This window comes from Micromonospora sp. NPDC048986, from assembly GCF_040649335.1.
Classification (GTDB): Bacteria; Actinomycetota; Actinomycetes; order Mycobacteriales; family Micromonosporaceae; genus Micromonospora; species Micromonospora alfalfae.
In genome coordinates this window covers 1-56,225 of sequence record NZ_JBEZFJ010000012.1, presented here as the reverse complement: position 1 = coordinate 56,225, position 56,225 = coordinate 1, and the positions used below count along the sequence as shown (strand labels likewise).

The following is a 56,225-nucleotide window of genomic DNA, read 5'->3' as shown; positions in this document are numbered from 1 at the left end:
TTCAGCTCGAACAGGCCGATGTCGTCGATGCTGAGCCCGGCGAGGCGCAGCGCCTTCTCCGTCGACGGGATCGGGCCGACGCCCATCACCTCCGGTTCGACTCCGACGAAGCCGAACGACACCAGCCGCATGGCGACTGGCAGGCCCAGCTCGCGGGCGGTGGCCTCGTCGGCCAGCAGACTCGCGGTGGCGCCGTCGTTCAGGCCGGCCGCGTTGCCCGCGGTGACCTTGCCGTGCGGGCGGAACGGGGTCTTCAGGGTGCCGAGCTTCTCCATCGAGGTGTCCCGCGGGGCCTCGTCGACAGTTGCCAGGCCCCAACCGCCCTCCGCGTCGCGGATGGACATCGACACCAGGTCGTCCTGGAGCTTGCCGTTGGCGTACGCCTTGGCGGTCTTCTGCTGCGAGGCGAGCGCGAACGCGTCGGTGCGTGCCTTGGTGATGTGCGGGACCAGGTCGTGCAGGTTCTCCGCGGTGGCGCCCATCACCAGCGCGGACGGGTCGACCAGCTTCTCCGCGATGATGCGCGGGTTGGGGTCGACGCCCTCACCCATCGGGTGGCGGCCCATGTGCTCGACGCCACCGGCGATGGCGATGTCGTACGCGCCCATGGCGATGCCGCTGGCCACTGTGGTGACCGCTGTCATCGCCCCCGCGCACATCCGGTCGATGGCGAAGCCGGGGACGGTCTTGGGCAGTCCGGCCAGCAGGGCGGCGGTGCGGCCGATGGTGAGGCCCTGGTCGCCGATCTGGGTGGTGGCCGCGATGGCGACCTCCTCGACCCGCTCCGGGGGCAGCTGCGGATTGCGACGCAGCAGTTCCCGGATGCAGCGGATCACCAGGTCGTCGGCGCGGGTGTTGGCGTACATGCCACCCGCCTTGCCGAACGGGGTGCGGACGCCGTCGACGAAGACGACGTCGCGAACTTCACGGGGCACTTGAGCCTCCTATTCGACCGTGATTCGGCCTTCGCGCCGGGCGGCACGCCGGACCGGAACAAGGGTCGCCGACACGGGCACGTTTCCCTCGGATGCTACTCGCCAGTAACCAAACCCGTCCCCACCCCCGCCTGTGGCCCACCCCACACCACCCCCAATCCGCCAGCTCCCGTCGATCATGAAGTTGTTGTCGGGACACGCCGGTCCCGATGGCAACAACTTCATGATCGACCGCGGTGGGGTGGGGTGGGGTGGGTGGTTAGGGGGGTGGGGTTTTGGGGGTCAGGGCTTCGGTCAGGTCGAGGATGAGGAGGCCGATCTGCCACTCGCGGGCGTTGAGGCCGCGGAGGGTCTCCGCCACCGACTCCTCGGTGATCTCCTCCGGCGGGGTCCAGGCCAGCCGGCGGACCGAATCCGGAGTGATCAGGTTCTCCGGCGGAAGGTTGTGCTCACCGGCGATGCGGATCACGACCTCCCGGCAGCGGGCCAGCCGACCGGCCGCCACCGGGTCCCGCTCAGCCCATCGGTGCGGCGGAGGCGGGCCCTCCACCGCGGGGGAGACCGGCAGGGAATCCTCCGGTAGCTGCCGGGCGTCGTCGAGCGCGGCGAGCCAGGTGCGGGCCAGCCGACGGACCGACCGGCCACCGAAGCCGGGCAGGGTCAGCAGGGTCTTCTCGTCCTTCGGGTCCAGCTCGGCCGCGGCGATGATCGCCGAGTCGGGCAGCACCCGACCGGGAGCGGCGTCCCGCCGGGCCGCGATCTGGTCCCGCGCGTACCACATCGAGCGGACCCGGGCCTGGGCCCGCGCCCCCCGCAGCCGGTGGATGCCCGAAGTGCGCCGCCACGGCTCCGCCCGAACCCGGGGCGGGCGTGCCCCGGTGCGGACCAGTGCGGCGAACTCCTCAGCGGCCCAGGCCGACTTGCCCTGCCGGGTCAACTCGGCGTCCAGCGCGTCGCGCAGGTCGGTGAGCAGCTCCACGTCGAGGGCGGCGTACGTCAACCACGACTCGGGCAGCGGTCGGCTCGACCAGTCCGCCGCCGAATGGTGCTTCTCCAGCGTGAACCCGAGCAGCTGCTCGGTGAGCGCGGCCAGCCCGACGCGTTCGAACCCGGCCAGCCGAGCCGCCAGCTCGGTGTCGAACAGTCGGCGTGGACGCAACCCGACCTCGGCCAGGCAGGGCAGATCCTGGCTGGCCGCGTGGAGCACCCACTCGGCCTCACCGATCACCGCGTCCAGCGCGCTGAGGTCCGGCAGGGGCAGCGGGTCGATCAGCGCCGTGCCCGCACCGGCCCGGCGAAGTTGCACCAGGTACGCGCGCTGGCTGTAGCGGTAGCCGGAAGCCCGTTCGGCGTCCAGCGCGACCGGGCCGGTGCCCGCTGCGAAGCGGGCCACGACCTCGGCGAGCTCGGCCGGGGCGGCCACCGGATCGGGGGTGCCGTCACGCGGGGCGATCAGCGGAACGGGCCCACCGTCGGCCGGGTCGGCCCCCTCGCCCGCCGGCTGCGGCTGGGCCGACGGCGGGTGCTGGGGTGCGTTTCCCGGAAGTTCTTCGGTGGGCCGACGGCGCAGGGGTGGTTCGTCGGTCACCTGCCAACCCTAGTGCGCGCGGAGATCCGGCGGGTGCAGCCGGTCCGGCGTGTGTCCAAGAGGTGTCCACAAGATGTCCCGGGTGCCCGGTCCCACCCCGTCGATCATGGACTTGTGGTGCCCCGCAAATGCCACGAAACGCCATCTTTCGCCCACCACCACTCCATGGTCGACGCGGAAAAGGCGGTGCGGGCGGGCAGGGCTGGTGGGGTGAGGGCTGGTCAGGCAGCGCCGGCCGGGCGGCGGTCGGAGAGGGCGGTGACGCCGGGCGGGGGGAGACCGGCGGTGGAGGCGAGCAACGCGCACCAGCCGAGCAGGTGTGGGGTCAGATCGTCGTCGATCGGCGTCCAGGACGCGCGGATCTCGATGTCACCGATGGTCGGCGGGCCGGCGAGATCGCCGAACCGGGTCGACATGGTCTGCGTCACCGTTCCGCCGATCGCCCGATGGCGTGCGTCCTGGGTGTCCAACGCGTCGGTCAGCCACGTCCAGCCGACCCCTGGCAGCAGCGGGTCGGCGGCCAGATCGACCTCCAACTCGGCGGTCACGTAGGTGACCAGCCGCAGGGTGCCCTGCCACGCCTCGTGCCCGACCGGGTTGTGCAGCAGGATCAGCCGGCCGGTCGCCACCTCGTCGTCATCGCGCAGCACTGTCGCGGCGAGCGCGAACGCGTACGGGGCCAGCCGCTGGGGGGCGCCGACCTCCTCCAGGGTGATCTCCGGCCGAGGGGCGGCCGACCGCAGCCCGGCGACCGCTCGGGCGAACGTCTCCGGGAGCGCGATCGGGGGGGCCATGTCGGCAGCCTATGCCGACGCCCGCCCCCCGCTTCGACGGCGCGCCGACGCTCACCGAGGGGCCCTCGCTTCGACGCCGAGGTAAGGAACGGTGCCCTTCCTCTCACCCCCACCCTGTCGGAGGTGGTGGGCGTGGCACGATTGCGGCGATGACCACGGACACCACGGGCACTGTCGCCCGAGACGGAGAATCCCGCCCCGGCGGACCGGCCGACTCGCCCTTCATCCGGGCCTGCCGACGTCGGCCCGTCCCGCACACCCCGGTCTGGTTCATGCGCCAGGCCGGCCGCTCCCTCCCGGAGTACCGGGAGATCCGGGCGAGCGTGCCGATGCTGGAGTCCTGCCGGCGCCCGGAGCTGGTCACCGAGATCACCCTCCAGCCGGTGCGCCGCCACGGCGTGGACGCGGCGATCCTGTTCAGCGACATCGTGGTGCCCGTCGCCGCGGCCGGAGTCGACCTGGACATCGTGCCGGGCACCGGCCCGGTGGTCGCCGAGCCGATCCGCACCGCCGCCGACGTGGAGCGGATCCGCCTGATCACCCGCGACGACGTCTCGTACGTGGACGAGGCAGTCCGGCAGTTGGTGATCGAGCTCGGGGACACCCCGCTGATCGGTTTCGCCGGTGCGCCGTTCACGCTGGCCAGCTACCTCGTCGAGGGCGGGCCGTCGCGCACCCACGCGAAGACCAAGGCCCTGATGTACGGCGATCCGGAGCTGTGGCACGCGCTCTGCGCCCGACTGGCCGAGGTGACGCTGGCCTTCCTGCGGGTGCAGATCGAGGCCGGCGTCTCCGCCGTGCAGCTGTTCGACTCGTGGGCCGGCGCGCTCTCCGAGGCCGACTACCGCCGTTTCGTGCTGCCGCACTCCACCACAGTGCTGAGCGGGTTGGCGTACGCCGGGGTGCCCCGGATCCACTTCGGGGTGGGCACCGCCGAGCTGCTCGGCGCGATGGGCGAGGCCGGGGCCGACGTGGTCGGGGTCGACTGGCGTACGCCGCTGGACGTGGCCACCGGCCGGATCGGCGCGGACAAGGCGGTACAGGGCAACCTGGACCCGTGCGTGCTGCTCGCGCCGTGGCCGGTCGTCGAGGCCGAGGTGCGCCGCATCCTGGAGCAGGGCCGGGCGGCCCCCGGGCACGTGTTCAACCTCGGCCACGGGGTGCTGCCGGAGACCGACCCGGAGGTGTTGACCCGGGTGGTCGCGCTGGTGCACGAGCTGTCCAGCCGCCGAGCCGACCAGGGCTGACCGGGAATGCGGCGGCCCTGGCGGGTGGCGGTGGTCGGCGGCGGGATCGCCGGTCTGGCCGCCGCGGTCCGCCTGCGCGACAGCGCACCGGCCGGCACCGAGATCACCGTGTACGAGCAGTCCGGCGTGCTCGGCGGGAAGCTACGCACCGGGGAGCTGGCCGGCCAGCCGGTGGAGTTCGGCGCGGAGTCGTTCCTGATGCGCGGCCCGACCGGCGCCGAGAGCGCGGCGGTGGCGTTGGCCCGCCGGCTCGGGCTGGCCGAGAAGATCGTGCACCCCACTGTGGGGCAGGCCGCGCTGGTCATCGACGGAGGGCTGCGCCCCATCCCGGGCGGCACCCTGGTGGGCGTACCCGGGGATCTGGATCGGGTGGCCACTGTCGCCCGCCCGGCCGCGGACGCCGACACCGACGGCGGTCGGCCGCTGGTCGGGCCGGACGCTGACGTCTCGGTGGGCGCGCTGGTCCGGTCCCGCTTCGGCAACGAGGTGGTCGAGCGGCTGGTCGACCCGATGCTGGGCGGCGTGTACGCAGGCCGCGCCGATGACCTTTCCCTGGTCACGACGATGCCGGCGCTGGCCCGTGCGGCCCGGGTGGAGCACACACTGGTCGGTGCGGTCCGGGCCGCCCAGGCCGCCGCACCGCGTGCGCCCGGCGCCCCGGTCTTCGGGACCCTCGCCGGTGGGCTGAGCACCCTGGTCGAGGCGGCGGTGACGGCCAGCGGCGCGACGGTACGGCGAAACGCCGCAGTGCGCGAGTTGACAGCGACCGACGCGGGTTGGCGGCTCACCGTCGGCCCGACCCGTGACCCTGTGCTGGTCGACGTGGACGCGGTGGTGCTGGCGGTGCCGGCGCGACCGGCGGCGCGGCTGCTCGCCGGGCCCGCGCCCGCGGTGGCGGCGGGCGTCGGAGCGCTGGACTACGCGAGCGTCGCGCTGGTCACCCTGGCGTTGCCGCAACCGCGCCTGCCCGAGCTGTCCGGCTTGCTGGTGCCGAGCACCGAGGGCCTGCTGATCAAGGCGGCGACCTTCTTCACCACCAAGTGGGGGCACCTGCGCCAGCCGGACGGGTTGGCACTGGTGCGCGCCTCGGTGGGCCGCTACGGCGAGGAGGCGCACCTTCAGCGCCCCGACGCGGACCTGGCGGCCACGGTGCACCGGGAGCTGTCGGCGGTGCTCGGCACCCCGCTGCCCGCCCCGGTCGACGGGCACGTGCAGCGGTGGGGCGGTGCGCTGCCGCAGTACGCGCCGGGGCACGCCGACCGGCTCGCCGCCGCGCGGGCGGCGCTGCGGGCGGCGCACCCCACAGTGGTCCTCGCCGGCGCCGGCTACGACGGCGTCGGCATCCCGGTCTGCGTCCGCTCTGGCGAGACGGCGGCCGAAGAGATCATCACAGCACTGGGAGGATCGGCGAGATGACCGAGCAGACCAACGCGGCCCGGTTGCGGGAGCTGAACGACAGCATCCGCTACACCATGTGGTCGGTGTTCCGGGCCAGTTCCCCGCTGCCGTCGCTGCGGGACAACGTCACCAGCGAGGTGGTGTCCCTCTTCGACGAGCTGGCCGGCAAGGACGTGGTGGTCCGGGGCGTGTACGACGTCTCCGGGCTGCGCGCCGACGCGGACGTGATGATCTGGTGGCACTCCGCGTCCCCCGACGCGCTCCAGGACGCTTACCTGCGGTTCCGCCGCACCACGCTGGGTCGGGCGCTGACCCCGGTGTGGTCGCAGATGGCGCTGCACCGGCCGGCGGAGTTCAACAAGAGTCACATTCCGGCGTTCCTGGCCGGTGAGGAGGCTCGCCCCTACATCTGTGTGTACCCGTTCGTCCGCTCCTACGAGTGGTACCTGCTGCCCGACGCCGAGCGGCGCGAGATGCTGGCCGAGCACGGCAAGATGGCCCGCGGCTACCCGGACGTGCGGGCCAACACCGTCGCCTCGTTCGCGCTCGGCGACTACGAGTGGATGCTCGCCTTCGAGGCCGACGAACTGCACCGGATCGTCGACCTGATGCGGGACCTGCGCGCCTCCGGCGCGCGCCGACACGTCCGCGAAGAGGTCCCGTTCTACACCGGCCGCCGTCGCTCGGTAGCCGAGATCGTCAACTGCCTAGTCTGACCCCCGCCCCTCGTCCCGCCCCGCCCCCGCCCCTCGCCCCTCGCCCCGCCCCGCCCTCGCCGATCTTGCGGTTTCTGTCCCGGCGAAAAGGGCATAAGCCGCGATCGGGCGACCGAAAGTGCAAGATCGCGGGAGGGTGGGGCGGGGGTGCGGCGCGGCTGGGTTAGAGGGGACGGAGCATGACCTGTTCGCCGTCGGGCGTCAGGTTGCCCGGCTCGTCGGTCATCCGGAAGCCGGCGCGGCGGTAGAGGGCCTTCGCTCGCGCGTTGTCGAGCCTGACGTTGAGCCTCAGCCGGGTGGCGCCGCGCTCGTGGGCCCACTGCGCCACCTCGTTCACCAGGCGGTCTGCGACTCCCGTGCCGCGGGCGTCGGGGTGCACCCACATCGAGATCAGGTCCATCATCAGCGGATCCGGTGTGGGCACACCGCTCGACATCCCGACCGGGTGCCCGTCCAGGACGGCCACCAGGTTGTGTGAGCTGGGGATGCTCAGCCGGTCGCGCCAGCGTTGCTCGCGGTCGCCGTCGCCCTGCCAGTCGGCGAGCCGGGAGCCGAACGCCCCCGGTGCCTCGGTGAGGGCGGCCAGCCGCAGTTCACGCCAGGTGGGCCAGTCGTCGGGGGTGAGCACCATGATCTCGATCATGCGGGAATGGTGCCCGGACGGACTGGCCGGCACCACCGCATATCCCGCCGGCCGGCGCCGCACCCCCGCCCGGGTGCGGCGCCGGACGGGGGTCAACTGGTCGTCGTACAGGAGACCAGCGGAACCGGGTTGCTGCCGTTCCACGAGCCGAGGAATCCGAACGTGGTGCTCGCTCCGGCGGCGAGGGTGCCGTTGTGCGCTGCGTTGCGCGCGGTGACCTGCGTGCCGCTGCTGCTGACCGTCGCGTTCCACGACGAGGTGACCTGCTGGCCGTTGGCGTAGTTCCAGCTCACCGACCAGCCCCGGGTCGGTGAACCACCGGCGGTCACCTTCACGTCGGCCTGGAAGCCACCGGACCACTGACCGGTCACCTGGTACGTCGCGGTGCAGGCACCGGCCGGCGGCGGGGTGCTCGGCGGGGGCGTGGTCGGCGGCGGGGTGGTGGGCGGCGGGGTCGTCGGCGGCGGGGTCGTCGGCGGGGTCGTCGGCGGGGGCGTGGTGGGCGGGTTGGTCGACCCGCCGCCGAAGTCGACGTCGCTGCACAGGTAGTACGACTGGTCGAAGTGGCTGGCCTGCCAGACGGTGTAGACGATGTGCCGTCCGGTGCGTCCCGGCGCGCTGACCGGGATCTGGATCGAGACACCACCGGTGTCCTGGTCCCACTGCGAGGCCGGGGTGTTGCCGATCTGGCCCGCCAGCTCCAGGTTCCCCCAGCCGAGCGGTTGGGTGGCGGAGTTGAAGCCCTGCTTGGTCACGTACACCCGGATGTAGTCGGCGCCGTGACTGGCCTGGTCGAAGAAGCGCAGCCGGAAGTTGTTCGACACCGATGTGGTCTTCCAGGCGCCGACGGTGTCCAGCGCGTTGTAACGAGGGCTCTGGGTGCGTCCGCCGCTGCACAGTTGGCCGTCGGGGACGGCGGCCTGGTGGTTGCCCCCGACACCCTCGCGGAACAGGCCGTTCCAGTTCCACATGGCGGCCGGGTCGGCCTGCCAGGCCTGCCAGCACATCGGGTCCTCGGTGGCCATCCGGGGGTTCTGGAAGTCACCGCCCCAGCGTTGCCAGCAGCTGTAGTTGCGCGAGGCCGGGTCGACGACCGAACCATGCGCGGAGGCGGGCTTGGCCAGGATGGTGGTCAGTGCGGTCGCCGACAGGAGCGTGGCGGTCGCCGCGACGGCGAACAGCCAGAGCACACGTCGTGATCGGGTGAGAGTGAACATGGAGCCCCCGGGGGGATGAGGTCGGACGTCGACACCCGGATCGTCGGGAGTTGCCCACTCCCGTGCCTAATCGCTGGCTCCCGCGATGGCGCTACCCGGCACCATGCCAGTTCGATCGTCAGCCGTCAATGGCATCGCGTCGCATCGGGGTGTGCGGGATGCCGTCCTCGACGTACTCAGGGCCGCTGACCGCGAAGCCGTGCCGGGAGTAGAACGCGACCAGGTGCGACTGGGCCTCCAGCACGCACCGCCGGTTGCCCACCACCTCCAGCGCCGCGGTCATCAGCCGGCCGGCGTGTCCGCCGCCGCGCGCCGCCGGGGCCACCACGACCCGACCGATCCGGGCGACACCGTCCGGGTCGGCCAGAATCCGCAGGTACGCCAGCGGTGCGCCGCCGTCGGTGAGCCAGATGTGCCGGGTGCCCGGCTCGACGTCCCGCCCGTCCAGCTCCGGGTACGGGCAGTTCTGCTCCACCACGAACACGTCGATGCGCAGTTTGAGCAGGTCGTGGAGGGTGCGGGCGGTCAGGTCGGCGAAGGAGGCCGTCCGGAGTTCGGTGGTCTGCTGGGGCACCCACCGATGGTAGGTCGGGCCTGTTCACCTGGGTCCGCCCGGTCGGGTACGGGGTAGGTGGCCGCGCCGGCGCGGTCAGGCCGGGCGAGCGCCGACGGCGTCGCGGATCTCGGCGCCCACCGCGCCCTCGACGGCGCGGGCGCAGTGCGCGCAGCAGAAGAAGCGGCCGTTGACCTCGACGCCGTGCCCGACGATCTTGACCTGGCAGTGCTCGCAGATCGGTGCCATGCGCTGGATCGCGCACTCGAACGAGTCGAAGGTGTGCACGTCGCCACTGACCGTGTGCACCTCGAACGCCATCCAGTAGTCGTTGCCGCAGACCTCGCAGGTTGCCACCGAAAACCTCCTCTAAGCGGACAAGTGCCTACAGAATCCCCCAGGCGGCTTCACCTCGAGGGCGGAACGTCGATGCCTGACCACTGCGGCGGCGTGTCGGCGTCGGCGTGTTGCCCGTTGTGCCAGGTGAACCGCCGCAACCCCCGGGAGGATCACCGTGATCAAGCGCAACAGGCTCTTCGGCAACCAGACCCGGGTCACCTTCTGTCTGCCCCGCGATGTCCCGCCCGGCCCGGTGAGCGTCGTCGGCTCCTTCAACGGCTGGCAGCCTGGTCGACACGAGTTGGTGGCCCGCCGCGACGGCACCAGGACGGTGACGGTGAAGCTGCCGCCGGGGGAGCACCGCTTCCGTTACCTCGGCACCGGCGGCGTCTGGTTGGACGACGAGTCGGCCGACCAGGTGGACGACCGGGGCAGCCTGCTCCGGCTCGGTTAGAAAAACTGCCGCCATCGATGTATTTATCGATGAGAGTCTTTACTGTTAACAATGTTTAAATTACTTTGAGGGGCACCTCACCGCACCTGGAGAAGGAGCTGCCCCGATGCGTCGAAGAATCACCATCCCGCTGGTGGCGGCGGGCGCCGTCGCCGCCACCCTCACCGTCGCCGCCCCCGCGCAGGCGCACGGCTACGTCTCCGCCCCACCGAGCCGGCAGGCGCTCTGCGCGCAGGGCCGGGTGCCCGACTGCGGGCAGATCAAGTACGAGCCGCAGAGCGTCGAAGGGCCCAAGGGCCTGCGCAGCTGCAATGCCGGAATCGCCCAGTTCGCCGTCCTCAACGACGACAGTCGGGGCTGGCCGGCCACCTCGGTGGGCAGCTCACTGACCTTCACCTGGGTGAACACCGCCCGGCACGCCACCAGCAACTGGGAGTACTGGATCGGCAACACCCGGGTCGGCGTGGTGAACGGCAACGGCCAGCAGCCGGGCGCCACCGTGTCGCACAACGTCAATCTCGGCGGCTTCTCCGGCCGGCAGAAGATCCTCGCGGTGTGGAACATCTCCGACACGGCGAACGCCTTCTACTCCTGCATCGACGTGCAGATCGGCGGCGGAGGGTCGAACCCGACACCCACCCCCACCACCTCACCCACCCCACGGCCCACCCCGACCGCGACGCCGACCACTCCGCCAGCGCCGGGCGGCAGTTGGACGACGGGCCGGGCCTACCAGGTCGGCGACCAGGTCACCTACGGCGGAGCGACGTACCGCTGCCGGCAGGCGCACACCGCGATCCCGGGCTGGGAGCCGCCGAACGTACCGGCGCTCTGGCTCCAGGTCTGACCGCACGGGTGCGGCCCCTGGTCGCACCCGTGTCGCCGCTCTCGCGTGAACGGAGCAACCGGCATGCCCCGCCGTACCCCGCTGGTGTCCCTCGTCGCGGCTCTGCTGGTCACCGGAGCCTGCGCCGGACCGCCCACGTCGAGCCCGCCGGCCCTGCCGCAGCCGGCTCCCGCCTCCCCGGCCGGACCGACTGCGGCCGGGGACGCGGGCGTCGGGCCCCCGGGTGCCGGGTCCGCGATCGCGGCGGACGGGATGAGCGGGATCGACGTGGTGTTCCTGAGCACCATGGTCGGGCACAGCGAACGCACCCTCCAGATCGTCCGGCTGGCCCGGGACCGGGTGCGCGACGACGCGCTGCGCACCCTGGCCGCCGCCGTCGAGGCGACCGAGGCCGACGAACTGGCCGCCATGCGCGGCTGGTTGCCCACGACCGGGCCGGGTGCCAGCGCGGCCGCACACCACCACGACGGGCACGGCGACGACGCCGCGCTCGACCGGCTGCGGACCGCGCCGGACGCGGACATCGACCGCGTGCTGCGCGACGTGCTCACCGACCATCAGCGATCGGCTGCCGACCTGGCCCGATCCCACGTCGGCGTCGGCCGCAACGAGCGGGTCCGCGACCTGGCCCGGCGGATCGAGCAGTCCCGGACCGCCGAGGTCGAGCTGCTCAGGGGTACGCGGTGAGAGCAGTCACGCCCTGACCGGCGCTCTGGTCAGCGGGGTTCCAGCTTGATGGAGACCGAGTTGACGCAGTGCCGGGTGTCCTTCGGGGTGAAGCCCTCGCCGTGGAAGACGTGCCCGAGGTGACTGTCGCAGCGGGCGCAGCGGATCTCCGTACGGGCCATGCCGAGGCTGCGGTCCTCAATCTCCTTGACCCGGCCCGGGATGGCGTCGTCGAAGCTCGGCCAGCCGCAGTGCGAGTCGAACTTCGTGTCGCTGGAGAACAGCTCCAGCCCGCAGGCGCGACAGTGGTAGACCCCCTGGGTCTTCGTGTCCACGTACTCGCCCGTCCACGGGCGTTCGGTGCCGGCCTCCCGTAGAACGTGGAACTCCTCGGGGGTCAGTCGGACCCGCCACTCTTCGTCGGTACGGGGCAGCTCGTTGTCGTCAAGACTCACCACCCAACGGTACGTCGAACGTCGGGGGCGTGGCATAAGGTCGCGGGATGGGTGGCACCAAGGCTGCGGCCGCCGAGGTCGAAGTGGCCGGGCACACCGTCCGGCTGAGCAGTCCGGATCGGGTGATCTTCCCGCAGCGGGGGTTCACCAAGGCGGACGTCTTCCACTACTACCTCGCCGTCGGCGACGGGATCATGCGCGCCCTGCGGGACCGGCCGACCACCCTCCAACGCTTCCCCGAGGGCGTCGAAGGCGAGGCGTTCTTCCAGAAGCGGGTGCCCACCCGGGGGGTGCCACAGTGGGTGACGACCGCCCAGATCACCTTCCCGAGCGGACGGAGCGCGGCGGAACTCTGCCCGGCCGATCTGGCGCACGTGGCCTGGGCGGCGCAGATGGGCACCATCGTCTTCCACCCGTGGCCCGTGCGGGCCGCCGACGTCGACCGCCCCGACGAGCTGCGAATCGACCTGGACCCGCAACCCGGCACCGACTTCGCCGACGCCGCGCGGGCCGCCGGCGAGGTCCGCGCGCTCCTCGACGAACTGGGCGCGACCGGCTGGCCGAAGACCTCCGGCGGCCGGGGCGTGCACGTCTACCTGCGCATCCAACCCCGCTGGACGTTCACCGAGGTGCGCCGGGCCACCATCGCGTTGGCCCGGGAGGTGGAGCGCCGCAACCCCGACCTGGTCACCACCGCCTGGTGGAAGGAGGAGCGCGGCACCCGGGTCTTCGTCGACTTCAACCAGATGGCGCGCGACCGCACCATCGCCTGCGCGTACTCGCTGCGGGCCAACGCGCGGGCCACCGTCTCGACCCCGGTCACCTGGGACGAGCTACCCGACGTCGACCCGGACGACTTCGACCTGCGCACCGTGCCGGCCCGGCTCGCCGAGCGAGGTGATCCGCACGCCGGCATCGACGACGCGCCGTGGGACATCACCCCGCTGCTGGAGTGGGCCGAGCGGGACGCCGCGGCCGGCCAGGGCGACCTGCCGTACCCGCCGGACCATCCGAAGATGCCCGGCGAACCCAAGCGGGTCCAGCCGAGCCGTGCCAAGCGCACCCCCGACGAAGAGAGCGCCTGACTGACCGACCGCTGCCTCACAGGCGCTGCCGACCCGTCCACGCCAGGAACCTGTCGAACAGCTCCCGTGGGTCGGGTCGCGGGTCGGGGTTGAGCTTGAGCAGGTCGGCTGTCGCGTCGAACAGTTGGCTGGCCATGTAGATCGACAGCGCCACCCGGTCCCGCCGGTACTCCATGGTGAGCAGCAGCCGGGCCGGTGGGCACGGCCAGGCAGCCGCACAGACGCGGCACAACCACAGTGGGCGCATCGGGGTATGGGGGCGGATCGCCCTCCGCTGGCGGTGATGGGCCAGCGACTTGTTCGGCGAAGGCATGCCTCGATGGTGCGCCGCCTTGCTGCTGTCAATAGACTCCGTAGTTGTCGGAGTCGGAGGACAGTGCCGCTGTCATTGTCAACGTGTGGACTTGGTTGGCGTGGCGGAGATCCGGGCGATGCTCGGGAATGTGTCGCGGCAGCGCGCCTCGGTGATCGCCAATCAGCGCAACTTCCGGGAGCCTGTAGCCGTGTTGGCGATGGGCAAGGTCTGGCGGAAGTCGGACGTCGAGGCGTGGCTGGAGAAGCACCGGCCGGAGACCTCGACCAGCTGATTGATCAGCGGTTCGTGTAACCCGTGCGTGGTTGCGCGGCGGGCGGAAGTTGTCGTACACCTGTTCTAGGTTTTGCTCGTGATCGATGAGTTGGTGCGGGCGGAGAGTGTGGTGGCGGCCTGCGTCGACGCCCCGGCCTGGGCCCTCTGCGAGCGTGATCTGATCGCGGCGCTCGACACCACCCACCGGCTACAGCAACGTCTGGCGGCAGCGCAGTTGGCGGTGGTCCGTGAGCTGGACGGTCGAGGCACCGCGCTCGCGCAGGGTGCCTCCTCGACGACGGTGTGGTTGCGCCACCGCCTGCGACTCGACGTCTCCGCCGCCCGTCGGCTGGTCGGTCTCGCCGCCTCGCTCGACGTGGCCCCGCCCGCTGTGCGCGATGCCCTGGCGAGCGGGGCGATCAGCGTGGAGCAGGCCCGGGTCGTCGCCGACACGGCCGCCACGGTGACGGCGTCGGCGGGCGCCGAGGCGGCCGACAAGGCAGTCGGTGTGCTGGTCGAGTGGGCCGGGCAGTTCGACCCCACCCTGCTGCGCAAACTCGGCACCCGCATCCTCGACCACGTCGCTCCCGACCTTGGTGACGCCGCCGCTGCGGCGGCCCTGGCTGCGGAGGCCGCCCGGGCCTCCCGCGATCGGCACGTCACCATCTCCGAGCAGACCGGCGGGCGGTTACGGCTCAGCGGCACCCTCGACGCGGAGGCCGCGGCACTCTTGCGTGCCGTCATCGACCCGCTGAGCGCACCCGCGGGGCCGGACGACACCCGTTGTGCCGGCCAGCGCCGCCACGATGCCCTCGCCGACGTGTGCCGGCTGGCGCTGCGTACCGGTGAACTGCCCGACAACGGTGGCGAGCCGGCCCAGATCGTCGTTACCACCGACCATGACGGGCTGGCGCGGCAGTTGGGCGCCGGTGCCCTCGACATCGGCCTGCGGCTCACCCCGGACACGGTTCGCCGGCTCGCCTGCGACGCCGCCATCCTGCCCGCAGTGCTCGGCGGCGCCGGCCAGGTGCTGGACGTGGGCCGGCAACGCCGCCTGATCACCGGGCCGTTGCGGCGGGCGCTGGTGTTGCGCGACGGCGGCTGCGCCTTCCCCGGCTGCGACCGGCCGTCGCGATGGTGCGCCGCCCACCACATCCGGCACTGGGCCGACGGCGGCCCGACCAGCCTCGACAACGCGGTGCTGCTCTGCGGCCACCACCACCGGCACGTCCATCAGGCCGACTGGGTGGTCCGGCTCGGCGACGACGACCATCCGGAGTTCGTGCCGCCGGCCTGGCTCGACCCCGAGCAGGTTCCGCGCCGCAACCACTACCACCGACGAACGTAGGGCGCGTTTCACCGCCGCCGCCGCTGCAGCCGCAGCCGTCAGTCAGTCGATCAGTCGATCAGGTGGATCTTGTCGTGCCAGTCTCTGCCGCATGGCGGTGCGACGCCGCATGGCGGTGGGACCAGACGAGTTCTACGACCGCGCGGTCGCTGCCGCCGACGGCGTTGATCGAGTCCCACGGTGGTCACCGGCTGTCGGACCCGGCGGATAGCTTGCGTGCATGACGAGCGCCGAGCTGGATGAGCTGATCGTCGCGGACGCCGACGCCCTGCGCGTGTGGTTGTCGGCAAACCACGCCACATCCCCCGGCGTCTGGCTCGCGCTGACCAGGAAGGGCGGCACCGTCACCACGCTGACCTGGCAGCAGGCGGTCGACGAGGCCCTGTGCGTCGGCTGGATCGACGGGCAGGCCCGGAAGCGGGATGAGGAGTCCTCCTGGATCCGGTTCACCCCACGTCGGTCGCGCAGTTCGTGGTCCCAACGCAACGTCGCCAACGTGGCGCGGCTGGAGGAGCAGGGGCGGATGCTCCCGGCGGGCCGCGCCGCTGTGGATGCGGCGAAGGCGGACGGGCGGTGGGCAGCCGCCTACGCCCCGCCGTCGGAGGCGGAGGTGCCGGCGGACCTGCTCGCCGCCATCGCCGCCGAGCCCGCCGCCCAGGCCATGCTCGACGTGCTCACCAAGGCCAACCGGTTCGCTCTCATTCATCGCCTCAACGCCGTCAAGCGGGCGGAGACCCGCGAGCGCAAGATCGGCGAATTCGTCGCCATGCTGGCCCGGCACGAGACGTTCTATCCCCAGAAGGCGAAGCCGACGTCGTCGTGAGGGGCGTCGACCTTGAAGCAACCGATTGACTTTCGATAGGTAACGAGCGAAACTCGATGCATGGTTGCAGAGCATCGAGCGGTTGCCGCTCTCAGAGTTTTCCTCGTGGTGCTGTTCGGGGTCCTGGTCCTGTTTCAGACCTTCTCCCTGCCCGGGCAGTTCGCCCACATGGCCCAGGAATCGCCGCAGGACGCCTACCTGAGGTGGCCGGCAACGGTCGTGGCGGTGTTCTGGGTGCTGTGCGTCCAGGTCGTCATCGTCGCGACCTGGAAGTTGCTCAGCCTGGTCAAGAGCGACCGCATCTTCACCGAGGCGTCCCTGAAGTGGGTGGACGCGATCGTCTGGGCCATCGCCGCCGCGTGGTTGGTGCTCGTGGGTGTCTTCCTCTACGTGGGGTTCAACGCCGACGACCCAGGGCTGCCGCTGCTGCTGTTCCTGCTGACGGTGGGTGTCAGCGTGCTGGGGCTTCTCATGGTGGTGATGCGGGCGCTGTTGCGGCAGGCCACCACCCTGCGGACCGACATGGAAGCGGTGATCTGATGCCCATCGTCGTCCGCATCGACGTGGAGTTGGCCAAGCGCAAGATGAGCGTCGGCGAGTTCGCCGAGCGCGTCGGGCTCACCCCCGCCAACGTGGCGGTGCTGAAGAACGGCCGCGCCAAGGCGGTCCGCTTCAGCACTCTCGAAGCGATGTGCCGAGTGCTCGACTGCCAACCCGGAGACCTGCTGGAGTGGGTCGAGGAGGAAAACTGATGAAGTACGTCCTGACCGTCGCCGCCGTTCTCGTGGTCGCCCTCGGTGTCGCCGGGATCGTGCACGGCGAGGCCGACGACTCGCCGGGTCTCCAACTCCTCGGCGTCGTGCTCGTACTCGGCGCGGTGGCGTTCGGCATCCGCAACCTCCGAGGCGGCAGTTAACCGCTCAGGCGCGCTGGCCGGCCTGAGCTGACCCCTCCCGCAATAACGATCATGTAACGGGCGCGAACCTTTCCCGGTAGGTGGCCTGTCTTGATGGTCGTCGGCCCGCCTGGGCCAGGGGAGGCGTCGGATGAAGCTGGTGTGGAGGCGGGCCCGCGAGGCGCGAGGGTTGCTGGTCGCAGCGGTGATCGCTGCCCTCGTCGCCGTCGCGTTGGTCACTGGGCTGTCCGACTACAACCGTCGGGCGGTGGACGCCGGGCAGCGGGCACTGGTCGCCGCCTCGCCCGCCGAGGAGCGCGGCCTTCTGGTCACCGGCTCGGGCGGGCGGGACGCGGCCGAGTTCGCCGCCCGGGACAAGGCGGTCCGGGCCGAGTTCGCCACCGGACTCGGCGGCGTCCCGGTCAGTGTCACCGCCGCCCGTTACGGCACCGGCCGGGAACTGACCGGCGACCTCGGGCAGATCCCGCGGACGGCCGACGAACCGGTCTTCGCGAAACTGGCCACCCTCGCCGACCTCGCCAGCCACGCGGAGCTGACCAGCGGAGCCTGGCCCAGCCCCGGAGCGAACCCCGTCCAGGTGAGCCTGCCCGAGCGGGTCGCCGGCGCCCTCGGCCTGACCGTCGGCGAACGCGTCCCGGTGCGTGACCGGGCCACCGAACGACGCGGGGAACTGATGCTCGCCGGCACCTGGCGGCCCCGCGACCCGGCGGACGCGTACTGGCTGCTGGCCCCCGGCGTGGGGGCGGGCAGCGCCGGTTCCGGCACCTCGTACGGGCCGTTCACGCTCGACCCGGCCGACTTCGCGGCCACCTTCCCGGGCTCGGTGTCGGCGTCCTGGCTGGCCCAACCGGACCTCGGTGGCGTCGACACCGCCGACCTGCCCGCCGTTCGGAAAGCCCTCACCGAGGCGGTCTCTGCCGTGCCCGAGGCCGCCCAACTGGGCAGCTCCGGGCAGACGGTGACCAAGATGCCGCAGTTGCTGGACCGGATCGGCCGCGCCGACCTGGTGGGTCGCTCATCGCTGGCCACCCCGCTGCTGCTCATCCTGGTGCTCGCCGGTTACGCGCTGGTGCTGGTCGCCGCGCTGCTGCACGAGGACCGCCGCCCACAGACCGCGCTGCTGCGCGCCCGCGGCGCCGCCCGTCGGCAGTTGGCCGGCCTGGCCGCCCGTGAGGCGACCCTGGTGGTCGCCCCGGCCGCCGTGCTCGGTCCACTGATCGCCGGTGAGGCGTTGCGGTACATCCGACCCGGCGGCTCGGGTGACATCTACACCGCCGGCGGCAACACCACACTGGTCTGGGCGGCGGCAGCGGCCACCGCGGCCGGCTGCCTCGTCGCCATGGTCCTTCCGACGCTGCGTGGCGCCGGTACCTACGTCGCCGACATGGCGGCCCGATCCCGGCCGAACCGGTCCGCGAGCGTCCAACGCGCCGGCGTCGACCTGGTGCTCGTGGCGCTCGCCGTGCTCGCCTGGGTGCAGCTACGCCGGTACGCCTCCCCGCTGGCCGGCTCGGGTGGACAGCTCGGGCTCGACCCGCTGCTGGTCGCCGCCCCGACGCTCGGCGTGCTGGCCGGTGCCGTGCTGGCGTTGCGGGTGCTCCCGCCGCTCACCCGGTTCGCTGAGCGGTTCGTCGACCGACGCCCCTGGACCGCCACGATGTTCGGCATGTGGCAGGCCGGCCGGCGTCCCCACGCCGGCCCGGTGCTGCTGCTCGCCCTCGCCGTCGGCGGCAGCACACTGGCCTGGTCGCTGATCAGCACCGGCGAGCGGTCCCAGGTCGAGCAGGCCGGCCACACGGTCGGCGCGGACCTGCGGGTGACCGAACGGACCGGGGACGCCCCACCGACCCGGGCCGCTGAACTCGCCGCGCTACCGGGCGTGGACCGGGTGCTGCCGGCGTGGCGCGACGAGATCCGGATCGGGCGGGAGAACCTGCCGGCGACGGTGATCGGTGTCGACCCGGCCAGCGCTCCGGGCGTCGTCCGGCTCGCCGACCGGCTCGGCGACGGGTCGGCGTCGGAGCAGTACCAGCGCATGATCGATGAGCGCGGAGCCCCCGCCGGTGTCGAACTGCCCGCCGGGGCGCGGGCCATCACCGGCACGGTCCGTACCCCGGTGAGCAGCGCCGCCCGGTCGCTGAAGGTCGCGGTGACGCTGCTGGTCACCAGCTCCGACGGGCTCGCCCTGCGGCTGCCGGCGGCCAACGCCGACGGCGACGGCCGGGCCACCCGGTTCTCCGTACAACTGCCCGACGTGGGCGGGGCGCGGCTGCGGCTGGCCGGGTTCGAAGCCGACGGCGGGCTGGCGGCCGGCAACGCCTACCGACTCCAGGTGGACGGGTTGGCGGTGGTCAACGCCGACGGCACGACCCGACCCGCCGAGCTGAGCGGCGACTGGGTGCTGGCGGCCCCCGGCGTGGCATCCACGCCGGTGCAGACCACCGGGGCCGGGTTCGCGGCGGTCCACACCGTGGAGGTGATTCCCGGCGGGCAGTTCGCGTACCAACCGCCCACCCGGTTCTCCGTCGTGGCGGGCGGGGTGAGCAAGCCCGCGCCGGTGCTGATGACCCCCCAGGTACGCGAGGCGCTGAGCCTGAACGTCGGCGACACCGTCGACCTCACGCTCTCCGGGGTGACGGTGCCGGTGCACCTGGTCGGCGAGTTGAGTGCCGTGCCGACGACCACCACCGCGGCCGGTGTGCTGCTGGACCTGCCGGCCGCTGTCGACGCGATGATCCGGAGCAGCGGCGCGGTGCGACAGGTACCGGAATGGTGGGTCGGCGCCGCCGACGCGAACGCCGCCGCCCAAGCGGTCAGCGCACTCCCGGGCGTCACGGTGCTCAACCGGGAGGCGGCCATCGAGGCGGCCGCCGACGACCCGTACTGGCGCGGCTCGCGTACCGGGATGCTCGCTGCCGCGCTCGGCGCGGTACTGCTCGCCCTCGTCGGCCTGATGGTGGACGTCTGGGCCACCGCCCGGCGTCGGCTCGGCGAGTTCGCGGTCCTGCACACCCTCGGCGCCACGCCCCGGCTGATGGCCCGGGCGCTGCTCGCCGAACAGACGTTCCTCGCCGGCATCGGCGTGGGCGTCGGGCTATTACTCGGCACCGCGGTCGGCGCGACGATGGCCCCACTGGTCATCCTCACCCCGGCCGCCGGCCGGCCGATCCCCCCGGCGGCGTTCGTGCTGCCCTGGGTGCCGATCGGCCTGACCGCTGCCGGTCTGCTGCTGGCGGCCCTCGCCTTCAGCGCGTTCATCGCCACCGGCATCCGTCAGCGGGTGGCGGCGGTGCAGCTGCGAATCGGGGGAGAACGATGAGCGTCGGGGCGGCCGTCCGGCGGGTCCGGGCGTACGGGGGTCAGTTCCTGCTGCTGGCGGTGCTGACACTGGTGGTCACGCTGCTGATCAGTGGAGTGCCCCGGCTGGTCAACCGGCTCGCCGAACAGGGGCTGCGAGCGCAGCTCAACAGCGAGCCGGCCGCCCGCCGGGACCTCTCATACACCACCGGCATTGAGCCCGCGACCTCGCGGCGGACGGCGATGGGCGACGCCGCCGAACGGTTCGACGCCCTGGCCGCCGAGATGCCACCGCCGGTGCGTTCGGCGGTGACCGAGCGGTGGTACAGCGTCGAGACCGCGGCGGCCCGCGTGGTCGGACCGGACCTGGCGGCCCGCAACCTGCTGGTCGACATGAGCCTGCGGGCCATGCCCGACGTTCAGGGCGTGAGCGCCCTGGTCGAGGGGGCGTGGCCGAGCGAGACGTACGTTCCCGACCGGCCGATCGAGGTGGCGCTCGACGTCGACGTGGCCCGTAAGCTCAACCTGCGCGCCGGCAGCCAACTGCGCATCGGCAACACCGACGACAAGGGCAGACTCATCAGCGGTGCCCCGCTGGCGGTGACCGGGCTGTTCCGCCCGGTCGATCGCGCCAACGGCATCTGGGACGGCCTCCCGCAGCTGCTGCGGATCATCGAACCGCAGGGTGACGGCCAGCCGTTCGTCATCGTTGGCGTCGTCGCGCAGTCGCCCCTCAACAAGCGGGCCGCCGAAGGCTGGCCGGTCCAGTCCAACTGGCGGTACCGACTGGGCGTCGACCGGATCGACGCCCGCGAACTGGACCAGATAATCGACGGCCTTCAGGTGATGCAGCGCAACCAGCCCACGGGGATCACCCTGACCCAGGGCGCCGACGTTCCGTTGCGCGCGTTCGCCGCCCAGATCAACGCCGTCCGGACCCTGCTCGCGGTGATCGCGGCCGGCGTCCTGGCCACCCTGGCGGGGCTGATAGTGCTCGCGGCCAGTCTCGCCACCAGGCGGCGTCGCTCGGAGTTCGCGCTGCTGCGCGCCCGTGGGGGCGGGGCCACCGCCGGCGCCCGACGCAGCCTCGCCGAGTCGGTGCTGGTGGTGCCGATCGCCGGCGTGCTGGGCTGGTGGTTGGGCACGCTGTTCCCCGGTGCCCCGGATCCCACCACGCCGTACCTCATCGGAGTGACCGTGCTGGTCACGCTGGCACTGCCGTTGGCGACGCTGGCCGTACCGGCCGGGGGAGCGGGGCGCCGGGACCTGATCCGGGTGCGCCCGTCGGCCCGTCGGCTCACCGTCGAGGTCTCCCTGTTGCTCCTGGCCGGGCTCGCGGCGGTGCTGCTGCGTCGGCGTGGCCTGACCCTCGGCGAGGTGGACCCGCTACTCGTGTCGGTGCCGGTGCTCCTCGCGGTCGCGGCGGCGGTGCTGGCGCTGCGCGCGTACCCGTGGCCGTTGTTGCTGGTCAGCCGGCTGGCCGCGCGGACCCGGGGCAGCGTGGCGTTCCTCGGCACGGCCCGCGCCGGCCGGGCGGCGGTCGCCGCGCCGTTGGTGGTGGTGGTGCTGGCGATCGGCACCGCGGCGTTCTGCGCGGTGGTGGCCGCCGGCGTCGACGCGAGCCGGGAACGGGCCGCCGCGCAGATCGTGCCCGCTGACGCGGTGATCCGTGGCGAACGCTTCGCACCCGACACCATCGACGAGCTGGGCCGCCTGCCCGGGGTCCGGGCCGTCACCCGGGTGCTGTTCGAGGACGACGAGCGGTTCGCCTCCGACGAGGCCGGCACCGACGCCTTCATCGAGCAGACGGACGTGCTGCTTGTCGACGGCTCGGGGTTGGACACCGTCGCCCGCGAATCCCAGGTGGACGTGTCGGTTCCGGCCGCGCTGCGCACCGCCGGACCCGGCCCGGGTCCGCTGCCGGCGATCGTCTCACCGGCGGTCGCCGCCGACCTGGCGAAGGCCGGGCTGGACGACTCGGCCTTCATCGCGGTGCAGGGCCAGCGGTACGAGTTCCGGGTGGCCGGCACCGCTGACGGTTTCCCGATGCTGGCGGCGAACACCAGCCGGTTCGTGATCCTGCCCTGGCAGGCCCTGCCGACGCGTACCACCACACCCGTGCCGACCAGCCTGCTGATCGCCGGGGACTCGCTGGACGCCGAGGCGCTGCGCGTCGCCGGGGACCAGGGGCAGGAGCGCTACCAGCGGGACGGCACGGTCACCGGTCGGGACCGGCCGATCGGCGTCACCGTCGACACCAGGGCGGACGTCCGCCGGGACCTTGGCCAGGGCGGGGCGAACGGAGTGCTGGCCTTCGGGTTCGTGGCCGGCGCGGCTGGCGGCACAGTGCTCGGGCTGTTGGCCATCGCGTTCACGGTGTTGGCCGGCGCGCGCGCCCGGGGCCAGGTGCTGTCCCGGCTGCGCACCCTCGGCCTGTCCCGCCGGCAGTGGCGCGGGCTGCTGCTGGTCGAGTTGACCCCGCTGGTAGCGGTGTCGGTGCTGACCGGCGCGCTCGTCGGCGCGGTGCTGCCCCTGCTGCTCAACCCGGTGCTCGGCCTGTCCGCGTTCACCAGTGGTGTACCGGTTCGGGTGGCCTTCGAGCCCAGCCTGGTCGCCGCGGTGCTCGCGCTCGGGGCCGTCGCCCTCGGCTTCGCGGTCGCCGTCGAGGCCCTGAACAACCGCCGGTTGCGCCTCGGAGAGGTGCTTCGGCTCGGAGAGGAGAGCTGAGATGACCGCTACCGCCCAGACTCCACTGGTGCCTGACCTGGCCGCCCTGCAACAGCGGGCCGCGCAACGCGCCGCCGAGCGGGCCGGCGGGCAGGACCGCCTACGCGGGCACATCGTCTGCGACGGCCTGGTGCGCATCTTCAAGACCGAGGGGGTGGAGGTGGTCGCCCTGCAGGGGCTCGACCTGGTCATCGACCGGGGTGAGCTGGTGGCGATCGTCGGTGCCTCGGGTTCGGGCAAGTCGACACTGCTCAACATCCTCTCCGGCCTGGACACCCCGACCGCCGGTATCGCCCGGGTGGCCGACTACGACCTGCTCTCGCTCTCCGCGAAGCGACGGCTGAGCTACCGCCGGCAGTTGGTCGGGTTCGTCTGGCAGCAGACCGGCCGCAACCTGCTGCCGTACCTCAACGCGCTGGAGAACGTCGAGCTGCCGATGCAGTTGGCCGGCAAACGCAGCGCCAAGGCCCGCCGGGCGCGGGCCCGGGAACTGCTCGACCTGGTCGGCGTGGGCTACTGCGCCGACCGGCGGCCGGGCCAGCTCAGCGGTGGCGAACAGCAGCGGGTCGCGGTGGCGGTGGCGGTGGCCAACGACCCTGAGGTCCTCTTCGCCGACGAGCCGACCGGTGAGCTGGACGAGGCGACCGGCGCGGACGTCTTCGCGGCGCTGCGCACCATCAACGCGGAACTGGGCGTCACCATCGTGGTCGTCACCCACGACCACGCCGTGGCCACGCAGGTCCGCCGGACCGTCGCGATCCGCGACGGCCGGACCGCCTCCGAGGTACGCCGGACCGCGCGGATCGACGCGGACGGCAACACCGAGCTGGTCAGCGAGGAGTACGCGGTGCTGGACCGCAACGGTCGAATGCAGCTACCCGCCGCGTTCGTCGACGCGCTCTCGCTGAAGGAGCGGGTCCGGCTCGACCTGGAGCCGGACCACGTGCAGGTACGGCCCGGCAACCGGGCCTCGGACGATCGGGGGGCGCGGGCATGAGCCGGCAGGACATGGTGGTGACCGGAGCGGCAGGTTTCGGCGGTGCGCCAGCGGCGCGCCCCGACGAGGTGGTCCGGGTCAGTGGGGTCAGCCGGACCTTCGGTCGTGGTGAGCACGCCGTGCACGCGGTGCGGGACGTGTCGTTCACCGCCAACCGGGGCGAGTTGGTCGCCATCCGAGGTCGGTCCGGGGCTGGCAAGACCACGCTGCTGAACCTGATCGGCGGGCTGGACCGGCCGGACAGCGGCCAGGTGGTGGTGGCCGGGCACGAGGTCACCTCGGCCGGGGAGGCGGAGCTGCTGCGGCTGCGCCGGGGCACCGTCGGGTTCGTGTTCCAGACCTTCGGGCTGGTGCCGATCCTCTCCGCCGCCGAGAACGTGGGCGTGCCGTTGCGGCTGGCGCAGGTGCCGGCCGCGCAGCGCGAGGAGCGCGTCGCTGTGCTGCTGGAACTGGTCGGCCTGGGCGGGCACGCCGCGCAGCGCCCGTACGAACTCTCCGGTGGCCAGCAGCAGCGGGTCGCGGTGGCCCGTGCGTTGGCCAACGAGCCGGACCTGCTCATCGCCGACGAGCCCACCGGTCAGCTCGACTCGGAGACCGGGCGGTCCATCATGGACCTGCTGCGCGCGGTGGTGCACGCCCGCGGCATGACGGCCCTGGTGGCCACCCACGACCCGGCCCTGATCGACCTCGCCGACCGGGTGCTCGTCCTACGCGACGGCCGCCTGGTCGACGGCTGACCGCCATCGAACTGCTGCCCGACGCTGTCCCACGCCCCCCCGCGTGCGGCGGTTGGGCGACGGATGGTGGGCGACGGATGGTGGGCCGCGGGTAGCTGGGTGGCGGATGGTCGCCCGCGCCCGCTGTGGAGCTGATGTCGTCAACGAATCGCCGGACGGCGACTCGTCTACGACATCAGCTCCACAGCCTACGTACGGCGCTAGGGCGAGGGAGTTCCCCTACCGCGTCTGATCGGGCCGGTCGTGTCTGGGCCGGTCGATTCTGGGTTGGTCGGTGCGCTTCTGGCCGTCGGGAAGAGACCCGGCGAGCGGGATCAGCAGGCAGCCCAGCAGGGCGAGGAGAAGACCGGCACCCGGCCCCGTCGAGATCAACTCGTGTTCGACGTAGGGGTCCGCGGCCTCGAAATACCAGTACGCCCCGGTGAGGCTGCCGCAGGCGAGCACGTTGGAGATGAGCATTCCCAGGCTGGCCTGTCGCCAGACCCAGCGGGCCGGGCCGGTGTTGGCGAGCGACAGCACCGCGAACACGGCGGCGGTCACCGCGAACGGTAGCGCCCAGCCGAGCACTCTCGAACCCGGAGTGGTTTCCGTGCGGTCCAGGTAGACGCCGCGCCAGGCGGGCAGCCAGAACGCGACGACGACCAGGAGGACGCCGACCGCCAACAGCGCCGAGCCGGTCCCGCGCCATGACGGCCGCGACGGTGCGGCGCCGGGCACCGTCGGCCTGCTCATGGCAGCGAACGTAACCCGGCCCGGGCGACTCCCGCCGCCCCCGCCGGGTGGACCCGACGGCGGGTCAGAGCGCGAGTTTCATGCCCTCGTGGCTGGCCACGAAGCCGAGGCCCAGGTAGAAGCGGTGCGCGTCCGCGCGGGTCTTGTCGGTGGTGAGCTGCACCAGCGCGCAGCCACGCTCACGGGCCTGGTCGACGGCCCAGGTCATCAGCTGTCGGCCCAGCCCCTGGCCACGCCGGTCGGAGCGGACCCGGACCGACTCGATCAGCGAGCGTTCGCTGCCGTGCCGGCCCAGACCCGGGATGTAGGTGATCTGTAGGCAGCCGACCAGTTCGCCGGCCTGCTCGGCCACGATCAGCTGGTTTCGCGGGTCCGCGTCGATGGCCGCGAACGCCCTCTCGTACGCCTCGTCGACCTCGGTGAAGTCGCGGGCCTTGCCCAGGACGTCATCGGCGAGCAGGGCGATGACGGCGGGCAGGTCAGCCCGGACCGCCTCCCGGTAGGTCACGTCGCTCATGGCGGTGATCCTGGCACAGCGAAACCGGCGAATGGGTCTGTGCCGGTTGCGGGCAACGGGCAGCATGGGGCGACATGGAGCTAGTGCTGCTGCCGTTCCGCTGGATATACCGGGCGTTGGTGTGGTTCGCGAACTCGCCCCGCACGCTGATCACCTCGTACCTGTTGATGATCGTGGTGGCCGGGGTCATCTACGGGGAGGTCGAGCAGCGCAGCCCGGCCGACGCCGTCTGGTGGGCCGTGGTGACCGCCTCCACCGTCGGATACGGCGACATCTCGCCGACCACCTGGGCCGGTCGCACACTGGCCGCGCTGCTCATCTCGACCATGGTGCTGCTGGTCATCCCGCTGATCACCGCGCACTTCGCGAGCCGGCTCATCGTCGACGACGACGCCTTCGAGCACGAGGAGCAGGAGCAGCTCAAAGCCGACGTGCGCCGGATGCGGGCGCTGCTGGAGGAGTTGGCCACCCGGCAGGGGATCGATCTGCCCCCGCTGCCACCGACCCGGCCTGTCAGCGGGCCGGGCAGCGCTGCCCCTCCGGTGGCACGGTCAGGTCGATCAGGTAGGCGTCGACAGCGTTGGTGATGCAGGAGGTCTGCGGATACGCGGTGTGCCCCTCGCCCTCCCAGGTGAGCACCCGGCCGACGCCCAGCATCGAGGCGAGCCGTGGGGTCTGCTCGTACGGCGTCGCCGGGTCGCCGGTGGTGCCGACCACCACGATCGGCGGCGCGCCGTTCGCCTTGCCGGTCGGGTACGGGTCGCGCCCGCCCGGCCACTCCACGCAGCTCAGCATGCCGACCGCCAACGCCGGCCCGAACAGCGGGTATTTCCCGCGCCACTCGGACTGCAACCGGCGGATCTGCTCCCGGCTCGGCTTCTCCGTCTCGTCGGCGCAGTTGATGGCCAGGTTGGCGTCGAACAGGTTCGAGTAGTGCCCGTCGTCCTCGCGGCCGGCGTACGCGTCGGCGAGCCGGAACACGTCCTTCGGGTCGCCCTCGGCGAGGTTGTCGATCGCCTGGGCCAACTCCTGCCAGCCGGATTCGGTGTAGAGCGAGGAGATGACGGCGTAGAAGACCCAGCCGCTGGTGGCCTCCCGCCCGTCGGCGCCGCGTACCGGGGAGACCTTGGCCTTGTCGATGGCCGAGGTGACAGCGGCGCGGGCGTCCGGTGCGATCGGGCAGCGGCCGGCGTTCGCCGCGCACCAGCGGGTGAAGTTGGTGAAGGCCCGTTCGAAACCGCGGGCCTGGCTCTCCGAGCCCTCGACCAGTCGCTGCTGCGGGTCGACAGCGCCGTCGAGCACCAGCGCCCGCACCCGCTGCGGGTAGAGCTGGGCGTACGTGGCACCGAGCAGGGTGCCGTACGAGTAGCCCAGGTAGGTGAGCTTGTCGTCGCCGACTGCGGCGCGTACCGCGTCCATGTCGCGGGCGGCCTGCTCGGTGCCGTACAGCGGCAACTGGTCGCCGTAGCGGTCGCCGCAGCCGCGCCCGATCCGCTGGCTCAGACCGACGAAGCCGTCGAATGCCGACTGGCTCGTCGGATCCGGGTCGAAACCGAAACTGGCGTCCAGGTCGGCGTCGGAGATGCACTTCACCGGGCTGGACCGGGCGACCCCGCGCGGGTCGAAGCCGACGATGTCGAAGCGCTCGGTGATCGAGGCGGGCAGCCCGCCGAACTGGGGGCCGAAGGAGAGGTAGACGGCGGTGTCGACACCGGAACCACCCGGACCACCCGGGTTGATCACCAACGAGCCCACCCGGTCGCGCTGCTTGGTGGAGCGGGCGCGCAGCAGGGCGATCTCGAAGGTCTGCCCGGCGCCTGGGCCGGCGCTCGCCCCGCCGCCGGTGCCCCAGTCACGGGGCACCGCGATCCGGGTGCACTCGTAGCGCATGTTCGGTGCGCTCCGCCCGACCAGTTCGTCGGGCACCTCCGGGCAGGGCCGCCAGTTCGGTGCGCTGCCGGTCGGGGCGGCCGCGCCCTCCACCTCGGTGCGCGGCGCGAACGCCGGCAGCGTGCAACCCGCTGTGAGCAGCGCGGCGACGACGAAGGCGGCCAGAGTGCGACGGACCCGGCGGCGGGACGCCATCCGAGGCTGGTCGGCGGTGCGGGTCACGTGGTCCTCCGGAATCGGGTCGACGGCCAGGCTACGCCGAGCCGGTGGCGGCTCGGTCCACGGTGGCCGTCGGGTCGCCGCGCAGCACCTGATCCACGTCGAAGCGGATCGGCCGTTCGAGCTGGTCGTAGCGGCAGGACCGGGGATCGCGGTCCGGGCGCCACCTGACGAACTGCGCGGTGTGCCGGAACCGTTCACCCTCCATGGCGTCGTAGCCCACCTCGACCACCAGCTCGGGGCGCACCGGCTCCCACTCCAGGTTCTTCGTGCCGGTCCACCGGCTGACCCCACCCGGGATGCGTTGGCCACGCTCGTGGTCGCCGTGCACCCACGGGTGCACACCGCCGGTGTCCCGATAGGGCGCCAGCTCGTCGAGCAACTCGGCGCGGCGGGCCATGCTGAACGACGCGCTCACTCCCACGTGGTGCAGCACCCCGGCGTCGTCGTACAGGCCGAGCAGCAGCGAGCCCACCACCGGGCCGGACTTGTGCCAGCGGAAGCCGGCCACCACAGCGTCAGCGGTGCGGGCGTGCTTGACCTTGAACATCAGTCGCTTGCCCGGCTCGTACGGCAGATCGGCCGGCTTGACGATCAGACCGTCCAGCCCGGCGCCCTCGAAGACGTCGAACCAGCGCCGCGCGGTGTCCGGGTCGGTGGTGACCTGGGTGACGTGCACCGGCGGGCGCACCCCGGCCAGCGCTTCGACCAGCCGCTCCCGGCGGCGCGGGTAGGGCTGGTCGAGCAGTGCCTCGTCACCGATCGCCAGCAGGTCGAACGCGACAAAGTCGGCCGGGGTGGTCTCGGCCAGCATCTTCACCCGGGACGCGGCCGGGTGGACGCGCTGGGCCAGCAGCTCGAAGTCGAGCCGGGGCTGGCCGCTCGGCCCGTCACGCCGAATCACGATCAGCTCCCCGTCGACAGCGCACCGCTGCGGCAGCTGCCGGCGGGCCTGCTCGACGACCTCGGGAAAGTAGCGGGTCATCGACTTGCCGCCCCGGCTGGCCAACTCGACCTCGTCGCCGTCGCGGAACACGATGCACCGGAACCCGTCCCACTTGGGCTCGTAGGTCACCCCGGGCGTGGTGGGCAGCTTGGGAACGCTCTTGGCCAGCATCGGCTCGACCGGCGGGTTGATCGGCAGGTCCACGCCGACCAGTCAATCAGACGGCGCCGACAGTCGTGAGGCAGATCACCGTGGACGACCGGGCGGCGTGTCCGCCTGTGCGTCGCTCGTCCCCACCGGGCGAATCGAACAACACCAGCTCAGAGCTACTTTCGCGAGGTGTCCGAGTGGGTCTGTGACTGCTGCGGGCGGTGGCGGGTGAGCGTCGAGCTGATCCGGGGCCGCTACCGCTTCCGGCTGACCCGCCGCTACCCGCAACGGTTCGGCGGCGGCCGGAACGTGCTCGGCGAGGTCGGTTCGGTGCCCGAGTTGGAGGAGCTGTTGCGTCGGCGTACCCCGCTCACACTGGCCGACCTGCGCGAGGCCGCCTGACCGGGGCGGCGGCGTGCGGCCGGGAACCACCGGGTGCCGGGCTCGGGTGCCTCCACTGAGGAGGGACGGCGTTGAACGTCGGTGTCACACTGCTCCCGGCGGCCTCGTCTGCACCCGTGGCGGTGCCGAGCGGCGCCGCCGGGGAGGGGACGCCATGCGGTTCGAGGCCGATACCGAAGTCGCCGCGGAGGCCGAGCAGATCTGGGCGGTGCTGGTCGACGTGCCCCGCTGGCCCGAATGGACAGACTCGGTGACCCGGGCCGAGCGGGGGGAGCCGGGGCCGCTGACCGTCGGCGCGACAGCACGACTGACCCAGCCGAAGCTGCGGCCGGCACTGTGGCGGGTCACCGAGCTGACCGAGGAGCGGGAGTTCGTCTGGGTCTCCGCCGCGCCGGGTGTGCGGACCACCGGGGAGCACCGGCTGCTGCCGCTGCCCGACGGTCGTACCCGCGTCGAGCTGGTCATCGACCAGGCCGGCCCGCTGGCCGGCCTGATCGGCTGGCTCTACGGCGGGCTGTTCCGCCGCTACGTGCGGATGGAGGCCGACGGGCTCAGGCGTCGCTGCGAGCGGAGCTGACGGCCGGCTTCTCCAGCACTGCCAACGAGATGCCGTTCGGGTCCGGGCGGTGCGCCACGATCCGGTAGCCGTGCCGCTGGTACAACCGCAGGTTGCGCCCGCTGTCCGCTCCGGTGAACAGGGTGAAGCGGGCCGCCCGGCCGGCGCAGACCCGCTCGATGGCGGTGAGCAGTTGCGCCCCGACACCCCGCCCCTGCTGGTCCGGGGCGACCGACAGCCGGCCGACGTGCGCGGTGTCCCCGTCCAGGTGGGCCCGCACCGAGCCGACCAGCCGGCGGCCCAACCGGGCGGCGAGCACGATGCTCGGGCCGGTCAGCACCGTCACGACCTCGTCCAACGTCTCGGTCAGCGGAGGCAGGAACGGATCGTTGTAGTGCTGCGCCTCGCTCAGGTACGCGGCGCGCTGCACCGTGAGGATCTCGCCGGCGTCCACGACACCGGCCGGAACGATGCTCGCCTCGGCGTTCATCCGGGCAGCACACCACAGTGGCCGTTGTCATCGACGGGCGGCCCGACCGCACCGGCCGTACCCTGACCCGTGTCCGGTCGAGGTCGAGGGGGCAATGGTGGCCGAGCTGACGTACCCGGAGGTGGGGTCGACCCGGCACGGGCCGCTGCCCGGCGGGTACCACCACCTGCGGCACCGGTATCCGCTGCCCGGCGGCTGCTTCGAGACCGCCGCCGACGCGGTGCTGAGCTGGCGGCTGCACCGCGCCGCTGGCGTCCGGATTCGCACCGACGCGCCGCGGGCCACCACCGGTGTGCTGGTGACCGCCGGCCTCGGCGTCGGCCCGGCCCGCCTCTGGGGGCCGTGTCAGGTGGTCTGGAGCGCGGACTCGCCCACGCTCGCCGGTTTCGGCTACGGCACCCTGCCCGGGCACCCGGAGCGGGGCGAGGAGGCGTTCGAGGTCGTCCGCGACGACACCGGGGCGGTCTGGTTCGAGGTCCGCGCGTTCAGCCTGCCGGACCGCTGGTTCACCCGCGCCGGAGGCCCGGTGGTTCGGGCCGTGCAGCACGCGTACGCCTGGTGGCTCGGCCGTACCCTGCGTCGGCTCTGCGCGGGTCGCTGAAACCCCCGGCGCTGGAGCGACTCAGAACCTGGCGAACGAGCGGATCGGGGCGCGCGGGCCGTATTTCGGCGCCCGGATGCCGGCCGCCTCCAGCAGCAGACAGACCCGGCCCCGGTGACCTCGGAACGGCTCCAGCAGGGCCATCATCCGGGCGTCGTCGCCCCTCGGTTCGCCGGCGAGCGCCCAGGCCACTGTGTTCGGGATGTGGTAGTCGCCGACGCTGACCGCGTCCGGGTCGCCGTACGCGATCCGGACCACCTCGGCGGCCGTCCACGGCCCGATGCCGGGGATCGCGGTCAGCCGGCGGGTGGCGTCGGTGGCGTCGGTGCTGCGCTCCAGACGGTCGGCGAGCGCGGCGGCGCGACGGAGCGTGTCGGCGCGGCGCTGCTCCACCCCGAACGGGTGGAACACCCAGTACGGGGCCGCGGCCACGGTGGCTGCCTCGGGCGGCAGGAGCAGCGGCTGAAACGGGCCGGGAGCCGGCTCCCGGAAGTGCCGCACCATCGCCGCGTACGCCCGGTAGGCCTCCTTGCCGGTGACCTTCTGCTCGAAGACCGCGCGTAGCAGTCGGGGGAAGACCACCCCGGTCGCGGGCATTCGCAGGCCCCGGTGCTCCCGGGCCAGCCGGGCGACGAGCGGGTGCGCCGCTGCCAGCTCGGTGAAGCCGGTCAGGTCGTCGCGGAGCCCCGCGATCGCGTCGGCGCGGGCGAGGACGTGCTCGGCGCCCGGTCCGTACCCCTCCGCGAGCAACTCTGCGCCAGCCGGTCGCAGCGCGAGCGTGGCCGGACCGTCCGGGGTGCGGGTGGCCCACCAGAAGGTGCCGGCCGCCACCCGGGCGCACGCATCGTATGGGCTGAAGGTGAGCGCGCGGACCGAGGCGGTAAGCCGGTAGCCGACCGGTGGGTGCAGCACCCTGGTCGCGGCGGGTTCGGTCTCGGTCACCCCGCTACTCTGCCAGGTCACGATGAGGGCTGGCGACCGGCGGTACCGGTCGCGCCCGGCGTTGAGGAGCTTCGCGTCGGTACGTTCGGCCGACCGTCCCGGTGTCGTTGAACCACCCGAATGGCCAGGATTATTGTGGTGAAAGGCGCATACGGCCCTTATTTCATTTTTGGTGGTGGGCCAGGTATCGATCATGTGGTTGTTTGATGGCCTGCAGGTAAACGCACTGCCCCGGGCCACCTGCGGCGGCCAGCAACTTCCGCTCGCGGAAGTACACGGTCCGGCCCGGAGACCGGTGTCCCGCCGACAGCCGCCACCAGGCGGCGCGCGGCCGAGGCCGGATCGTCACGCAGTGCCAACGGGGGATCTGTGGAAGGGCATGCAGTGCTGGCTGCGCGAGTCTGTGTCGAATCATCGCCAGTGGGATCTCACCCCGCTACCTGTTCGCAGGGCTGACGGGTGCCCGCTGACCAGGCGGCCGTCGCGAGCGGACGGCCCAACGCATGATCGCGCTGAAGGTCTATCGACTCCTACCGTCGTCGGCACGGCGACGGCTGCTGGGTCTGCTGCCCGCGCACCGGCGGATCGGCCTGGTGCAGACGCTCTCCCGCCCGCGCGGCGGCGACACGGTGCATTCCCTCGGCGCCCGGGTGGCAGTGACCGACGGCGGCGTTCGCACCCGGGCCGAGGTCGTCGCCGCGGCGACCCCGTTGCAGCAGTGGCACCGCAACCTCACCGCCGTCACCACCGCGCTGCACGCCGCCGGCATCGAATACCACTGCATCCGTAACGACGACCACCTGCGCAGCACCGTCGCGGTCCTCGACGACCAGCGGCCGGCTGTGCAACGCCTCATCCGCTCCGCGCCGGCGCTCTCCGGCGCGGACGTACGGGTGGTGCAGGTCCAGCCCCGTCGGGACCAACCGGACGGCGCCCCGACCCAGGTGATCCAGGTCTGCTTCCCGGTGACCGACGTCCGCGCCGGGGTGGTCCTCGGCGCCCAGTTCGCCTGCGAGATCGAGTTCTGGAGCCGGCACGGGGACATGGTCCGGGCACCCCGGCGCAACGGGGTCGTCGACGAGGCGCCCGCCCGCGCCCAGCCGGTCCGGGTGGCAGCGGCGCTGATGAGTCACTTCGTGCCCGAGGCCGACGATCACACCTACGGCACCCGGCGGGACCTGGCCGTCCGGGCACCGGACCGGGTTGGCTTCCCGATCGACGCCGTCTACACCTGGGTGGACGGCTCCGACCCGCAGTGGCTGAAGCGGAAGTCGCTGGCGCTCGGAGCCCCGGACGGCCCGCTGCACGCGGTCGCCGCGAACTCGTCGCGCTACCACAACCGCGACGAGCTGCGGTATTCGTTGCGCTCGCTGCACAGTTTCGCGCCCTGGCTGCGGCGGATCTTCCTGATCACCGACAGCCAACTGCCGAGCTGGCTCGACCCGAGCCATCCGATGATCACCGTCATCTCGCACGCCGAACTCTTCGCCGACCTCGGCGGCCGGTCGTCGTACAACTCGCACGCCATCGAGTCCCGGCTGCACCGCATCGACGGACTGGCCGAACACTTCCTCTACCTCAACGACGACGTGTTCCTCGGTCGCCCGCTGCTGCCGAACCACTTCTTCCACGCCAACGGGATCGCGAAGTTCTTCCCCTCGCCGGCCCAGTTCGGCCTGGGAGAGGCGAAGCCGGAGGACCCGCCGGTGAAGGCCGCCGGAAAGAACAACCGTCGGCACATCCAACGGCAGTTCGGCGTGACCATCACGCAGAAGATGAAGCACACCCCCTTCGCGTTGCGCCGCAGCATCATGCAGCAGATCGAGGGCATGCTGCCGGACGAGGTGACGGCCACCGCGCGGCACCGGTTCCGGCACCACGGCGACCTGGCCATCCCGTCGTCGCTGCACCAGTACTGGGCGTTCCTGACCGCGCAGGCCGTCCCCGGCGACATCGAGTACGAGTACGCCGACCTGGGTCACCCCTCGACCCCCGCGCGGCTGGCCGAGCTGCTGGCCCGCCGGCACCGCGACGTGTTCTGCCTCAACGACACCGACTCCGACCCTCGGTCGTTCGCCGAGCAGGAGCGGATGCTGGCCGACTTCCTGCCCCGCTACCTGCCCTTCCCCGCCCCGTTCGAGCTGCCGGACGACGTGGTGGCGGAGCGGCGGAACGTGGGCGCGGGGGAGCTGTGGCGGCGCTCGTACCGCCCGGTGCGGGATGCCCGCCGGAACGCCCCGGTCGACGCGCCCACCATGCCCAACAACATGCTCAACACTGTCACCGACTTCAAGGCGGTCCTGCTCGGGCGCGACGAATGAGCCCGTACCGGGTCGGCGTGCCGACGTTCCCCCCGCGTTTCCCGCACCCTCTCCAGTGGAGCCCAGAGTGGTAGACCCCGCCCCGCAGGTCACGATCATCGTCCCGGTCTACAACGTCGTGGACTACCTGCCCGAGACACTCGAGTCGATCGCGGCGCAGACCGTCTTCGGCCAGTGCCGCGTCATCCTGGTCGACGACGGCAGCACCGACGGCTCCGACCTGCTGGCCAAGCAGTTCGCCGCCGAGCACCCGAACGTGACGGCCCTGCAACAGCCCAACAGCGGGCCGGGGGCGGCTCGCAACCTGGCGCTCGACCTGGCCGACACGCCGTACGTGGCGTTCGTCGACTCCGACGACCTGCTGCCACCACGGGCCATCGAGGTGCTACTCAAGGCGATCGTGACCCACAAGGCGAGCATCGCCGTCGGCGACATGGACACCTTCCCGAAGCCGACCGCGTTCCTGTGGAAGAAGCCGTTCGGCAAGGGCGACCGGCTGCTGGAGTCCGTCGTCGACGCACCGGATCTGATCTTCGACGCCGGCCCGTGCCACAAGCTGTACGACCTCGCCCAACTGCGCCGGCACGGCCTGCGCTTCCGCGAGGGGGTCCACTTCGAGGACGCGTTCCTGGCTATCCCGATGCTGCTCAAGGCAGAGCGCATCGCCCTGGTCGACAGCGTGGTCTACCAGTACCGCAAGCGCGCGGTCAGCAGCTCCATCATGGACAACCTCTTCATCCGGGAGCAGAACTTCTGGGACCACCTGGAGCTGTGTGAGACCCTGGCCGACCTGCGGCCCGATCTGGACGTGTTCCGCCGCGAGGTGCTCGAACGGTGGCTCGTCCGCAGTTACCAGGGCTTCGCCATGCGGGCGCACACCCTCTTCGAGGACACCGACCTGTGGAAGATCTTCGAGAAGTGCACCCGGATCTACCAGGACATCGACCCCGCCTTCATCGCCAACTGGACGATCGACACCCGGCACCGCGTCCCGTACCTGGCCTTCAAGTTGTACGACTTCGAGTTGTTCGCCCGTCCCTGGCAGCGGTTGCGGGGAGTCGTCGCCTGCGGCGGGGACCTGCACCTCGACTACCCGGTGACACCGGCGCTGCTCCCGCTCACCAAGGTGACAGCGGTCGGGGTACGGCTTGAGCAGACGCGACTCACGTCCTCGGGGGAGACGCTGAAGGTCTCCGGACACCTGGTGGTCAACGGTCTGCCGATGCGTGCGCCGCTGAGCACCCCCATGGGGCTGCGGGTGCGGGGCAGCAGCCTCACGGTGCCGGTCACCGCCGACCGGCGGGCCGACCTCAAGGCCGGGGACGACGACCGGGAGTGGTCGGGCTTCTCAGCGGAGCTGCCGATCGGCAAGCTGCGCAGTGGCCAGCACGCGCTGCGGCTGGTGTTCCTGACTGCGACCGGTCAGGCTTCCCGGCAGTGCCTGATCTCGGCGGCCTACCTGCGCGACGCCACACTGAAGCTGGCCGGCAACACCCGGGTCCTGCCCACGTTCAGTGGACGGGAGAACGCGGAGCTGCTGGTCCAGCGGAAGGCCGGGGTGGCCGGGCAGCGCCGGTGGCGACGTCTGATGCTACGCAAGGACCTGCGGCACGCTGCCTCCCGTGGCCCGTTCTGGAAACAGCGGCTGCTGCGCACGCTCACCGCCCCACTGATGAGCCGGCGTGACGTGTGGCTGGTCGGCGAGCGCACCGACACCGCGCAGGACAACTCCTCGCACCTGTTCCGGCACCTGCGGCAGGTGGAGCGTCGGCGCAACGTCTACTACCTGCTGGCCAAGGAGAGCCCGGACCGGCACCGGTTGCAGGGATTGGGCAACGTCGTCACCCACGGGTCGTTCCGGCACAAGTTCCTGATGCTGCACGCCACGAAGCTGATCAACTCGTACGACATCGACTCCTACATGCTGCCGGCGAGTTGGGAGCGGTCTCCCTTCCTCAAGCACCTGAACTGGCGGATCGCCCCCACCCGGGTGTTCCTCGACCACGGGGTGATCGAGAAGGACGTCAGCGCCGGTGTGCACCGTGGCCGGGCCTCCTTCGACCTCTTCGTGACCTCGGCCGACCGTGAGGCCGAGTACGTGGCGAAGGACCTCGACTACGGCGACATGGTGGCGAACACGGGCCTACCCCGCTTCGACGCGCTCACCCCGGACCGGGGCGGCCGTCGCATCCTGTTCATGCCGACCTGGCGTACCTACCTCGTCAGCCCGTCGTACAACAAGGCGGCCCGACCCCGCGTGGCCTTCGAGGGCTCGGCGTACCAGGTATTCCTCGCCGAGTTGTTCGGTGACGAGCGGTTGCGGCAGGCGCTGCGGCAGTACGGGTACACCCTCGAACTCCTGCCGCACTACGAGATGCGCTCGTTGCTGGCGGGGCTCGTGCCGACCGACGACTGCTTCGCGATGGCAGACCAGACCAGCCGGACGGTGCAGGACGCGCTGCGCCAGTGCGACCTGTTCATCACCGACTACTCCTCCACTGCCTGCGACGTCGCCTACCTCGGCACCCCGCTGATCTACGCGCAGTTCGACGCCGAGGAATTCTGGACCATCGGCGGCTACAAGAAGGGGTACTTCGAGCACCGGGAGGACGGGTTCGGCCCGGTCTGCGAGACCGCCTCGGAGACGGTGGACGCGATCATCCGGTACCTGGAGAACGGGTGTGTTCGCGAGGAGGAGTACACCCGCCGGGCGACGGACTTCTTCGTCACCCAGGACCACAACAACTCCCAGCGGGTGGCCGCCGCCATCGCGGCGCTGCCGGGGCCGCAGCGGTGAGCGGCCCGAAGCCCCCGCCGGGGGAGTCACCCCGGGCGCTGGCCGAACCCACCGGGTTCGTGGAGGTGTACCGCCGGGTGCTCAGCCCGCAGACCCGACGTGCCATCGCGACGAAGGTGAGCCCTCGGGCCCGGCACCAGCTGAAGCAGTGGGTCGCCCGGGCCGCGCGGGACGGTCACCTCTCCGAGCGCCGGGGCGAGCGGCTGGCCCGCCGTCAGCCGGAGTTGCTGGCCGGCGCGGACCGGGTGGTCGTCACCGCCGACCGGGGCCCCAGGGTGGCCCGGATCGGGGCGACAGTCACCCCGCTGACGGCGCGGCTGGACAACCTCACCACTGTGACGGCGGCGCTCGACGAGGCCGGCGTACCCCACTTCCGGGTACGCGGCGAAACCCACCGCTCGTCGGTGGTCGCCGTCGACGCCGAGCACCGCGCGCGGGCGTACGCCGCGCTCGCCGCCGCCTGTGGTCGGGTCCCCGGCTACGTCTGCGTGCCGGACGCCACGGCACAGCCGGCGGCCGGCTTCGAACCGAAGACCTGGGACCGGCTGGCCGACGCCCCGGTGTTGCGGCTGACCTGGTACTGGACCGACCCCCAGCGCCGGCTGGTGCTGGGGCAGGCGTACGGGTGCGACGTCGAGTTCTGGATCCGAGACGGCGACACACTCGTCGCGCCGCGACCCAACGCCGTCGCCGAACACGTGACGGTGGCGGCGCCGCTGGTCCTCGTACCGGAGTCGCGGTTCACCGGCCTGGCGCCGGCCGCCGCCCCCGCGACCGCCCGGACCCGTGCGGAGTTCGCCGCGCCGCGACCCGACGACGTGCCGTTCCCGGTCGACGTGGTCTACACCTGGGTCGACGGCACCGACCCGGCCTGGCTGCGCCGACGGGCCGAGGTGGCCGGTGTGCCGTACCACGCCGAGGCGGCGAGCGCGGCCCGCTTCCTCAGCCGCGACGAGTTGCGTTACTCGCTCCGGTCGCTGCACATGTTCGCGCCCTGGGTGCGCCACATCTACGTGGTGACCGACGACCAGGTGCCCACCTGGCTGGACCCGTCCGCCACCGGGCTGCGGGTGGTCAGCCACCGGGAGATCTTCACCGACCCGAGCGTGCTGCCGACGTACAACTCGCACGCCATCGAGAGTCAGCTGCACCACATCGACGGGCTCTCCGAGCACTTCCTGTACTTCAACGACGACGTCTTCCTCGGCACCGAGGTGCTGCCCCAGGACTTCTTCCTGGCCAACGGCATCTCCCGGTTCTTTCCCTCACCGGCCCTGGTGCCGCCGGGCCCACCCACCGCCGGGGACATCCCGTCGTCGGCGGCCGGAAAGAACAACCGGGCGTTGATCGCGGAGCGGTTCGGCACCGTGCTGACCCAGAAGATGAAGCACATGCCGCACGCGCTGCGGCGAAGCGTGCTCCAGGAGATTGAGCAGACGTTCCCGCAGCAGTACCGGCGAACCGCGGCGAGTCAGTTCCGCAGCATGGACGACCTGTCGGTCGCCTCGTCGCTGCACCACTACTACGCGTTCCACACCGGTCGCGCGGCACCGGGGAACCTGCGTTACACCATCGCCGAGCTGTCCCACCCGGACACACCGGCCCGGTTGGCGCACCTGCTCGCCCGCCGGGATCGGCAGGTGTTCTGCCTGAACGACGCGTTCTCCGTCGAGGAGGACCTCGACGCGCAGCTGGCGCTGCTCATCCCGTTCCTGGAGACGTACTTCCCGGTGCCGAGCCCGTGGGAACGGGCCTGAACCCACCCCGGACACGACGGTGGCCGGCCGCGCCCTCCCCGGCGACGACCGACCACCGTGCCCTCGTGGGCGACCAGGCTCAGTACGAGTAGCCCGCGCCGCCGGCGTCGTTCGAGCCGCTGTCCGCCGGCGGTGCGACCGCCTTGGGCGTGCCCTTGGGCAGGCAGCTCAGGTTCTTCTTGCCGTCCGGCTGGACCACGAACCAGGTGCCACCGACAGCCTGGCCCTTCCACTGGCCGGGCTTCTTGTCACCGATGTAGCGGTAGACCGGCCAGCCGCCGACGGTGAGCTGCCGGGTGCCGTCCTGCCGGGTCACGCTGCCGACCTTGTCGTCCGAGACGCCGGTGAGCTCCGGGTTGCCGTCGGTCAGTGCCGGGGGCCACACCTCGGCGCACTTGTCGACGCAGTTCGACGAGGGCGGGTCGGCGGTGTCCTTGTCGAAGCGGTACAGGATCCAGCCATCCTGGTCGGTGACCACCTTGCCCATCCGGGCGACACTCTTACCGACCAACTTCTCGGTCAGGTCGACGTCCGCGGGCGGGGCGTCGGCGGCGGGCGCCTCCGCGGAAGCCGAGGCCTCAGGTTCAACCGTCGCGGTGGGCTCGGCCGCGGCGACGGCGACCGGCTCGGCCGCGCTCGAGTTCGCCCCGTCGTAACCCGCGGGAGCGCAGGCCGTTAGTGCGACCATCGCGCTCGCGACGATGACGGTCCGCTTCATCTGTGCCACGTGCCCTCCTCATTCTTGACAGTTCACCCATAGGTACGGCGGGCAGGCTGTCAAGGTTGAAGTAGTAACAGTGGTCAATTTCACGTAAACCGATTGAACCGTTTCCCGCCGCCATGCGTACGCCCCCGCGAGGGACCCTTCGCGCAACGACAGATCGGCGCCGGTCATTGTGACAATGACCGGCGCCGATGCGGTAGGCGCGCTTACATGGGTACGGTGACCAGCGGACTCGCCACACCGTTGGCATCCACCGACTGCACCTGGAGCTGCTTGATGTCAGGAGGCAGAGCCGACGTCGTGGCGCTCAGTTCGAGACCCTGCGGCCGGGTGTTGGTGCCATACCCGCCCTCCGGCACCGACCAGGTGGAGATGACCTCGGTGGTGGCGTTCTTGCGTACCACCACCAGTCGGCAGATGCGGGGGCCGGGCAGCTTCCGCAGGCTGAAATTGATCCGGGTGCCGTAGTCCTTGGTCACCAGGAACATTGTGGTCTGCACACCGGTGGTCGGGTCGGTCGCCTCGACCTGATCGCCCTCCACCTCGGTGCCGCCCACACCCGGGCCGCTCGGCGCGGCCGTCGGCACGCTCGTCGTCGGGTCGTTCGGCGCGCTCGGCGTCGACTCGGCGAGCACCCCCGGCGGTTGCTCGTTGCCGGTCACGCTGACGAAGCCGTAACCGGTCAGACCGCCGAAGACCACGATCGCGGCGGCCGTAGCGAGCATGTGACGAAACCGGGTACGCCGCCGGTCGGCCCGGACCGCGCCGAGCGTCCGGTCCAGCAGAGCCGGGTCGGTCGCCGTCTGCTCCAGCGCCATCATCGTCTCGCCGTCGATGTCGGAGAGCAGCCCGACCACCGGCACCATCGTCTCCAACTCGGCCGCGCACGCCCAGCAGGTGGCGAGATGCTCCTCGAACCGCTCAGTGTCCTGCTCGTCGAGCACACCGAGCGCGTACGCCGCGACGTCCATATGGTCCGGCCGGCTCATTCTGTCACCCCCCGCTCCTGCAGAGCCGTGCGCAGCGCGCGCAGCGCGTAGTAGACCCTCGACTTGGCGGTGCCGAGCGGCAGACCCAACTCCTCGGCGGCCTCCGGCACCGTCCGCCCCCGGAAGTACGTCGAGATCAGGATCTCCCGGTGCGACTGACTGAGCGTACGCAGCGCGTCCGCCACAGTCATGGTCCGCAGCACCCGGTCGGTGCTGTCCGCCTCGGCGAACGCGGTGAGGTCCCGGTCGTACGTCTCCGGCGGCCGGGCCTCCTGGCTGCGGTGCTCGTCGATGGCGATGCGGCGGGCCACGGTGACCAACCACGGCCGAAGCGAACCCTGCCCCTGGGTGCCCAGGCGGTGCGCGTTGCGCCAGGCCCGCAGCAGCGTCTCCTGGACGATGTCCTCCGCGCGCTGCCGGTCCCCCCCGGTGAGGCGCATGACGAACATCAGCAACGGGCCGGCATGCTCGGCATAGAGCTGACGGATCAACTGGTCGGAGTGGCTGGCCTCGGTTGTCGTCGCCTGATGGCGTCCGGGCGCCGGTCGCGGCGTCACCGGACCATTCTGGCGAGGCGTCGCCCGCGCGTCGACCCCCCGGGCAGACGAGGTTGACCGTGACGAGGGTCGCGCCGACAACCAGTCAGCGCGTACCGCGTCGCCATGCCAACCGGCCGCCACCGCGTGCATGCAGACCTCCGGGATGTCCGTGACCAACGCCGGCCCACGAGGTGGGCCGCCCGGTGGTACGCAGCGCCGGCCCCAGCGGATCAACAAACGACGGAAAAACTTCCCCGCCGATATGGAGTGGACGGTCAGCGGCGCACCGAGAACAGCCCCGGCGGAGGCGGATCGGAGCCGGTCGCGTCGGCGTCGCGCACCACCTGCGCGCCACCGACGAAGCGGTCCAGGTCGTCGCCGGCCACCACCCGACCGGGGAACCAGTCACCGGCGGCGCGTCTGGTCAGCTCCGGCACCGGCGGTGCGGACCGCCCGGCGACCAGCACCAGGTTGCCGTACCGGCGCCCCCGCAGCACCGCCGCGTCCCCGACCAGACAGGCCTGCGGCAGCACCGAACGGACCGTGGCGACCTGCCCACGGGCGTGCCGCAGCGGCGGACCGTCGGCCAGGTTCGCCAGGTACCAACCGGCCGGGCGCAGCACCCGGGCCACCTCGGCCGCGTACTCCACTGACGTGAGGTGGGCCGGTGTGCGCGCACCGGCGAACACGTCGGCGACCACCACGTCGTAGCTGGCCTCGCGGGTGGACGCCAGCACCGCGCGGGCGTCCTCCACCCGGACCCGCAACCGGGCGTCGGACGGCCACGGCACCGCCCGACGGACCAGCTCCACCAGCGCGCCGTCCACCTCGGACACCCGCTGGGTCGACCCGGGTCGGGTGGCGGAGACGTACCGGGGCAGGGTCAGCGCGCCGCCACCCAGATGCAGCACCCGCAGCGGCGCACCGGCCGGTGCGATCAGATCCACCGCCGCAGCCAACCGCCGCACGTACTCGAACTCCAGGTGGGTGGGGTCGGTCAGGTCGACGTGCGACTGCGGCGCGCCGTCGAGCAGCAGCGTCCACGAGCCGGCCCGGTCCGGATCCGGCACCAACTCCGCCAGCCCGGTGTCCACCTGCTCGACCACCCGGTCACCAGCCCGTTTACGCCCCACCGGAACCAGTCTCCGCACTCATCGGGCGGCGCGGGCCGCGGCGGTCAACGCGCGGTGCAGCAGCCGGGAATCGCCGAGCAGGGCCCGCAGTCGGCGCTCCAGACCGGCGATCGGGATCAGGTTCTGCGGGGCCCGCGGATCCTTGTACGGGGTGGACGCGAAGCGCGGCAGGGTCGCCAGCGACAGGTCGGCCAGCTCGATCGCCGCCTCGACGGGCAGGTCGGCGGAGCACTCCACCCGGACGATGCCCGCCCACGGCGCGCCGATCGCCACCGGCAGCCGCAAATACCACGACCAACCGCCCCAGGCGGTGCCGAGCCGGAACACCGGGGAGCGCTCACCCGACGCCATGCCCGTCACCACAGCGGTCAGCCGGGCATCCAGGTACTGACTGTGCTGCGTCTTGATGTAGCCCAGGGTGCGCGGCAACTGCCGGCGACTACGCAGCGGGCCGTCCACCACCAACAGGTCACCGTCGACCCGGGCGGCGTCGGACACCGCCACCTCCAACGCGGTCAGCGGGCCCTGCACGGCCGCCGGCAGCTTCGCCAGCTCACCGGTGCCACCCACCCGGTGCACCGGGTAACGGATCGCACCCGCCACCACGTCCTGCGCCGAGGGGCTCGCGGTGAACAGGCCCCGACCAACCCGGGTGCCCGCCAACTGCGCCGCACCCCGACCCAGGTCACACCGGACCACCCCGGCCGCGTACGAGGCGGCCAACCCGGGGAACGACACGCCGTCGGTCTCCGCCGTCCAGATGCTCGCGTCGATGCGGCGAACCCCGTCGACGAGCAACACCACGTCGGGCGCCCGCACCCCGGGGCGTACCCCGATCGCCCGCCAGTCCACGGCGGGCAGCTCCACGTCCGCGTCGACCTGCGCGCTGCTCGGCGCGGCCGGCCCGGCGGCGGACGCCTCGAACGACGCCCCGTACGCCGGATCCCACGAATCGACGAAGAACGCGGCGTCACTCACCGGCCCGTCCGCTCCACGCGCGCGGACCGGGCATCCTTGCGCACCTCGAAGCGGACCGGGATCCGCTCGGCCAACGCCGGCACGTGGGTGACCACCCCGACCATCCGATCACCCCGGGCCGCCAGGTTCTCCAGGGTCGCCGCCACCGTGTCCAGGGTGGCGGCGTCGAGCGTGCCGAAACCCTCGTCCAGGACGATCGACTCCAGGCTGGCCGCAGTGGTGGACATCCCGGCCAACTGCTCGGAGAGCGCCAGCGCCAGCGCCAGCGACGCCTGGAACGTCTCACCCCCGGAGAGGGTGCGCACGCCGCGACGCAGCCCCGCGTCGTGGTGGTCCACCACCACGAACTCACCCTTGTCGTGCACCAGCTCGTACTGCCCGGAGGACAGCTCGCGCAGGATCCCCGACGCGCCGTCGACCAGCAGGTCCAACGCCTCGGCCAGCAACCACCGCTCGAAGTTGTTGGCCCGCAGGTGCCCGGCGAGCGCGCGCGCCACCTGCGCCTCCCGCTCGTGCCCCGCCCGCTGTTCGCGCAACGTCCCGGCCTGCTCGCGACGCTCGTGCAGCCGCCGCCGGTCGGCATCGGCCCGCTCCACCGCCACCGTCGCCGCGTGCACCGGGTCGTCCCCGACCGGCACGTCGGCGGCGGCGAAGATGCCAGCGATGGCCCGCTGCACCCCGTCGGCCACCGACTCGGCCTCCGCCACGGCGGCGGCCCGACCGGCCCGCTCGGCGCGGCGGCGGTCCGCCTCGGTGGTCGCCCACTCGGTCAGCGTCGCCCACGCGGCAGCCACGTCGTCCCGATCGGTCGCCGGTGGGCCGAACCGGGCCAACCCGTCACGGGCGGTGTCAAAGGCCCGCCACGCCGAGCGCAGTCGCTCCTCGGCGGCGTCCACAGCGGCCCGGGCCTGCCGAGCGGTCTCGCGACCGGCCCGAACCGCGGTCGCCGCCTCCTCCAGCGCGCGCCGCAACCGGGCGTGCTCGGCCAACTCCCGGCGCAGCACGCCCGGCTCAGCCGCGCCGGAGAGCTGCGCGTCCAACTCGGCCAGCCGGGCCTCCGTCTGCTCCTGCCGGGCTCGCGCCTGCACCAGCAGCCGCTCCAGCTCCCGCGCCGCCGTGTCCCGCTCCTGCACCGTCGCCTGCGCGGCCTTGGTAGCGGCCCGCGCGGCCTTGCCCGCCGCCGTCGCGGCGGCCACCGCCGAATCGGCCGGCACCGCCGGCACCTCGGCCACCGGCTGCTCGCACACCGGGCACGCCGCGCCGGCATGCAGGTGGACCCGCAGGCTCACCGCCAGGTCGGTGGCCTTCGCCTCCTCGTGCGCGCGGAAGGCCGCCTCCAGCTCGGCGTCGGCCCGCTCGGCGACCACCCGTGCGGCGGCCAGCGCCGCTACCGAGGCGGCGTGCTCGTCATTCGCCGCGCGCACCGTCGCCCGGACCGTGTCCGCCTGGCCGGACAGCCGATCCCGATCGTCGTACGCCCGCAGTTGCAGTCGCAGCGCGCTCTCGTCACCGGCGGCGGCCAGCTCGCCGCGCAGCTTGTCCTCCCGCTCCTCGGCCAGCGACACCCCGGTCGCCGCCGCCTCGGCGTCGGCCCGTGCCGCGGCGACAGCGCGAGCGACAGCGGCCACCCCGGCCGGTGCGCGCACCCCGGTCAGCACCGTCAACTCGTCGTCCAGCGCGGTCAGCGCCGCCGCGGCCTCCCGTGCGGTGACCCGGGCCGCCGCCAGCTCCGGCACCGCCTCGGCCACCGCGGCCGCCAGCTCGGCCATCCGCTGCACCCGGGCGTCGGCCTCGGCCAACGCCTCGTCGTCCACGCCGGTCAACCCGGCGAGCACCTGGTCGACCGCCTCCAGCCGGGCCTCCGCCTGCGCGGCGCGCGCCGTCGCCTTCTTCTGCACGTCCTCGTAGACGCCCAGGCCCAGCAGGTTGACCAGGATCTGTTGCCGGGTCGCCGGCTTGGCGTGCAGGAAGTCGGCGAACTGCCCCTGCGGCAGCACCACACAGCTGGTGAACTGCTCGTACGGCAGCCCGACCGCCTCCAGCACCGCCTGCTCCATCTCGGCGGGGGTGCCGGCCACCACCTCGCCGAGGTCGTCCGGACTCAACCCGGTGTCGAGTTTGGTCACGTCGAAGCCGGCCGGCATCAGCTGCAACCCGGCGTTGGCGGTCTTCACGTTGCCCCGGCCGTCCCGGCGGACCACCCGGGTCGCCACGTACCGGGCGCCGCCGGACTCGAAGACCAGGCGGACCCGTGCCTCGGTCGCCGACGGCGCGAGCGCGTTCGCCAACCCTCGGGCACCACCCCAGCGGGGCACCATGCCGTAGAGGGCGAAGCAGATCGCGTCCAGCACTGTCGACTTGCCCGAACCGGTCGGGCCGATCAGCGCGAAGAAGTCGGCGTCGGTGAAGTCGACTGTGGTCTCGTCCCGGAAGACAGTGAACCCGGCCATGTCCAACCGCATCGGACGCATCAGTGCTCGACCTCCTCGAATAGCTCGTCGAAGAGCTCCCGGACACCCTCGTCGGCGTGGCCCCGGCTGTCCAGGTAGTCGGCGAACAACTCCCGGGGCGAACGCCCCGACCGCTGGGCGATGTGCGCGCCGCTGCCCGGCGCGGCCAACAGCTCCGGGTCGATCCGGATCTCCAGGGCCCGGGGGAGCAGCTCCTGGACCTCCTCGCGCAGGCCGGCGCGGGGCTGCTCCCGCACGTACACCCGCAGCCACGCGTCCGGCGCCTCGATCTCGGCGAGCTGGGCCAGGGTGCCCCGCACCGTCCGCAGCGCGCTCGCCGCCGTCACCGGCACCTCCCGCACCCGGGCGGCGGTGCTGGCCGTCACCTCGACAATCGTCACCGAGGGGATGTTCTCCTGCTCACCGAAGTCCACAGCGAGCGGACTGCCGCTGTACCGCACCGGGCAGGGGCCCGCGACCCGCTGCGCCCGGTGCAGGTGACCCAGCGCCACGTAGTGCGCGGTGGCCGGAAAGACGGTGGCCGGCACGGCGTAGCCCAACACGGTGTGCGCGTCGCGCTCGCCACCACCGGTGGCCGCACCGGTCACCGTCAGATGCGCGGTGACCAGGTGCACCCGGTCCGGTTCGGTGAAACCCTCGGTCAGTCGCCCCAGCACCCGGCCCAGGTGGTCGGCGTACGTCTGATTGGTCTCCGCGGCGGTCAGCTCGTACATCTCCAACGCGCGCACCGCGTACCGCTGGGACAGGAACGGCAACGCGGCCAGCCGCCACCGCTCGCCACCTGCTGTGGTGCCGTCGATGACGTGCTCGTCCGGGTTTTCCCGCACCCCGCCGCGCAGCGTGATGCCGGCGGCGTCGGCCCAGGGGCGCAGCGCGTCCAGCGCCGGGCCGTTGTCGTGGTTGCCGCCGATCGCCACCACGTCCGCGCCGGTCCGCCGCAACGCCGTCAACGCCCTGGTGACCAGGCGGGTCGCCTCCGAGCTGGGCGCCGCGGTGTCGTAGAGGTCACCGGCGACGATCACCAGATCCGGCTGTTCGGCACGGGCGATCTCGATCACCCCGGCCAGCACGGCCTTGTGCTCGTCGGCCCGGGACTGCCCCTTGAGCACCTTTCCCACGTGCCAGTCGGAGGTGTGCAGGATCTTCATGGCTGTGCCGGCCCCTAGCTAGAACGGGATGTCGTCGTCGGTGCCGCCGCCGGAGCCCACCACGGCGAACGGGTCGGCGGACTGGGTGATCGAGCGCAGCGTCTCCGATGGTGCCCGGCCCGCCTCGGAGACCCGGGTGGCCCAGGCCGGGAACGGGAACTCCAGGCAGAGCGGCACCGGGATGTCCGGCTGGTTGACGAACATGGTCCCCGGCTTGGCCAGCAACGCCCGCTGGCGCTGCGCGGGCGGCAGGAAGCCGTACTCCGGGCGGGACGCCTCCGCCGGGTCGAGCCGGCCGACCACCCGGATCGCCGAGTTGGTGACGATCCGCCGCTCCACCTCACTCGCCGTCTGCTGCGCGCCGATCAGGATCACCCCGAGCGAGCGGCCCCGCTCGGCGATGTCCAGCAGGACCTCCTTGATCGGCGACGAGCCCTCCCGGGGGGCGTACTTGTTGAGCTCGTCGAGGACGACGAAGAGCAGCGGCTTGGCGGTGCCGGACTTCTCCTTGCGCTCGAACTCGCTCTTGAGCGTCACACCGACCACGAACCGCTGCGCGCGGTCGGGAAGGTTGTGCAGGTCGACCACAGTGACCTGGGCCGACTCGCTCGTGTTGATCGAGTGGGGGCGGCGGGTGGCGAGGTCGCCGCGGATCAGCCGGGCCAGGTCCTTCTTACTGCCGATCAACCGCCGGGCGAACGCGTTGACGGTGCCCAGCCCGACCGCGCTACCGGCCCAGTCGGAGCGGGTCTCGTCGTCGTTGAGCTGATCGACGATGTGGTCGACCAGATCGCCGTAGGAACCGAGCCGGACCCCGTCGATGCTCACCCCGCCGTCGGCGGGCTGGGCGTAGCGGGCCAGGTGCGCGGCCACCGAGTGGACCACCATCGTGTACTGCTGGCGCTCGTCGTCGGCGTCGGCGAAGACGTACGGCAGCAGGCGGTCGGAGCAGAACTCGCTCAGCGTCCAGTAGAACGCATCCACCCCCGTGAGCCGGCTGCTCACATCCGGCGTGCCGGCCGCGTCACCGACCCGGGGCGGGGCGTACACCCGCACGTCGGGGAACGCGCCGGCGCTCAACCCGAGCTTCGCGTACGCCGCGCGGGTCGGCTCGTCGAGGCGGGTGTTGGGATGGTCGAGGAAGAGCAGGTCCTCACCCTTGACGTTGAAGATCAGCGCCTTGGCGTTCACCGCGTCGCCACCCAGCACGCCGGAGCGGAAGACCGAGTAGAGCAGGAAGGTGGCGAAACTGGTCTTGGTGGCGACCCCGGAGATGCCGGAGATGGAGACGTGCGCGCCCCGGCTGCCGTCGAGGAAGTCGGCGTTGAGGTAGACCGGGACCCCGTCGCGACCCATGCCCATCGGGATGCGCCGCTCCATCCGGTCGAAGTGCAGCGCGCGGGCCCGGGCGTCCCCCTCGGCCCGGTGCACCACGGCGCCCGGGGTCGGCGGCACGTACAGCTCCGGATCGACCCGGGTGGTGGTGACCTCGGCCGCCTCCTGCACCTGCGCGGGCAGCGTGCCGTCGGCGATGGCGAACACGTCGGACTCGAACTGGGCGCCCTCGTGCCGAGCGCGGACCTGGGTGACCACCCCGGCGATCGTCACCGGCTCCCGGTCCGGCAGCTCCCGCCGGGTGACCACCACGTCGTCGAGCTGGAGGTAGCTGCCGGGCGCGACCGCCGTCCAGAACTGCAACGGGGTGGCGTCGGCGGTGCCCAGCACCCGCCCGACGACTTCGCCCGGGCTGTCGAGCTCGGCGTCGGTCATCGGGCGGCTCGGGTCGCTCGGGCATCACTGTCGGCGCGCATGCAGTGCATCCTGCCCGAGGAGTACGACAGGTCGCCACGCGACGCGGCGGACGACACCATGCGCCGTCACACTCGCGACGGTGGGTGGGCGACTGGGCGACGGCGGGTTACCGGCGGGCGTGGCGGAGCAGGAGGACGCCGTCCTCGGCGGCGAGCACGTGGCGCAACGGCAGGTGCCGGGGCGGCGCGGTGTCGCCGGCGGTGATCCGGCCGGGGCCGGGCCCGGCCAGCAGCGGCGAGACGGTGAGGCACAGCTCGTCCACCAGGTCGGCGGCGGTCAACGCGCCGAACAGGTGCGGGCCGCCCTCACAGAGCAGTTGGGTCAGCCCGCGTCCGTGCAGCTCGGCCAGGCCGGCGGCCAGGTCGACCCGCCCGGTGCCGCAGCGCAGCACGTCGGCGACGTCGGTGAGCCCGGGCGGTGGGTCGGTGTCGGCGTGGGTGAGCACGATCGGGCGGGTCGGCGCGTCGGCGAAGGCGGCCTGCGCCGGGTCCAGGTCGAGGGAGCCGGAGACGACCACCAGCGTCGGGTACTCGGCGAGCCCGTTGGCCCGACGCCAGGCGCGGCGGGTCTCGTTCAGGCGGACCGCCCGGTACCCCTCGTGGCGGAACGTGCCGGCGGCCACCACCAGGGCGTCGCAGGTCATCCGCAGCAGGCCGAACACCCGTTTGTCAGGCTCGCCGGAGAGCCCCGCGGAGTAGCCGTCCACGCTGACCGCGCCGTCCAGGCTGGTCACGAAGTTCACCCGCAGCCGGGGTTGGTCGGCGCGACAGTAGAGGGCGGTCAGTTCGGTGTCGTCGAGGGGCTGCGTCGACGGCTCGGGCCAGAGCCGTCGGATCGGAATTCCGACGGTCATTCGCCGGCCGGACCGGTGACCGGAGGGGTGGGTTCGGCGGTACGGTGCTGGCAGTCGCACCAGTTCCGGCCCGGGCAGTCGTCGTGTCGCCGGGCCCGGCACGCTCGGCAGATCATGCTCGCAGCCTAAGCCGCGGGAGGACAGGACAGCATGTCGCGTCAGATCTTCCAGCTGAAGATGTCCCTCGGCGGGACCCGGCCGCCGGTGTGGCGCCGTGTGCTCGTGCCGGCCGGCTACACGCTGGACCGGCTGCACCGGGTGGTGCAGCACGCGATGGGTTGGCGGGACTGCCACCTGCACTCGTTCGAGATCGACGCCGTGCAGTACGGCGAGCCGGACCCGGACGGGGAGCTGGCGTCGCACGACGAGCTGGACGTGCGGCTCGACGCGGTGCTCGGCAAGGGCAGCCGGTTCTCCTACACGTACGACTTCGGTGACTGGTGGGAGCACGACCTGGTCGTGGAGGACGCGTTGACCGCCGACCCCGACGAGCGGTACCCGGTCTGCCTGGCCGGCGAGCGGGCCTGCCCGCCGGAGGGTGTCGGCGGGCCGTTGGGCTACCAGGCGCTCCTGGAGGCCCTGGACGATCGGAGTCGCACCGCCGACCTCGTCGGCTCCCGCCACGCGGTGCTGCGCGACTGGGCGGGTCCCGCCTTCGACCCGTCCGGCTTCGACCCGGACCGGGCGACCACCCTCCTGCGCCGCTTCTGCTGAACCCCTCCACTTCTGCTGCGGTGCGCTCCGGCTGGTACCGCTGGGGTGGCTGTGGCGGGAGTGATCAGCGGTAACGATCTGGGAACGCTCCCATCGCCCTATTGACACTCCCGTTACCCGCCGGCAATCTCATGGGAGCGCTCCCGGAGGTGGCATGGGTCACTCACGCATCCCCGGCCTGGCGCGATGAGACACCCCCCACCACACACATCAGCCTCACCACCGGAAAGAGGGGTCAGCGCATGAGTGTCACCACGCGGCGTACCCGCCTGGCGGTCGCTGCCCTGGCTGCGGTCACCGCAATCAGCGGTCTCGCGGCCTGCGGCAAGGACGACGACAAGCCGGCGGCCGGCGAGAAGCCGGCCAAGCTGGTCGTCGACACGTTCGGCGAGATGGGCTACGACGAGCTCGTCAAGCAGTACGAGAAGGACACCGGCATCAAGGTCGAGCTGCGCAAGACCGCGCAGCTCGGTGAGTACCGGCCGAAGCTGGTCCGCTACCTGGCCACCGGCAAGGGCGCGGCGGACGTCACCGCGCTGGAAGAGGGCATCCTCAACGAGTTCAAGCCCAACGCGCGCAACTGGGCCGACCTCAGCCCGCTGGTCGCCGACCACTCGAAGGAATACCTGCCCTGGAAGTGGGAGCTGGGCAAGGCGCCGGACGGTCGGCTGATCGGCCTGCCGACCGACGTCGGCAGCCTCGCCGTCTGCTACCGCAAGGACCTGTTCCAGGCTGCCGGTCTGCCCGCCGAGCGCGACCAGGTGTCGGCGCTCTGGCCGGACTGGAAGGGCTTCCACGACGCCGGCCTGAAGTACAAGCAGGGCAGCGGCGGCAAGGCGTTCATCGACTCGATCACCGCCGTCTCCAACGGCGTGCTCTTCCAGGGCAACGGTGACCTGTTCTACGACAAGGAAGACAACGTCATCGCGGACACCAGCCCCGCGGTGAAGAACGCCTGGGACACCGCCACCTCGATGGCGGACATCTCCGCCAAGGCGTCCACCTGGTCGCCGGAGTGGTCGGGTGGCTTCAAGCAGGGCACCTTCGCGGCCACCTTCTGCCCGTCCTGGATGCTCGGCATCGTGTCGGACAACTCCGGTCCGGCCAACAAGGGCAAGTGGGACGTCGCGTCCGTGCCGGGTGGCGGCGGTAACTGGGGCGGCTCGTGGCTCGCCGTTCCGGCGCAGAGCAAGTACCCGAAGGAGGCGGCGAAGCTCGCCGAGTACCTGACCAACGCCAAGAGCCAGGTGGAGGCCTTCAAGCTCAAGGGCCCGCTGCCCACCAACCTGGAGGCGCTGAAGAACGAGGCGTTCCTCAGCTACACCAACGAGTACTTCAGCAACGCGCCGACCGGCAAGATCTTCGGGGAGAGCGTCGCCAAGATCCAGCCGATCCACCTGGGTCCGAAGCACCAGGCGGTGAAGGAGAACGCGCTCGAGCCGGCCCTGCGGGCGTTCGAGAACGGGCAGGCCGACAAGGCCAAGGCCTGGGAGCAGTTCACGAAGGACGCAAAGACTCAGGGTGCCTTCTGAGTGATTCCCTGCCGGTGGCGTTCGGGGCTTCCCGGACGCCACCGGCCGGTCCCCTCCGCGTAGCGCCCTGCGCGAGGGCCCCCGGGCCTCGCCGGAAAAGGAAATTCGCATGAGCCTGTCGGCCACGACGGCACGGCCGTCGCCAGCAGCACCGCCTTCTCCCGACGTCTCTGGCCGACGTCGACGGGGAAGGTTACTCAACCGCCTCGATGTCAAGTACTCGCCGTACCTCTACATCGCCCCGTTCTTCCTGCTCTTCGGTGTATTCGGGCTGTACCCGATGCTGCGCACCGCCTGGATGTCGCTGCACGACTGGGACATGATCGGTGAGCACACGTTCATCGGCTTCGACAACTACACCCGGCTGGTGTCCGACGAGTACTTCTGGAACGCGCTGGTCAACACCTTCGGCATCTTCGCCCTGTCGACCATCCCCCAGTTGTTGCTCGCCCTCTTCCTGGCGAACCTGCTCAACCGGTCCTTACTGCGCGCCAAGACGTTCTTCCGGATGGCCATCTTCATGCCGAACGTGGTGTCGGTGGCCGCTGTCGCGATCGTCTTCGGAATGTTGTTCCAGCGGGAGTTCGGCCTGTTCAACTGGCTGCTCAGCTTCGTCGGTGTCGACCCTGTCGACTGGGACGGGCACCGCTGGAGTTCCTGGACGGCCATCTCCTCCATGGTCAACTGGCGGTGGACCGGGTACAACACCCTGATCCTGCTCGCCGGCATGCAGGCGATCCCGAAGGACCTCTACGAGGCTGCGGAGATCGACGGCGCCGGTCCGTGGCGACAGTTCTGGCAGATCACCCTGCCCATGCTCAAGCCCACCTTCATCTTCGTGGTCATCCTGTCCACGATCGGCGGCATGCAGCTCTTCACCGAGCCCCTGCTCTTCGGCAACGGCAACATCATCGGCGGCAACCAGCGGGAGTTCCAGACGCTGGCCATGTACATGTACGAGATGGGCATCGTGAACCTGAACACCGCCGGCTACGGAGCCGCGGTCGCCTGGGCGATCTTCATGATCATCATCGTGGTGTCGCTGTTCAACTTCCTACTCGTCCGCCGCTCGGCGAAGTGAGGAGAGATCGATGATCTCGGCTTCCCAGCGCCTGTGGCGCACCAGCCCGTTGACCTACCTGGCGCTCGTCCTGGCGGCGCTGCTGTCGATCTACCCGTTCTACTACATGCTGGTGATCGGCACCCGCAGCCTGGACAACATCAACGACGTGCCGCCGCCGCTGACCCCCGGTGGCGCGTTCGGTGACAACTTCGGGCGGGTGCTCGACAACGACGCCGCCAACTTCCTCACCGGCATGATGAACTCGATCATCGTCTCCTCGGTGGTCACCGTCTCGGTGGTGCTCACCGGTTCGCTGGCCGGGTTCGCCTTCGCCAAGTTGAAGTTCCGCGGCAGCAACGCCCTGCTGCTGGCGATCATCGTCACCATGATGATCCCGACCCAGATGGGGCTCATCCCGCTCTGGGGCATGATGCAGGACCTGGGGTGGTACGACACCCTCTACGCGGTAACCGTGCCGTTCCTCGTCACCGCCTTCGGCGTGTTCATGATGCGGCAGTACGCCAGCCAGGCGATCTCCGACGAGCTGATCGAGGCCGGCCGCGTCGACGGCGCGAGCACGTTCCGGATCTACTGGAGCATCGTGCTGCCCGCGCTGCGCCCGGCCGCCGGCGTCCTCGGTCTGCTGACCTTCATGGAGACCTGGAACTCGTTCCTCTGGCCGTACGCCATCCTCACCCCGGAGAACCCGACCCTGCAGGTCTCGCTCTCCTTCCTCTCGTACGCCTACTACACCGACTACTCCCAGGTGTTCGCCGCCACGGCGATCGGCACCATCCCCCTGGTAATCGTCTTTCTCGTGTTTGGCCGCCAGATCATCGGCGGGATCATGGAAGGTGCCGTCAAGTCGTGAGCAACCCCGCCAGCCCACCCGCCGTCGACGTCCTCGACGAGCGTCCCGGGCTGACCTTTCCACCCGGATTCCTCTGGGGGGCCGCGACGGCGGCGTACCAGATCGAGGGAGCGGCGGCCGTGGACGGCCGTGCCCCGTCGATCTGGGACACCTTCAGCCACACCGAGGGCCGGGTCGTCGCCGGGCACACCGGGGACGTGGCGTGCGACCACTACCACCGCCTCGGCGACGACGTCGCGCTGATGGCCGAGCTGGGCCTGAAGTCGTACCGTTTCTCGGTCTCCTGGTCCCGGGTGCAGCCCACCGGCACCGGTGCGGCCAACCCGGCCGGCCTGGACTTCTACCGGCGACTGGTGGACGAGCTGTTGGCCAACGGCATCGAGCCGTGGCTCACCCTCTACCACTGGGACCTGCCGCAGCCGTTGGAAGACGCCGGCGGCTGGCCGGCGCGGGACACCGCGGCCCGCTTCGCCGACTACACCACACTGATGGCCGACGCGCTCGGTGACCGGGTGCGCTACTGGACCACGCTGAACGAGCCGTGGTGCTCAGCGTTCCTCGGCTACGGCTCCGGCGTGCACGCCCCCGGCCGCACCAACGGAGCGGACGCGGTGCGTGCCGGACACCACCTGATGCTCGGTCACGGCCTGGCCGTGCAGGCAATGCGGGCCGCCCGGCCGGCCGCCGAGGTGGGCGTGACAGTCAACCTCTACCCGGTCGACCCGGCCAGTGACAGTCCCGCCGACGCCGACGCCGCCCGGCGTATCGACGGCTTGGCCAACCGGTTCTTCCTGGATCCGCTGTTGCGCGGGTCGTACCCGGAGGACCTGGTGGCCGACCTCAGCACTGTGACCGACTTCGAGCACGTGCGCGACGGCGACCTGGCGACCATCTCCACACCACTGGACCTGGTCGGGGTCAACTACTACAGCAGGCACGTGGTCGCCGCGCCGGTGGAGGGCGAGGCGGCCGACCCGGCCCCCTCGTGCTGGCCGGGCAGCGAGGACGTCCGGTTCGTCACCCGTGGCGTTCCGGTCACCGACATGGGCTGGGAGATCGACGCCCCGGGTCTCACCGAGACGCTGCGCCGGGTGCACGGTTACACCGACCTGCCCCTGTACGTCACCGAAAACGGCTCCGCGTTCGTCGACTCGGTGGTCGACGGGCAGGTCGACGACGTCGATCGGCTGGCCTACTTCGACGCCCACCTGCGCGCCGCCCACGAGGCGATCGACGCCGGAGTGCCTCTGCGGGGATACTTTGCCTGGTCGCTGATGGATAATTTCGAATGGGCCTGGGGTTACACCAAGCGGTTCGGCATGATCCACGTCGACTACGACAGCCAGGTCCGCACCCCCAAGTCCAGCGCCAAGTGGTACGCCTCGGTGATCCGGCGCAACGGTCTGGCCGCACAATAGGCTCGGGCCAGCCATCAGGACGGCCCCGGCGTCCACCTCTCGCAGGTGGCGCCGGGTCCGCCCGCCGTCGGAGGAGCAGACGATGACAACGCAGCGCACCCGGTCGCTCGGGCGCCCGACCCTCGATGCGGTCGCGGCGCGTGCCGGCGTCGGTCGGGGCACGGTATCCCGCGTGGTCAACGGCTCGCCCCAGGTCAGCCCGGAGGCCCGGGCCGCGGTCCAACAGGCCATCGCAGAGCTGGGGTACGTGCCGAACCGGGCCGCCCGTGCGCTCGTCACCCAGCGGACCGACTCCGTCGCGCTGGTGGTGTCCGAATCCGGCGAGCGGGTCTTCACCGAGCCGTTCTTCGCCGCGATCGTGCGGGGGATCAGCTCCGGGCTGTTGGAGACGCCGATGCAGCTCTGGCTGGCCATGGCCCAGTCGCCGGTGGAGCGGGAGCGGGTCGAGCACCACCTCACCAACCAGCACGTCGACGGCGTGCTGCTGTTGTCGTTGCACGACTCCGACCCGTTGCCGACGCTGCTGGAGGAGCGCGGCCTGCCCGCCGTGCTCGGCGGTCGGCCCGCCCGGATGCTGCAACCCGGCGCCCAACCGGCCTGGTTTGTCGACGTGGACAACGTTGGCGGGGCCCGGCAGGCGGTGGAGTACCTGGCGCGCCAGGGGCGGCGACGCATCGCCACCATCGCCGGCACGCAGGACATGGGCGTCGGCCTGGCCCGGTTGACCGGCTACACCGAGGCGGTCAAGGCCACCGGGGCCGGCGTCAACCCCGACCTGATCGCGTACGGCGACTTCAGTGAGGGCAGCGGCGCGGCCGCCATGCGTCGCCTGCTGGACGCCTGCCCGGACCTGGACGCGGTCTTCGTCGCCTCCGACCTCATGGCGTTCGGTGCGCTGCGTACCCTGCGCGAGGCCGGTCGCCGCGTGCCGCAGGACGTCGCGGTGATCGGCTTCGACGACGCGACGATCGCCCTACGGGCGGAGCCGCCGTTGACCACTGTCTTCCAGCCGGTGGAGGAGATGGGCCGGCAGATGGCACGCCTGCTGGTGGCCCGGATCCGTGGCGAGGAGCTACCCGCCTCGCACATCCTGCTGGACACCCAGCTGGTCCACCGAGCCTCCGCCTGACCCACACCCACCGCGCTCCGGCGCGCGTCCGCGTCACCCCGCGTCCGCTCGCGCTCGCGCAAGCTCGCGCCCGCTCGCGCCCGCGTCACCCCGCGTCCGCGCCCGCGTCACCCCGCGTCCGCGCCCGCGTCACCCCGCGCCCCGACCGCATCGAGGGTCGGGCGCCCGAGCGACCGGGTGC

Annotated in this window: 54 protein-coding genes (1 of these 54 running past the window's edge); 30 read left to right on the top strand and 24 right to left on the bottom strand. The window is 71.9% G+C overall.

Going from position 1 to position 56,225, the window contains the following annotated elements; translation table 11 throughout:
* The 3 genes from AB0B94_RS23485 to AB0B94_RS23475 form a co-directional block, all read right to left on the bottom strand.
* On the bottom strand, positions 1-935 hold the 5' portion of the coding sequence (locus AB0B94_RS23485) for a thiolase family protein (RefSeq protein WP_357283965.1). It extends 262 nt beyond the left edge of the window; 935 of the gene's 1,197 nt are visible here — the first part of the coding sequence; it begins with the start codon at positions 933-935; its stop codon lies off the left edge, out of view.
* A 259-nt stretch (positions 936-1,194) separates the two neighbouring features.
* The gene (locus tag AB0B94_RS23480) at positions 1,195-2,523 is read right to left on the bottom strand and encodes a ribonuclease D (protein WP_357283962.1); all 1,329 of its coding nucleotides are present in this window, start codon (positions 2,521-2,523) and stop codon (positions 1,195-1,197) included.
* 221 nt (positions 2,524-2,744) lie between these two features.
* Positions 2,745-3,317, bottom strand: coding sequence for a DUF3000 domain-containing protein (locus AB0B94_RS23475; protein WP_357283958.1), 573 nt, complete (start codon positions 3,315-3,317; stop codon positions 2,745-2,747).
* A 149-nt stretch (positions 3,318-3,466) separates the two neighbouring features.
* On the opposite strand from AB0B94_RS23475, the gene hemE reads away from it, so the two are divergent.
* From hemE to hemQ, 3 genes are read left to right on the top strand one after another with little or no spacing between them, the layout of a single operon-like run.
* A complete protein-coding gene (gene hemE / locus AB0B94_RS23470; RefSeq protein WP_357283954.1) occupies positions 3,467-4,564 on the top strand; it encodes a uroporphyrinogen decarboxylase in 1,098 nt (365 codons plus the stop codon).
* Between the two features lie 6 nt (positions 4,565-4,570).
* Entirely contained in the window at positions 4,571-5,980 is a 1,410-nt protein-coding gene (gene hemG, locus AB0B94_RS23465; protein WP_357283951.1) for a protoporphyrinogen oxidase, read from the top strand.
* Positions 5,977-6,678 carry a hydrogen peroxide-dependent heme synthase gene (gene hemQ, locus AB0B94_RS23460; RefSeq protein ID WP_124815204.1) on the top strand — a complete coding sequence of 234 codons (702 nt, stop codon included), beginning with the start codon at positions 5,977-5,979 and terminating at the stop codon, positions 6,676-6,678. The genes hemG and hemQ overlap by 4 nt, the downstream gene beginning before the upstream one ends.
* Positions 6,679-6,841: 163 nt before the next feature.
* Here the strand turns inward: hemQ and AB0B94_RS23455 are convergent, their stop codons facing one another.
* The 4 genes from AB0B94_RS23455 to AB0B94_RS23440 form a co-directional block, all read right to left on the bottom strand.
* Entirely contained in the window at positions 6,842-7,321 is a 480-nt protein-coding gene (locus AB0B94_RS23455) for a GNAT family N-acetyltransferase (protein ID WP_357283944.1), read from the bottom strand.
* Between the two features lie 92 nt (positions 7,322-7,413).
* Positions 7,414-8,538, bottom strand: coding sequence for a lytic polysaccharide monooxygenase (locus AB0B94_RS23450; RefSeq protein ID WP_357283939.1), 1,125 nt, complete (start codon positions 8,536-8,538; stop codon positions 7,414-7,416).
* A 118-nt stretch (positions 8,539-8,656) separates the two neighbouring features.
* Positions 8,657-9,112 (bottom strand): GNAT family N-acetyltransferase, encoded by a 456-nt coding sequence (locus AB0B94_RS23445; protein ID WP_357283935.1) that lies wholly within the window; start codon positions 9,110-9,112, stop codon positions 8,657-8,659.
* A gap of 75 nt (positions 9,113-9,187) precedes the next feature.
* A complete protein-coding gene (locus AB0B94_RS23440) occupies positions 9,188-9,448 on the bottom strand; it encodes a Prokaryotic metallothionein (protein WP_091400670.1) in 261 nt (86 codons plus the stop codon).
* Between the two features lie 157 nt (positions 9,449-9,605).
* Here AB0B94_RS23440 and AB0B94_RS23435 point away from each other — a divergent pair, with 157 nt between their 5' ends.
* The 3 genes from AB0B94_RS23435 to AB0B94_RS23425 all read left to right on the top strand — a co-directional run bounded on the left by AB0B94_RS23435 (position 9,606) and on the right by AB0B94_RS23425 (position 11,418).
* Positions 9,606-9,884 (top strand): isoamylase early set domain-containing protein, encoded by a 279-nt coding sequence (locus AB0B94_RS23435; protein WP_238671880.1) that lies wholly within the window; start codon positions 9,606-9,608, stop codon positions 9,882-9,884.
* A gap of 106 nt (positions 9,885-9,990) precedes the next feature.
* Positions 9,991-10,731 (top strand): lytic polysaccharide monooxygenase, encoded by a 741-nt coding sequence (locus AB0B94_RS23430; RefSeq protein ID WP_238671881.1) that lies wholly within the window; start codon positions 9,991-9,993, stop codon positions 10,729-10,731.
* Positions 10,732-10,794: 63 nt separating this feature from the next.
* The gene (locus tag AB0B94_RS23425; protein ID WP_357283928.1) at positions 10,795-11,418 is read left to right on the top strand and encodes a DUF305 domain-containing protein; all 624 of its coding nucleotides are present in this window, start codon (positions 10,795-10,797) and stop codon (positions 11,416-11,418) included.
* A gap of 29 nt (positions 11,419-11,447) precedes the next feature.
* Here the strand turns inward: AB0B94_RS23425 and msrB are convergent, their stop codons facing one another.
* Positions 11,448-11,852, bottom strand: coding sequence for a peptide-methionine (R)-S-oxide reductase MsrB (msrB, locus tag AB0B94_RS23420; protein WP_030336225.1), 405 nt, complete (start codon positions 11,850-11,852; stop codon positions 11,448-11,450).
* Between the two features lie 47 nt (positions 11,853-11,899).
* Between msrB and ligD the strand changes: the two genes are divergently transcribed.
* A complete protein-coding gene (ligD, locus tag AB0B94_RS23415) occupies positions 11,900-12,937 on the top strand; it encodes a non-homologous end-joining DNA ligase (RefSeq protein ID WP_357283924.1) in 1,038 nt (345 codons plus the stop codon).
* A gap of 16 nt (positions 12,938-12,953) precedes the next feature.
* Here the strand turns inward: ligD and AB0B94_RS23410 are convergent, their stop codons facing one another.
* A complete protein-coding gene (locus tag AB0B94_RS23410; protein WP_357283921.1) occupies positions 12,954-13,250 on the bottom strand; it encodes a hypothetical protein in 297 nt (98 codons plus the stop codon).
* 85 nt (positions 13,251-13,335) lie between these two features.
* Here AB0B94_RS23410 and AB0B94_RS23405 point away from each other — a divergent pair, with 85 nt between their 5' ends.
* The 10 genes from AB0B94_RS23405 (at position 13,336) to AB0B94_RS23360 (ending at position 24,350) form a co-directional block, all read left to right on the top strand.
* Positions 13,336-13,524 (top strand): hypothetical protein, encoded by a 189-nt coding sequence (locus tag AB0B94_RS23405; RefSeq protein ID WP_357283917.1) that lies wholly within the window; start codon positions 13,336-13,338, stop codon positions 13,522-13,524.
* A gap of 78 nt (positions 13,525-13,602) precedes the next feature.
* Complete coding sequence (locus AB0B94_RS23400) at positions 13,603-14,853, top strand: DUF222 domain-containing protein (RefSeq protein ID WP_357283914.1); 1,251 nt, start codon at positions 13,603-13,605, stop codon at positions 14,851-14,853.
* Positions 14,854-15,073: 220 nt separating this feature from the next.
* A complete protein-coding gene (locus AB0B94_RS23395; RefSeq protein WP_357283910.1) occupies positions 15,074-15,676 on the top strand; it encodes a YdeI/OmpD-associated family protein in 603 nt (200 codons plus the stop codon).
* A gap of 105 nt (positions 15,677-15,781) precedes the next feature.
* Positions 15,782-16,216 carry a DUF2975 domain-containing protein gene (locus AB0B94_RS23390; protein WP_238662171.1) on the top strand — a complete coding sequence of 145 codons (435 nt, stop codon included), beginning with the start codon at positions 15,782-15,784 and terminating at the stop codon, positions 16,214-16,216.
* Positions 16,216-16,428, top strand: coding sequence for a helix-turn-helix transcriptional regulator (locus AB0B94_RS23385; RefSeq protein WP_357283906.1), 213 nt, complete (start codon positions 16,216-16,218; stop codon positions 16,426-16,428). The genes AB0B94_RS23390 and AB0B94_RS23385 overlap by 1 nt, the downstream gene beginning before the upstream one ends.
* Positions 16,428-16,592 carry a hypothetical protein gene (locus AB0B94_RS23380; protein WP_357283903.1) on the top strand — a complete coding sequence of 55 codons (165 nt, stop codon included), beginning with the start codon at positions 16,428-16,430 and terminating at the stop codon, positions 16,590-16,592. Before AB0B94_RS23385 ends, AB0B94_RS23380 begins: the two co-directional genes overlap by 1 nt.
* A gap of 130 nt (positions 16,593-16,722) precedes the next feature.
* A complete protein-coding gene (locus AB0B94_RS23375) occupies positions 16,723-19,911 on the top strand; it encodes an ABC transporter permease (RefSeq protein WP_357283900.1) in 3,189 nt (1,062 codons plus the stop codon).
* Positions 19,908-22,616: an FtsX-like permease family protein gene (locus AB0B94_RS23370; protein ID WP_357283896.1), complete on the top strand. Its 2,709-nt coding sequence runs from the start codon at positions 19,908-19,910 to the stop codon at positions 22,614-22,616. Before AB0B94_RS23375 ends, AB0B94_RS23370 begins: the two co-directional genes overlap by 4 nt.
* Before the next feature lies 1 nt (position 22,617).
* Entirely contained in the window at positions 22,618-23,613 is a 996-nt protein-coding gene (locus AB0B94_RS23365) for an ABC transporter ATP-binding protein (RefSeq protein WP_238671891.1), read from the top strand.
* An 11-nt stretch (positions 23,614-23,624) separates the two neighbouring features.
* The gene (locus tag AB0B94_RS23360) at positions 23,625-24,350 is read left to right on the top strand and encodes an ABC transporter ATP-binding protein (RefSeq protein ID WP_357284491.1); all 726 of its coding nucleotides are present in this window, start codon (positions 23,625-23,627) and stop codon (positions 24,348-24,350) included.
* A gap of 219 nt (positions 24,351-24,569) precedes the next feature.
* On the opposite strand, the gene AB0B94_RS23355 is transcribed toward AB0B94_RS23360, so the two are convergent.
* Both AB0B94_RS23355 and AB0B94_RS23350 read right to left on the bottom strand, forming a co-directional pair.
* Positions 24,570-25,082, bottom strand: coding sequence for a hypothetical protein (locus AB0B94_RS23355; RefSeq protein ID WP_357283891.1), 513 nt, complete (start codon positions 25,080-25,082; stop codon positions 24,570-24,572).
* A 64-nt stretch (positions 25,083-25,146) separates the two neighbouring features.
* Complete coding sequence (locus AB0B94_RS23350; RefSeq protein ID WP_357283888.1) at positions 25,147-25,599, bottom strand: GNAT family N-acetyltransferase; 453 nt, start codon at positions 25,597-25,599, stop codon at positions 25,147-25,149.
* A 74-nt stretch (positions 25,600-25,673) separates the two neighbouring features.
* Here AB0B94_RS23350 and AB0B94_RS23345 point away from each other — a divergent pair, with 74 nt between their 5' ends.
* Complete coding sequence (locus AB0B94_RS23345; protein WP_357283885.1) at positions 25,674-26,186, top strand: ion channel; 513 nt, start codon at positions 25,674-25,676, stop codon at positions 26,184-26,186.
* Here the strand turns inward: AB0B94_RS23345 and AB0B94_RS23340 are convergent.
* Both AB0B94_RS23340 and AB0B94_RS23335 read right to left on the bottom strand, forming a co-directional pair.
* On the bottom strand, positions 26,113-27,684 hold the full coding sequence (locus AB0B94_RS23340) for an alpha/beta hydrolase (protein WP_357284488.1): 1,572 nt from the start codon (positions 27,682-27,684) through the stop codon (positions 26,113-26,115). The two genes, AB0B94_RS23345 and AB0B94_RS23340, sit on opposite strands and share 74 nt — an antisense overlap.
* Positions 27,685-27,742: 58 nt before the next feature.
* Entirely contained in the window at positions 27,743-28,858 is a 1,116-nt protein-coding gene (locus AB0B94_RS23335) for an ATP-dependent DNA ligase (protein WP_357283880.1), read from the bottom strand.
* Positions 28,859-28,993: 135 nt separating this feature from the next.
* Here AB0B94_RS23335 and AB0B94_RS23330 point away from each other — a divergent pair, with 135 nt between their 5' ends.
* Both AB0B94_RS23330 and AB0B94_RS23325 read left to right on the top strand, forming a co-directional pair.
* On the top strand, positions 28,994-29,206 hold the full coding sequence (locus AB0B94_RS23330) for a hypothetical protein (RefSeq protein ID WP_357283877.1): 213 nt from the start codon (positions 28,994-28,996) through the stop codon (positions 29,204-29,206).
* A 154-nt stretch (positions 29,207-29,360) separates the two neighbouring features.
* Positions 29,361-29,783, top strand: coding sequence for an SRPBCC family protein (locus AB0B94_RS23325; protein ID WP_357283874.1), 423 nt, complete (start codon positions 29,361-29,363; stop codon positions 29,781-29,783).
* On the opposite strand, the gene AB0B94_RS23320 is transcribed toward AB0B94_RS23325, so the two are convergent.
* Entirely contained in the window at positions 29,758-30,252 is a 495-nt protein-coding gene (locus AB0B94_RS23320) for a GNAT family N-acetyltransferase (RefSeq protein ID WP_357283871.1), read from the bottom strand. The two genes, AB0B94_RS23325 and AB0B94_RS23320, sit on opposite strands and share 26 nt — an antisense overlap.
* Positions 30,253-30,346: 94 nt before the next feature.
* Between AB0B94_RS23320 and AB0B94_RS23315 the strand changes: the two genes are divergently transcribed.
* Entirely contained in the window at positions 30,347-30,853 is a 507-nt protein-coding gene (locus AB0B94_RS23315) for a DUF1990 domain-containing protein (protein WP_357283868.1), read from the top strand.
* A gap of 21 nt (positions 30,854-30,874) precedes the next feature.
* Here AB0B94_RS23315 and AB0B94_RS23310 read toward each other — a convergent pair whose 3' ends face one another.
* Positions 30,875-31,795 carry a DNA-3-methyladenine glycosylase 2 family protein gene (locus AB0B94_RS23310; protein ID WP_357283865.1) on the bottom strand — a complete coding sequence of 307 codons (921 nt, stop codon included), beginning with the start codon at positions 31,793-31,795 and terminating at the stop codon, positions 30,875-30,877.
* A 503-nt stretch (positions 31,796-32,298) separates the two neighbouring features.
* On the opposite strand from AB0B94_RS23310, the gene AB0B94_RS23305 reads away from it, so the two are divergent.
* From AB0B94_RS23305 to AB0B94_RS23295, 3 genes are all read left to right on the top strand, one after another.
* Positions 32,299-34,116 carry a stealth family protein gene (locus AB0B94_RS23305; protein WP_357283862.1) on the top strand — a complete coding sequence of 606 codons (1,818 nt, stop codon included), beginning with the start codon at positions 32,299-32,301 and terminating at the stop codon, positions 34,114-34,116.
* Positions 34,117-34,183: 67 nt separating this feature from the next.
* Positions 34,184-36,913, top strand: coding sequence for a CDP-glycerol glycerophosphotransferase family protein (locus AB0B94_RS23300; protein WP_357283858.1), 2,730 nt, complete (start codon positions 34,184-34,186; stop codon positions 36,911-36,913).
* On the top strand, positions 36,910-38,670 hold the full coding sequence (locus AB0B94_RS23295) for a stealth family protein (protein WP_357283855.1): 1,761 nt from the start codon (positions 36,910-36,912) through the stop codon (positions 38,668-38,670). The genes AB0B94_RS23300 and AB0B94_RS23295 overlap by 4 nt, the downstream gene beginning before the upstream one ends.
* Positions 38,671-38,749: 79 nt before the next feature.
* Here AB0B94_RS23295 and AB0B94_RS23290 read toward each other — a convergent pair whose 3' ends face one another.
* The 9 genes from AB0B94_RS23290 to AB0B94_RS23250 all read right to left on the bottom strand — a co-directional run bounded on the left by AB0B94_RS23290 (position 38,750) and on the right by AB0B94_RS23250 (position 49,317).
* Positions 38,750-39,397, bottom strand: a complete 648-nt coding sequence (locus AB0B94_RS23290) for a hypothetical protein (protein WP_357283852.1) — start codon at positions 39,395-39,397, stop codon at positions 38,750-38,752.
* 203 nt (positions 39,398-39,600) lie between these two features.
* The gene (locus tag AB0B94_RS23285; protein WP_238671900.1) at positions 39,601-40,383 is read right to left on the bottom strand and encodes a zf-HC2 domain-containing protein; all 783 of its coding nucleotides are present in this window, start codon (positions 40,381-40,383) and stop codon (positions 39,601-39,603) included.
* Entirely contained in the window at positions 40,380-41,072 is a 693-nt protein-coding gene (locus AB0B94_RS23280) for a sigma-70 family RNA polymerase sigma factor (RefSeq protein WP_091400696.1), read from the bottom strand. The genes AB0B94_RS23285 and AB0B94_RS23280 overlap by 4 nt, the downstream gene beginning before the upstream one ends.
* 125 nt (positions 41,073-41,197) lie before the next feature.
* Positions 41,198-42,055, bottom strand: a complete 858-nt coding sequence (locus AB0B94_RS23275; RefSeq protein ID WP_357283844.1) for a fused MFS/spermidine synthase — start codon at positions 42,053-42,055, stop codon at positions 41,198-41,200.
* A gap of 18 nt (positions 42,056-42,073) precedes the next feature.
* Entirely contained in the window at positions 42,074-43,033 is a 960-nt protein-coding gene (locus AB0B94_RS23270) for a hypothetical protein (protein ID WP_238671902.1), read from the bottom strand.
* Positions 43,030-45,504 (bottom strand): SMC family ATPase, encoded by a 2,475-nt coding sequence (locus AB0B94_RS23265; RefSeq protein ID WP_357283840.1) that lies wholly within the window; start codon positions 45,502-45,504, stop codon positions 43,030-43,032. The genes AB0B94_RS23270 and AB0B94_RS23265 overlap by 4 nt, the downstream gene beginning before the upstream one ends.
* The gene (locus AB0B94_RS23260) at positions 45,504-46,652 is read right to left on the bottom strand and encodes an exonuclease SbcCD subunit D (RefSeq protein WP_357283835.1); all 1,149 of its coding nucleotides are present in this window, start codon (positions 46,650-46,652) and stop codon (positions 45,504-45,506) included. Before AB0B94_RS23260 ends, AB0B94_RS23265 begins: the two co-directional genes overlap by 1 nt.
* 18 nt (positions 46,653-46,670) lie before the next feature.
* Positions 46,671-48,422, bottom strand: a complete 1,752-nt coding sequence (locus tag AB0B94_RS23255) for an ATP-binding protein (RefSeq protein WP_357283832.1) — start codon at positions 48,420-48,422, stop codon at positions 46,671-46,673.
* Positions 48,423-48,570: 148 nt separating this feature from the next.
* Entirely contained in the window at positions 48,571-49,317 is a 747-nt protein-coding gene (locus AB0B94_RS23250; RefSeq protein WP_357283827.1) for a pyrimidine reductase family protein, read from the bottom strand.
* Positions 49,318-49,467: 150 nt separating this feature from the next.
* Here AB0B94_RS23250 and AB0B94_RS23245 point away from each other — a divergent pair, with 150 nt between their 5' ends.
* The 6 genes from AB0B94_RS23245 to AB0B94_RS23220 all read left to right on the top strand — a co-directional run bounded on the left by AB0B94_RS23245 (position 49,468) and on the right by AB0B94_RS23220 (position 56,044).
* A complete protein-coding gene (locus AB0B94_RS23245) occupies positions 49,468-50,031 on the top strand; it encodes a plasmid pRiA4b ORF-3 family protein (RefSeq protein WP_357283824.1) in 564 nt (187 codons plus the stop codon).
* Between the two features lie 242 nt (positions 50,032-50,273).
* Positions 50,274-51,563, top strand: a complete 1,290-nt coding sequence (locus AB0B94_RS23240; RefSeq protein WP_357283822.1) for an extracellular solute-binding protein — start codon at positions 50,274-50,276, stop codon at positions 51,561-51,563.
* Between the two features lie 109 nt (positions 51,564-51,672).
* Positions 51,673-52,644 (top strand): sugar ABC transporter permease, encoded by a 972-nt coding sequence (locus tag AB0B94_RS23235; protein WP_357283819.1) that lies wholly within the window; start codon positions 51,673-51,675, stop codon positions 52,642-52,644.
* A 10-nt stretch (positions 52,645-52,654) separates the two neighbouring features.
* The gene (locus AB0B94_RS23230) at positions 52,655-53,497 is read left to right on the top strand and encodes a carbohydrate ABC transporter permease (RefSeq protein WP_124853396.1); all 843 of its coding nucleotides are present in this window, start codon (positions 52,655-52,657) and stop codon (positions 53,495-53,497) included.
* Positions 53,494-54,915, top strand: a complete 1,422-nt coding sequence (locus AB0B94_RS23225; protein ID WP_357283814.1) for a GH1 family beta-glucosidase — start codon at positions 53,494-53,496, stop codon at positions 54,913-54,915. Before AB0B94_RS23230 ends, AB0B94_RS23225 begins: the two co-directional genes overlap by 4 nt.
* An 82-nt stretch (positions 54,916-54,997) precedes the next feature.
* Positions 54,998-56,044: a LacI family DNA-binding transcriptional regulator gene (locus AB0B94_RS23220; RefSeq protein WP_238671913.1), complete on the top strand. Its 1,047-nt coding sequence runs from the start codon at positions 54,998-55,000 to the stop codon at positions 56,042-56,044.
* Positions 56,045-56,225 lie beyond the last annotated feature (181 nt).

What these genes read in the sequence shown, in the direction of transcription:
- AB0B94_RS23475 (WP_357283958.1), bottom strand. Translation starts at nt 3,317, where the DNA reads ATGGCCCCCCCGATCGCGCTCCCGGAGACGTTCGCCCGAGCGGTCGCC.
- hemE (WP_357283954.1), top strand. Translation starts at nt 3,467, where the DNA reads ATGACCACGGACACCACGGGCACTGTCGCCCGAGACGGAGAATCCCGC.
- hemG (WP_357283951.1), top strand. Translation starts at nt 4,571, where the DNA reads ATGCGGCGGCCCTGGCGGGTGGCGGTGGTCGGCGGCGGGATCGCCGGT.
- hemQ (WP_124815204.1), top strand. Translation starts at nt 5,977, where the DNA reads ATGACCGAGCAGACCAACGCGGCCCGGTTGCGGGAGCTGAACGACAGC.
- AB0B94_RS23455 (WP_357283944.1), bottom strand. Translation starts at nt 7,321, where the DNA reads ATGATCGAGATCATGGTGCTCACCCCCGACGACTGGCCCACCTGGCGT.
- AB0B94_RS23450 (WP_357283939.1), bottom strand. Translation starts at nt 8,538, where the DNA reads ATGTTCACTCTCACCCGATCACGACGTGTGCTCTGGCTGTTCGCCGTC.
- AB0B94_RS23430 (WP_238671881.1), top strand. Translation starts at nt 9,991, where the DNA reads ATGCGTCGAAGAATCACCATCCCGCTGGTGGCGGCGGGCGCCGTCGCC.
- AB0B94_RS23425 (WP_357283928.1), top strand. Translation starts at nt 10,795, where the DNA reads ATGCCCCGCCGTACCCCGCTGGTGTCCCTCGTCGCGGCTCTGCTGGTC.
- ligD (WP_357283924.1), top strand. Translation starts at nt 11,900, where the DNA reads ATGGGTGGCACCAAGGCTGCGGCCGCCGAGGTCGAAGTGGCCGGGCAC.
- AB0B94_RS23410 (WP_357283921.1), bottom strand. Translation starts at nt 13,250, where the DNA reads ATGCCTTCGCCGAACAAGTCGCTGGCCCATCACCGCCAGCGGAGGGCG.
- AB0B94_RS23395 (WP_357283910.1), top strand. Translation starts at nt 15,074, where the DNA reads ATGACGAGCGCCGAGCTGGATGAGCTGATCGTCGCGGACGCCGACGCC.
- AB0B94_RS23385 (WP_357283906.1), top strand. Translation starts at nt 16,216, where the DNA reads ATGCCCATCGTCGTCCGCATCGACGTGGAGTTGGCCAAGCGCAAGATG.
- AB0B94_RS23380 (WP_357283903.1), top strand. Translation starts at nt 16,428, where the DNA reads ATGAAGTACGTCCTGACCGTCGCCGCCGTTCTCGTGGTCGCCCTCGGT.
- AB0B94_RS23375 (WP_357283900.1), top strand. Translation starts at nt 16,723, where the DNA reads ATGAAGCTGGTGTGGAGGCGGGCCCGCGAGGCGCGAGGGTTGCTGGTC.
- AB0B94_RS23370 (WP_357283896.1), top strand. Translation starts at nt 19,908, where the DNA reads ATGAGCGTCGGGGCGGCCGTCCGGCGGGTCCGGGCGTACGGGGGTCAG.
- AB0B94_RS23365 (WP_238671891.1), top strand. Translation starts at nt 22,618, where the DNA reads ATGACCGCTACCGCCCAGACTCCACTGGTGCCTGACCTGGCCGCCCTG.
- AB0B94_RS23360 (WP_357284491.1), top strand. Translation starts at nt 23,625, where the DNA reads ATGGTGGTGACCGGAGCGGCAGGTTTCGGCGGTGCGCCAGCGGCGCGC.
- AB0B94_RS23355 (WP_357283891.1), bottom strand. Translation starts at nt 25,082, where the DNA reads ATGAGCAGGCCGACGGTGCCCGGCGCCGCACCGTCGCGGCCGTCATGG.
- AB0B94_RS23350 (WP_357283888.1), bottom strand. Translation starts at nt 25,599, where the DNA reads ATGAGCGACGTGACCTACCGGGAGGCGGTCCGGGCTGACCTGCCCGCC.
- AB0B94_RS23345 (WP_357283885.1), top strand. Translation starts at nt 25,674, where the DNA reads ATGGAGCTAGTGCTGCTGCCGTTCCGCTGGATATACCGGGCGTTGGTG.
- AB0B94_RS23340 (WP_357284488.1), bottom strand. Translation starts at nt 27,684, where the DNA reads ATGGCGTCCCGCCGCCGGGTCCGTCGCACTCTGGCCGCCTTCGTCGTC.
- AB0B94_RS23325 (WP_357283874.1), top strand. Translation starts at nt 29,361, where the DNA reads ATGCGGTTCGAGGCCGATACCGAAGTCGCCGCGGAGGCCGAGCAGATC.
- AB0B94_RS23320 (WP_357283871.1), bottom strand. Translation starts at nt 30,252, where the DNA reads ATGAACGCCGAGGCGAGCATCGTTCCGGCCGGTGTCGTGGACGCCGGC.
- AB0B94_RS23315 (WP_357283868.1), top strand. Translation starts at nt 30,347, where the DNA reads ATGGTGGCCGAGCTGACGTACCCGGAGGTGGGGTCGACCCGGCACGGG.
- AB0B94_RS23305 (WP_357283862.1), top strand. Translation starts at nt 32,299, where the DNA reads ATGATCGCGCTGAAGGTCTATCGACTCCTACCGTCGTCGGCACGGCGA.
- AB0B94_RS23285 (WP_238671900.1), bottom strand. Translation starts at nt 40,383, where the DNA reads ATGAGCCGGCCGGACCATATGGACGTCGCGGCGTACGCGCTCGGTGTG.
- AB0B94_RS23280 (WP_091400696.1), bottom strand. Translation starts at nt 41,072, where the DNA reads ATGCACGCGGTGGCGGCCGGTTGGCATGGCGACGCGGTACGCGCTGAC.
- AB0B94_RS23265 (WP_357283840.1), bottom strand. Translation starts at nt 45,504, where the DNA reads ATGCGTCCGATGCGGTTGGACATGGCCGGGTTCACTGTCTTCCGGGAC.
- AB0B94_RS23260 (WP_357283835.1), bottom strand. Translation starts at nt 46,652, where the DNA reads ATGAAGATCCTGCACACCTCCGACTGGCACGTGGGAAAGGTGCTCAAG.
- AB0B94_RS23255 (WP_357283832.1), bottom strand. Translation starts at nt 48,422, where the DNA reads ATGACCGACGCCGAGCTCGACAGCCCGGGCGAAGTCGTCGGGCGGGTG.
- AB0B94_RS23250 (WP_357283827.1), bottom strand. Translation starts at nt 49,317, where the DNA reads ATGACCGTCGGAATTCCGATCCGACGGCTCTGGCCCGAGCCGTCGACG.
- AB0B94_RS23245 (WP_357283824.1), top strand. Translation starts at nt 49,468, where the DNA reads ATGTCGCGTCAGATCTTCCAGCTGAAGATGTCCCTCGGCGGGACCCGG.
- AB0B94_RS23240 (WP_357283822.1), top strand. Translation starts at nt 50,274, where the DNA reads ATGAGTGTCACCACGCGGCGTACCCGCCTGGCGGTCGCTGCCCTGGCT.
- AB0B94_RS23235 (WP_357283819.1), top strand. Translation starts at nt 51,673, where the DNA reads ATGAGCCTGTCGGCCACGACGGCACGGCCGTCGCCAGCAGCACCGCCT.
- AB0B94_RS23230 (WP_124853396.1), top strand. Translation starts at nt 52,655, where the DNA reads ATGATCTCGGCTTCCCAGCGCCTGTGGCGCACCAGCCCGTTGACCTAC.
- AB0B94_RS23220 (WP_238671913.1), top strand. Translation starts at nt 54,998, where the DNA reads ATGACAACGCAGCGCACCCGGTCGCTCGGGCGCCCGACCCTCGATGCG.